The sequence below is a fragment of the Thiothrix eikelboomii genome, from assembly GCF_900167255.1.
In the GTDB taxonomy this organism is placed as follows: Bacteria; Pseudomonadota; Gammaproteobacteria; order Thiotrichales; family Thiotrichaceae; genus Thiolinea; species Thiolinea eikelboomii.
On sequence record NZ_FUYB01000003.1, the window covers coordinates 287285 to 344413 of the forward strand.

A 57129-nucleotide genomic window follows, 5' to 3' on the forward strand; every position below is an offset into this window, starting at 1 on the left:
CACCTGCCTTATTTTGCGGTGTTCCACGTGTTCCAGCCTGTTTTTTAGGTGTTCCAAGGGGCTTGGGTGGTGTGTTAGGCAACCATTGACCATAAGCAGATAGGTCAAACATGGCTTAATCCTCTTGGATGGTTAAGAGGTAAACGCGCTTTTTACCCACCTTAGGCAGTCGGGTACTAATACTAGCCTTGCCCTGTGAGTCAGGCGCATTTAGCCAACCATGCGCCCGTAATACCTCGATTGCCTGCTTTTGGCTGTGTCCATCACAAACGCGCCCGAATTGAGTAGCTAATATTAAATATTCGCGTCCGTTCTCGTTCTCTGTTGGACGGTAATACCCGACTTGATCAGGTACAGGTAAAGGCTGTGCTAAAGATAGGTTTACAAATTTCGCGCCGTTGCGCTCGATAAAGGCTTGTACGGTTTCGAGGATTTGCTTTGTTTCGCGGTGGCCTTCACCAAAATTAGTTAGCCAATCCTTAAAGCAGCGTTCAGCCGCTTCGGTGGCTTCGCCTTGCGCCCATCCGGTGATTCCATAGAGCGTGGCTAATTCACCTGCAATCGCCACCAAACCAAAGCGTCTAGCCACTCGGTGCGCTTGTCCACTGGCATTCGGTGCGACTGTCTCGACAAAAGTATTGATCTGTTGGGGTAAGGTGTTCCATAGCTGCTTATGGTCTTTAGTAATCGCTTCTAACCACGCCGCGCCTGCTGCCCCATAGTACCTGCTGCATACATACCGCAAATGATCCGCAAGCTGTGCAGGCGTGGTGAAGCTGTGTAGGTGTTCCAGCAATCCCATACCCGCGCCTGCATCCGCTGGAATATCGGCAATGCGGATTTCTTGGCCTGCATAAACACGCTTACCCTCACTTTTCAGTATTTCGCTTAAAGTCACCTCACCACTGGATAAAAATAGTAAACGCCATGTTTTCGCCAAGCGTGCGCCGCCGTTGCGGTCACTGCGTGTTTTGCCTTGCCCGTTGCCTAGCATATAGGCTGTTTCACCCGCATCCTTACCGCTGATTTCGCGCATTTCATCAAGGATCAATAACCCATCATTATGCTGGCTAGCCACACCCTCTAGTCCATTACTGGTGGCTCTCCATGAGCGTTTGTAGGTGTCAGGACTACCCCACACGCTAGCCGCTACTATTTGCGCGGTAGTTTTCCCGCTACTACTGCCGCCATGCAGATGGAAGCCGCCCGATTCCAAGCCCGACGGATACACCAAAGCACCCGCAAAGGCGCAACTAATACCAAAGAGCAAGCGACTGTTGCCACGGGCAAGGCTTGCCACATTAGAGTGCCAATCTTCAAGGCTGCCTAACTGTGCAGTGGCTAGTTCTGCCCCGCCGTCTTGCTGATAAATCCATGTATGAGCATCTTCACCATAGACTTTTTCAGGGAGAACAAACGCGCCGCCGTGCCATCCGGTTTTGTCAGTGCAGGTCATACGACTAATCGAGTCACAGGACTGAATATATTCTAAGACCTTTTTACTTTTTGCGGGTGCAATCACTAGACCACGCTTAAGCAGTTCTCGTGCTACGTCTGCCCCATCGCCTGCTAACAGATGCATAGGCATCGCCCAACGATGAATATTGCGGTCGTTATCCTGCCACTCTAACAACCGTCCCCAATCTTGCGCCTGTTGGTTGCGGGTTTCGCCCAATACTTTTAAGGGTGAACATATCCGCTTTTCTGGCAAGGCTTGCCCGTCTTTGCCAAAGCCCGAAAAATAAACGCCACTTGATTTAAGGCTGAATGTACCTGTATCGCTTTGGATGGTGGCAAGCCCTCTACTTTTTTCGGTTTTTACGAAGTCCATAATTGCCGCGCTCATACAGTCGCCTCCATGCTGATCCAGTTGGCTAGGTCGTTAAAATCGCTTAGGTTTGCGGGTGCACGGGGAGGGAAGTTGGGAATAATCACATCAACACCACTGACTTTGGCTTGCACCTCTTTCGCCTTCACTACGCCTGTATTAATGGGTTTTGAGCGGTCGTTATCCGCGCCAATCATTAGAGTTAAGTAGGGGTAAGCGTTGCGATAAGCTTGGGCTACAGGTAAGAGATTACCCGCATCAAATGCCACTAAAACAGGCTGTTGATAAGCCTCGTACAAGCTTGCTCCGGTGGCGAATCCCTCGCAAATAATTAAAGTTTTAGCCTTGTCCATCGCCCCCATTAAATAGCCTAAGCCACGCTTACGCCCACCTGTTAAAAAGCGCTTTTGCCCATCGGGCGCGATGATTTGCAGATTCCACAATTGCCCGTCTAGGTCATGGATAGGGACTAATAATAAATCGCCTAACTGCCTAACTCCGTGTGCCTGAATTTGTTTACGCATTAGGTAGAGGTGGGCATGGCTTGCGGGTCGTGCTTTAGTCCATAGCTCAATTGCTTTGGCTTGCGCTGCGTTGTGGGCTGCCTCTTGCTCGATTTGTCGGGCTTGCGCCTGTTGCTGCTGTACCTTGTTAAGTTCTGCTAGCTCATGCTTATTAAGCGTATTCGGCTCAAAGCTAGTCCACTTGTGTGGGTAGCCATCGTGCCAATCGCCAAAACGCGCCACCATGCCCCATCGAGTGAGGTGGGCTACATACCAACCCGCCTTATCACCCTTTTTGAGGGTATCGAAGCGGGTCAGTTTGCCTGATGCGCTTAGGTAATCGGGGGCGCTGCCAATCGTTGCCAGCATGACATTACGCAACTCATGCAGACAGTCCGCTGCTGATTTGCTATAGTTTGTTTGCTGATTTTGATTCTTAAAGCCCTGCCAGTTTGCCCACTGGTGGGGTTTTGCATTTGGGGGCGATGCGCCCCCACTATTAGCCTGCATCATGCTGCTTGATCCTCTTGTTTTGTCATTGCCGCCTTAATAGTCTCACCATGCCAGCGGGTAGTATTGCCTCCAATTTTGATTGGTGCGGGTAATGTGCCATCGCCTACCCAACGCCACACGGTAGCCCGTGCCACCCCATAGATAGCCGCTACCTCTTTATCTGTTAAATAGCGGTTGTCCCAGTCGCGTAAATCAATTTTCTTTGTCATGTGTTTTTAGCCTCATTTGGTAAACATCTGAGGAATCGTGGCGCATCCCGTAAAATCATGGGGAGCATTTAAAAAGGAAAATTAAATTGTACTTCCTTCGCTGCATTAACAAGCTTTTGCCCTACTCGCTTTTCCAGCCTATCGTCATCATCGCCCATTTGCTCAATACAGCGCCCGATTTCCTCCAGTGTTGCGCCAGCATGAACCGCATCAAGCACCCTTAAGTAACTCACCCATTTGGAAGTGTGCGCTCTACGCTGAATCAACTTAGGGTTTTCGTCGCCAGTTTTTTTGTAAAGGTAAAGCTTTTGGTCTCTAGCAACCATTTCTTTAGCCGTTGCTAGTTGCGCATCAATTGGCATAGATAAATCAAACTTGAAAAGCATTTCATTTCCTGACAAATATGTGACTATTTTTTCTTCGTATTCACTGCCAATTTTGCCAGCAACAATACTGTTGCAGCTTCGATAGTAAAAATAACGCGGACTATCAATTGCAGGATTTGGGCTATCAATTGCAGGATTTGGGCAATGCGCAATTAAATATTTGCTATAAGCATCAGGAATTGATGCAGTAAAACCGCGTTCATTTGGTGTTAAAACTGTTAACTTTTGCTCTTTAAAAAACTCAAGATTTGAATAAACTTCACAATAAAGTTCGTAGGTTTCTAAGGCGTGTTGGTAAAAGTCTTGCTGGTAATCTTCGCGCCGTCTGAGAAATTCCCAATACCACATATAAAGATTTGCCCCATGATCTATATATTGCCCTGCATCCTTCCAATCGGGTCTAATCCATTTTATCAATTCCATTCTTAAACCCTTTCCCTGTATATCGCCCTTCCCTAAAAATAAGAACCAGTGCCAGCCGAAGGGAAAGGAATCCGGCTTTTCGCCCCGTCGGGCTAGGCACTGGTGACAAACGATTAAACCTTAAGTAAGTGTTGAATCTCTCTATCAATATCTGCATTTAAAGGCAATTCTACCACTTGGTGCAAACTCCCAAAGGCGTTGATGCTATCCATCAATTCAGCTTCCTCCTTGTCCTTAACCCAATAACCATCCAACCAATAATAAATAGTCTGAGTAGGTTGTTGAGTGTTTAAGCTGTCCATAAGTATTTTTTCCCTCCGTTTCTATAATTGGGGTTTTCGATCATTAATCCCTCTTTCATCGCACGGGAAAAAAAGGCTTTTTGCATGGCACTAATGCGGGTTCGGTCTGGTGTGCGTTCTCCAGTTTCTTTGTTGCTAATCCGTTTTTGAATCCATGACCATGTAGGATCAACAGAGGGTTTGCATTCGCCTATTTTAACCGCCTGCACCCAATCATCATATAAGCCCATAGAACCCCTAGCTGGTGGTTGCTGGGGCTTTTCTTCATGAACCCCTAGCTGGTGGTTACTGGTGGTTGCTTCGGTTTCAAGCTCAGGGGTTGCCCATGTATCGCGCCGCGCTTTAAAGCCTCCAAAATCTGGAAAGGGAAGCTGTTGTTCCTTCGGGGTAGGTAGAGGGTCGGATGATTTAGCAGAACCTTGGGCGCGTGATTTAGGCGCATTCTTGAAGCTCACAAAACCGGATACAAACGGTGCAGCTTGCTGGTATTTAAAACTAGAGACGGGTAATTCGGGCGCGTCGATTAATTCAGAACTGCCATATTCAGTACCTGCAGCCTGCAGATAGTCAGTTTTGAGTTTCACTAGTCCATTTTGCAGCGATTCTAAATAGCTTAGCTTTTCACCTAACATCCGAGAGAGTAGGGCATGGCTGTATTCAAAGCCAATCGAGACTAAACAGGCAATAATGACTACAGCGGTAGAAATACCCACGCCTAGCGCATCCCGAATAAATTTGAATATGGGTTTATGCGCATCCTCTTTTAACGCGCTCATGGCTTCAGTTTTCGCTTTAATTGCGTTCGTTGAGGCAAGGCTAGCTATTTCATTAGCCTGAGCTTGTCCGGCCTGTAGCGCCTCAATTTGCGCGGTTAAATCAGCGACTTTCACTTGATAGGTTTTACAGGTCTTTTTGCACCCGTTTAAATATTCACGCGCTTTGGCTAATTCACCGGATAAGTAGGCAATTCGGTTTGAGCTATTCGCGCCCCTGTCAATACTGATTTGCGTATTCGCCACCGAGTCAAAGGTTTTCGACTTTTCAGCGGATTGGTGCGCGATGGTCTGTTGCTGTGAACTGCTGTTAAACAGTTCCATAAACACCCCTAGGCTACAAATCAACAGGACAGCAAAAAGGCCATATTTAAACGCGGCTTTATGATGATAGAAGGCGTGTTTAATCATTGATAGCGTTTGAGCCATCAATAAGGCCATCGTGAGGAAGAGGGCAAAGGCCACTAATTCACTGGTGTTTTCAGTCAACCACGTGCTAATCCCCCACAAATCAGCGACGTAAAACGAAAAAGCAAAAATGAAATACAGAATCCACGTCGTAATGAAGGCGAAGGATAAAGCCAGCTTCACATAAGCAATTCCAGCTTTAGCGTCGGCTATCTTGTTCTGCTCTAAAACGATTAATTGCCCTAGGCGGTAAGCATTGGTATTCATGGCAACCCCCTAAAATGACAAGGCCGTTAAAACAGCAAAACAGTCCACCATGAACAGGTGAACCCCGTCCGTCGTGAAGGCCACCAGCATAAGAACCCCACTAATCAGCAGTTGGCCTAGACTGGGTAACGAACCCCATTGATGCAGGCTGTAATAGCCGAACCACTGGAAGAGGCAGAGTGCAGCACAGGTAAGGCCGATACCGCGCCCGAGGGCGCGATAAGCAGATTCAAGGGTGATTTGAGTGAAGAGGGCGGTGAAGGGGTTCATGCTTGCACCTTCTTACTCACTAACTCCTTTTCAATCGCTGCAATCATCAGCCTAGCAGCAGCCTTCACGTCCTCATGATGAGGGCATAGTCTGATTAACTTATGTAAGGGTGCAGTGTCGTTAGAAGTACCCGCTTTAATGAGTACCCGAACCACAAACTGCTTAAAGGGATCAGCCGCTTTGTAAAGCGCTAAAAATTCTTGTGTTGAATCCTCGTGAGGGGTTGGGGAGTTCATGCTTGCACCTTCGCTTTAACGTTTTCAGCTTCAAAATCATTCGTTAAGTCCACGATGCGCTGTGCTTTGCTACGTGCTAAGTCCGATAAACTCACCATATCGCCCGAATCTAAGTCACAAGAGGCCAGCTGACAGGCCGTAGCTCCCTGATCCATTGCCCATAAATAAATGGCTTTAGTGATTGCCACTAGTTCAAAGGCTTCCGTGCGAATATCGCCTGTTACAAGGTCTTTCAATGGATCAGGGATGATTGGAAATGCAGGCGGTACGTGTTTTTTAGGTAAATCCCTAAGCAATTCACTGGTTTGTTGCTTAGCTTTAACAATCAGGTCATCAATCACCATGAAAACCGGAAGATGTGGAGAGGATTGATACTCATTTGATAGCAGGTCAAGGGCGCACCCAGCTTGTTCTAAGGTTGTACCAATCGCCTCAGCTTTGTCTATGAGGTCAGGTGAATTTTGGGTTTTGTTTGTGTTAGCATTCATGTTGCTAGTTCCTTTGAAATTAAGTGTTTATGGGTATTTAGCAAGGCTTAGAAGTGCTTCCAACACTCATAAGCCCTTAAGCGCCTCCACTCGTTGGGGGCGTTTTCGTTTATGCAGCCTCACTGGGCTTGTGTTCTTCGGCCTCCTCCTCTTTGGTTTCTCTCAAAATACGGACTAGTTCCGCGTTCATGCTTCGATCATTTCGCCGCGCCCGTTCTGTCAGCCATTGGTGAATGTCTGTGGGAATGCGGGCTTGTGTACGTTTTTCAGAATCCATATAAGTTCATCCCTATAGCATCTAATGGTGTCTAAGTAGTGTCTCTTATTAGATTAATATAGACACTATATGGTGTCAAATTCTTTTTGGTGTCAATGTGGTGTAATATCGCCACTATGGAAAAGAACAGTATAAGAATTACATTGCGGATACCTGAGCAACTGCATGAAAAACTTGCAAACTCAGCAGACTTGGGAACAAGAAGCCTTAACTCTGAAATAGTTAAAAGGCTGGAAGAGTCATTCTTATCGAATACAGATGATCGGCCTCTTACCGCTTCACAAGTGCGGGAACTGATAAAGGAAGAACTCGCCAAAGCAGGCAAAGGCTAAGAGGATACCGCCTAAGATGCACCTTGCTAAGTTGCTGATTTTCCTTAAAAGAACGAATTTCGTACTTTTGAAAGCTGAAGGTTTTGAACAAGCCTTAGCACATATTGCTAAGGCTAAAGGCAAGAAATTCACTCCAAACAGGTGGATAAATAAATCAGGAGAATATTGATGGGTGTAGCGAACAAAACGGCTGATCTCATTTTTGAACGGGTTCAGGGATTACCCGAAACACTGGCTTTAGAAGTGCTCGACTTCGTGGAGTTTCTGCAAAGCCGCCTTGAGCGCCAAGCCAATGAATGGGATGCACAAATAGCCGCCGATGCAGCCGCTGGAAAATTAGATTTTTTACTCCAGCAAGCACTTGATGCAGAACAGCAAGGGCAGTTACGCGAACTATGATAGAGCACAAGGCAACCCCGCAATTCTGGCAAGCATTGGAAGCACTACCTGAGCCAGTTCAAACCTTAGCACACAAAAACTTTGCACTGCTCAAACAGAACCCAGAATATCCTTCACTGCACTTTAAGTCAGTTGGTGCTCTGTGGTCTGCACGAGTTGGCTTGCATTATCGAGCCTTAGCCATCCAACGCCCACATGGTTTCACTTGGGTTTGGATTGGACACCATGCAGTTTATGACCAGATGATTAAAGGATGAAGAAAGCGGTGTTTAGTGCTGAATTGCCTAATGCTGAAACTGTTGCAGCCATGCAGGAAGCACGGGCAATGGCTGAATCCCGATTTAATCCAGTAAATGTACCTTAAGCAACGGTTTCCATTTTGGAAGTAACTCATAAACGCCCTGCAACCAAATATGAAAGGAAACAATATGAGCAATCTTGATGAGGATATGCGCCCTGAATATGATTTTTCGGGCGGTGTCCGTGGTAAGCACTACCAAACCAGCCAGCCTAGCCCCTTCATAGCGGGCATTCGTGTTGCCTACGATTGATGCGGATCTGTCTCGGGACTTTGATTCAGGCTCAGCTACGCCAGCTTGTGGAATTTTTTCCACAACCGCTTTTCCTTTATTATCAATAGCTTGCGATAGATAAGCCTTGGAAGATTTATCGCCACCTGCTTTAGCCTGTCGCTCCTTCGTCTCTTCCGCCAAAACCCGCTCAACTTCCAAGGCGACAAACGCACATTGCTAAGTTGCTGTTTTTCCTTAAAAGAACGAATTTCGTCTTTTTGAAAATAGACAGAGCTGTTTGAATAACCCTATACGTAAAGCCGCTCCAGACTGCGCCGCACTGCACCGACAGCCCCCAGCCGTCGTTTGTGTTCATAACATACCTGCGAGGTTGTAATTTTTCGCCTTGATAGCGGGTTCGAGTGCGTACCGAATCGCATCCCAACAATGATTATGTTTGTCGATCAAGTCCGGCAAGACATCGCCCGTTAAAGCATCGGTTTTGTAACTCCATAGCCGCGCTTCTTCGGCGGTATGCCTGCACTGTGGGTGAATGATGATGCGTTCAAAACTGCGTAGCTTGCTAATCCCATCCTCCACACTACCCTTCCACTTTCCGACAGATACCATTCTAGGATAACCGTTGCGCTTGAGGTGGCTAATGATTTCAGGTCGTGCATTATCGCCTCGAATAGTGTGCTGCTTGGCTTCAGGGATGCGCCCAAAGAACGTCGGTAGCTGGTCGGTTTCAATCCCTACCCCGTACAATTCGCGGTGAATATAGAGCGTCTTATCATCAATGAAACATTCAATTAAGGTAGTCGGGTCAGTGCTGAAGCCCCAATCAGACCCATAATAAGCCCCGTTCCAGTGAGCTTGAGGCTCAAACCATTCGATGCTGTACTTGTCTTTTAATACTTGAGCATTGCTATTCTTGCGACATTCACCACCCCAAATATGCTCAGCATCTTCAGTGCTCACCCGATACAGATAGTCCTTTTCCTTGCGTAAGGATTCGGGAAACCACGGGTTATCATGCCAATTGATCGACACCAGCAAGGTATTCGGGGGCGTGTGCGTAATAAAGCGTTCATAGGTCGGATCGGTTTTCTCATTCGGATTAAAGGATACCCAGATTTCTGAATCGGCCTTGCGGATCGTCGGAATCAGCACGTCCCAACTGGCTTTAGAGACGGTTTCAGCCTCTTCAATCCAACAAATATCAATCCCTTCCATACTTTTGATTTTGGTAATATTGGAGCGGATACCGCTAAAAATGAACTCTGTCCCCGCCTTACTGCTGATTTTGGTATCTGTCACGGTGAACAAGTGATTGAGTTGGAGCGCGTCGATTTGTGCGACCAGTAGCTTATGCACGCTTTCCTTGATGCTGTTCTGAATCTCACGAGCGCACAGCACGCGCAAAGGTTTTGATGCACCTAGCAGAATCAATACCCTAGCCAGACTCCACGACTTAGCACCACCTCTGCCACCATACGCCACTTTATAGCGATAGCGACCCAGTACGGGAAACGCTTGGAGCTTCTCCGGTAACTCAATCTTAAGCGGGTTCGCCATTACCATTGGATTTCACCCACTGCACCATTAAGTTTGAAATATTCGCGGTATGATCCACGTCCAATGATTGGGTAGGCTTGCCATGCCCTCGATCTAGTAGGCTATTAGCCGCGCTAATCCGTGCGGCATGAGGGGCTTCATGGTCATTCATAATCTCGACTAAGGTTTCTAAAGCTGCTTGGGTATATGCCCTAGCTGCATCACGCAATTCTAACTTCACCTTGTTGATACTGCCCTGCTTACGGCCTGCACCTTCTCGCTTTCCACCGTTTTGCATCGGTATCACCTCAATAACTGATTATTAATCAAATTTTAACATGACTTGCACTTTTAAAGCACAGTATCCAGCAGATAGACCTCCAGTGGCGAAATGATGATTTAGGCCGCTGGTGTACTTGGTGTACTTAGTGTACTTATAATCCGACATTTAAGGCTCTGGCGCTCTGTATAGGCTTTTTTGACTAATTATCAGTCTTTTTGTTCTTATTTTGTTCGTTATTTAATCTTAATTTAATTACTTAATATATTTTACTTATAAATATGGGTATTAATTAATCAATTTGGTGTACTTAGTGTACTTGGTGTACTTAGACTCCAAGTAGCTGCTCTCGAACATTTCAGGGTGAATATCCACCGCGTCAAGCTCCACCGCTGTAGGCATGGCGGCTTCCAGTTTAGCTATGCGCTTGGCTAGTGTTCTGTTCATGGCTGCTGAGCCTCTAATGCTTCCAAACGATTCTCTAAAACCTCGCGCTCAAGAGCTTGGCCTAATAGGTTCAGTAAGTAGCCTAGGCGTGTTGCGTCCTGAGTTTCGATTTTTCCGGCTCGTGCGTCCCTGTAGACCGCTGCTAATTCACGCCGGATTGCTGCAGCATTCTGTAAGTTAATTTTAGGGGGTGGGGTATTCGCTGGAATCAGCTCCCCCTCTGCACCCGATTGGTTTTGTTTTTCGCCGCGTTGCATCATGTTTGCCCTGTGGTGCGGTAAGTCATAGAGCCATTTTACCAAGGTAGCAGGTACTTTTCTTGATTCGTGCACTGCTGTTAGTAGTGGAACACCGGAACACGTGCCTTATTTCTAGGTGTTCCGCCTGCTGAAGACATAAAACCACTTAAAAACAATAACTTAACCATCTTGGAACACATGGAACACGTGGAACACCAAAAAAACAATGAAAACGAAAATCTACTTAGCTAACTCTGTAATAAAGGAAAAGATAGATAATGAAATATTAATAAAAACAGTTACTTAAATACAAAAATAGACACTACCAACTATCTACCTATGGTTATCTTTAACCCTGCTTAACCACTCTATATCGTTTTTCTCTAATATGAGTTTTTTTGGTGTTCCACGTGTTCCACGTGTTCCAGCTCTTAAATACAGGCATAAAAAAAGCCGGATTATCCGGCCTTTGGTTCATGCTTTTGGTGTATGGGTATCACTTGCGCCCCCGCTTTCAATCTATCCAGATAATCAGCCCATGCTTGCAGCATTTCGCGCCGCTTAGCTAAGTGCTTGGTTCTGTCATACGCGCCCTTATGTGGATCATTACCCTTGTGTGCAAGTTGCCTTTCTGCTGTCTTGGGATCATAACCTAATTGATCCTCTAGCAATGTTCTAGCAGTTGCCCTAAAGCCGTGCCCCGACATGGTGTCACTGTCATAGCCCATATTGCGAATGGCATACCTTATGGTATCTCTGCACATATGCCCCGAACTACCCTTTAAGCTGGGGAATACATACACGCTTCCCGTATTAAGCCGCTTTAGTTCATCAAATACTGCTATGGACTGACGACTTAAGGGGATAATGTGCTGATCTTGCTCCCAGTTGTTTTCCTTAACAATTTGAGGATTCTTCATACGCTTGGCTTCAATAGTCCATGTTGCAGTTTGCAGATTAACTTCACGCCATTCAGCACCCACAAGCTCGCTTGGCCTAAGCATGACTAAAGCTGCTAGTTTTAATAGGCACACCGTAGCGTAATAGCCATGATAGTGGTCAACATCACGTAAAAATTGCCCTAATAGAACAGGGTCGGTAATGGCTGCATGTGGCTTTGATCTACGAGGTTTTATCAGAACACTTAAGTCTATATCGGCGGGGTTCTCTTCTGTTAATCCCTTGGTTCGTGCATAGCGAAAGATTTTATAGAGCCAACGCCCTACACGCCTTGCTTGATCCAGTGAACCGCGCTTTGCTACCCGTTCCACGGTGTCACTAATAGCTTTGGTTCTAACTTCGCTGATGGGTGTGTCTTTACCAATTACAGGGAAAATATCGTTTTTGAAATAGTTAGCAATAGTATCTTTGCCTCTTTTAGCGCCTTCCTTGTTTTCTAACCATAAGAGCGCAACTGTACCAAAGCTAGTTGCAGACGCTTGGGCAACCTTTGCCGCCCGTTTCATTACCATAGGGTCAATCCCTTTAGTAAGCCCTATTTTTGCTTCACGGTGCGTTTTGCGGGCTTCTGTAATGGTAATGAGTGGATAAGTTCCAATAGGTAGGGTTTTGCGTTTGCCTGCAAATTGATAATCAAAGCGCCAATACATGCCAAACTTTCCAGACTGTAAAGGCTTTAAGTGCATATAAAGCCCCTCACCATCTACTAGCTTGTGTTTGTCTGGAACACGCTCACCACGATAAATGGCTTTTAATTCTGCATCTTTAAGGATACCCACGGTACTTGCTCCAAGCTGGTCATACGTACCTTAAAAAGTACCGTGTCTTATACGGTATCAGCAAGCTTTAAAGATAAGTTCACCCCGCTAAAACGCTATATTTAATGCGGGGTGTGACAGTATGGGAAGTTATTCAGGCCGCATATGCGGGAAAAGTATCACATCCCGAATCGAAGGCGCATTGGTAAACAGCATTACCAAGCGATCAATGCCAATCCCCTCGCCTGCGGTAGGTGGCATACCGTATTCTAAAGCCCGCACGAAGTCAGCATCATAATGCATGGCTTCATCATCCCCTGCTTCTTTCTCCAGCACTTGTTGGCGGAAACGTTCAGCTTGATCTTCAGCATCATTCAACTCAGAGAAGCCATTGCCAATTTCGCGCCCACCGATATAGAACTCAAAACGATCCGTCACAAACGGGTTGTCATCGTTCAAACGCGCAAGCGGTGATACCTCGGCTGGATGCTGCATCACAAACGTAGGTTGTTGCAATAAATGCTCCACGGTTTCCTCGAAAATCGAGATTTGCACTTTACCTAAACCATCACTGTCTTTCAGTGGCGCATGGACTTTTTTCGCAATGACCCGAGCAGATTCAAGATTATCAATCTGCTCAGCAGTCACTTCTGGATTGTATTTAAGGATCGCATCACGAATCGTAATCCGCTCAAAGGGCTGGCTGAAATCAAAAATTTGGCCTTGATATTGTACTTCAGTCGTACCCAGTAGATCTTGGGCCAAACCCTTAAACAGCGTTTCGGTCAGATCCATCATATCTACATAAGTAGCATAGGCTTGGTAGAATTCAATCATAGTGAATTCTGGATTATGCCGCACCGACACCCCTTCATTACGGAAGTTGCGATTGATTTCAAACACGCGCTCAAAACCACCAACGACTAAACGCTTTAAATACAGCTCAGGGGCAATCCGCAAATACATCGGTAAATCGAGTGCATTATGGTGGGTGATAAATGGACGTGCCGCAGCTCCACCCGGAATAATTTGCAACATCGGTGTTTCGACTTCCAGATATTCACGTTGCAGGAAAAAATGGCGGATATAGCTAATAATCTTTGAGCGCATACGGAAAGTATTGCGGCTGTCCTCGTTCATAATTAGATCAATATAGCGCTGCCGATAACGCTGCTCTTGATCCGTTAAGCCGTGGAATTTTTCAGGTAAAGGGCGCAAGGATTTAGTCAATAAGCGTACCGAATCCGCTTTGACTGAAAGCTCACCTGTTTGAGTTTTAAATAGCACACCTTGCACCGCAATAATATCACCAATATCTTGATGCTTGTAAGCGTCAAAACTGGCTTCACCCACTCGTTGCAATTGCACATAAATCTGTATACGCCCCGAGGTATCCGACAAGGTTGCAAAGCTGGCTTTGCCCATCATCCGGCGCAACATGACACGCCCTGCGATGGAAACTTTGACTTCATTGGTTTCAAACCATGCTTTGTCGTACTGCTCATAAGCGGCATGCAAATCGGCAGCTTTGTTTTCACGCACCACCTCATTCGGGAAAGCAGAACCTTGTGCACGCAAAGCAGCTAATTTCTCACGGCGTTGCTGAATTAATTGATTATCATCTTGATGAACCTGTTGCTGGCTCTCTTGTTCACTCATGGTCATCTGTCCGCTTTATAGTCCACTTTTTAGGCTCGCCTCAATAAAGCGGTCGAGTCCACCATCCAAAACTGCTTGGGTGTTAGAAGTTTCCACGCCCGTGCGTAAATCTTTTACCCGTGATTGATCCAGAACATAAGAACGAATCTGACTCCCCCAACCCACATCGGATTTAGTTTGCTCTAAGGCTTGCTTTTCTTCATTACGCTTGAGGAGTTCTAATTCATACAATTTCGCCCGCAACTGCTTCATGGCGGTATCTTTATTCTGATGCTGCGAGCGCCCGTTTTGGCATTGAACCACGGTATTGGTCGGCAAATGCGTAATCCGCACTGCTGATTCTGTGCGGTTAACATGCTGACCACCTGCCCCTGATGCACGATACACGTCAATCCGTAAATCAGCGGGATTAATATCAATCTCGATATTGTCATCAATTTCAGGAGAGACAAACACCGCTGAGAAAGAGGTATGCCGCGCACCGGCCGAGCTAAACGGCGACTTACGCACTAACCGATGCACACCGGTTTCGGTACGCAACCAACCGAAGGCATATTCACCTTGGAAACTAATCGTCGCACTCTTAATCCCCGCCACATCACCGGGTGAAGCTTCAATCAACTCAGTTTTAAAGCCTTTGGCCTCACCCCAACGTAGATACATGCGCAAGAGCATTTCTGTCCAATCTTGTGCCTCCGTACCACCTGCACCCGATTGAATATCTAAGAAAGCATTATTCCGATCTAATTCGCCTGAAAACATACGTTGGAATTCAAGCTTTTCGACCGCCTGCTCAAGGGTATCAACTTCAGCCGTCACTTCATTGGCACTGGTTTCATCGCCTTCGGCTTCGGCCATTTCCAACAGTTCATGCGCGTCATTCAAACCTTGGGTCAGGTGCTTGATCCCACCGACCACGGTATCTAACAAAGCCCGCTCTTTGCCCAAGGCTTGAGCATAATCTGGCTGATCCCAAATATTGGGATCTTCTAATTCGCGGTTAACCTCTTCGAGGCGTTCATGCTTAGTATCATAGTCAAAGATACCCCCTAAGCGCCTCTAAACGCGCTTGCAGGTCTTTGATTTTGGTGTAAATAAGATTCAGTTCCATGCTGCGACCGACACTCTAACTGTCAAAAGAAAAGCGTGGATAATAGCAATTTTGCACTGAACTGCCTAGACTAGATCAGTGTAGAGCCGTTGCTAGTTTAAACCTATTCAAACTTAAAATAGATACCCTCAACAGTTACTAACTCCATACTGTCATAGCATAGAAATTTTTATGCAATTTAGTTGCAAAATAATTTAGGCTAATAAAATTATGTCACCTGAAGATACGAATACGATTGCAGAAAATCTTTTAGGCCAAACTACTGGGCGCTCTACCCCTATACGTTTAGCGGTGCTTGGTATTTTACTAGCGGCAAAAACCGCTTTAAATCAACAAGAAATTGAACAACAAGCTACGCGGCAAGGCTTAACTGCGGATCGAGTGACTTTATATAGAACCTTAGATTGGTTAGTAGAGCAAGGTGTGGCACATCGTATTGCAAGTAATGACCGTACTTGGCGCTATAAGGCACAAGCCAATCTAGCTACCCCTCACGCTCACTTTCAATGTAAGCATTGTGGTCAGCTTTTTTGCTTAGAGCATCTACAACCTGCACTCTTAGTTAGCCTCCCACAGGGCTACCAACTAGATGCCATCGAACTAAAACTGCAAGGAACTTGCCCTAACTGTACTCTTAAATATGCAACTTAATTGCAATTCTAGCTTTATGTCTTTAGAATAAAATGCAACTAATTTGCAAATTTAAAGAGGTACTTGGTATGCGCGGCCTAATTTTATCGAGTAGTACGTTGGCTTTATGGCTGACTGCTGCCCCCTTATTATCGGCAGACACAGCACAGCAGTCAGCAACAATGCAAGCGCACACAGAGCATGAAGAACATAGTGCACACGAACATGGTGTAGGCAGCTTGAGTATCGCAGTTACCAACCAAACGATTGAAATTCAGCTTGATTCACCCGCTGCGAATGTCTTTGGCTTTGAACACGAGCCTAGTTCTGAAGCAGATCAGACAACGGTTGCTGAGATCTCTGCTAAGCTACAAGCAGGTTTGGATTTATTTGAATTTGATCAGGATGCGCAGTGTAAGCTTGAAAAAGCTGAGTTAACGACAGATAGTGAGCACTCAGAAGATCAAACAGATGCAAAAGCACATGAGCATGCTGCTGAAAACGAGACACCGACACATCGTGATATAACGGTAAACTGGCTATTTTCTTGTGAACAACCCAGTGCTTTAAAAACTATCACACCGCATTTGTTTAGCCAATTTAATGGCTTTGAAAAATTAGAGGTCAAATGGGTAACTGATCAGCATGCTTCTGCTAAGACCTTGGAACAAGATGAAGCGATTACTTTAGCTCCATGAAAGTATTGACCTCCAACAATTACAATTCCGTTGGCCGGGGCAAGCTCGCAATACCTTGACAATAGATGAGTTATGCGTCGCACAAGGCGAGCACTTGTTTATTCGCGGTTCGAGCGGCAGTGGCAAAACAACTTTATTGAATCTGCTGGCAGGAATTCTTACGCCTAGCAGTGGTCAATTGCGGGTTTTGGAACAAGATATGAACCAGCTCTCAAATGTGGCACGTGATCGTTTTCGTGCTGATCATCTGGGGATTATTTTCCAGCAGTTTAACTTACTGCCTTATCTATCTGTCCTAGACAATGTGACCCTGCCTTGTGAATTTTCTAAACGACGCCGTGAACAATCGGGAGAGTTAAACGCCACCGCCACCCGCTTATTGGAAGATTTAGGTCTAACTAATGCGATGACTACAACTTCAATTACGCAGTTAAGCGTTGGGCAGCAACAACGGGTGGCTGTAGCACGCGCCTTGATGGGCAAGCCAGAATTAATTATTGCCGATGAGCCGACTTCGGCATTGGATACCGACACACGCGATAGTTTCCTCGATCTATTGTTCAGCGAAGCGGAAGCACAAGGCAGCACAATTATTTTTGTCAGCCATGACCATCAACTAGCCTGCCATTTTTCGCGCACCTTAGATTTGCAGCGGGTCAATCCAGTATGATTTTGCTGAAATTAACCTTGCTGAGCTTATGGAATCGCCGTGCCAGTTTACTACTTACCATTTTAGCCATTGCGATTAGTATCACGCTCTTACTTAGCGTCGAATACATTCGTAAAGAAGCCAAAGCCAGCTTTTTAAGTACTATTTCCGGCACGGATTTAGTGGTAGGTGCACGCAGTGGCTCGGTACAATTATTGCTCTATAGTGTGTTTCGTATTGGCAATGCCACGAATAATATTAGCTGGAAATCCTACCAAGAACTTGCCGCTAACCCGCTGATTGAATGGACAGTTCCACTCTCTCTAGGAGATTCGCACAAGGGATTTCGTGTGTTAGGTACCAACCAAGATTATTTCCGCTACTATCGTTTTGGTGACAAACACACCCTAGAATTTGCCCAAGGTCAAACATTTTCTGGTGTCTTCGAGACAGTTTTAGGGGCAGAAGTCGCACGTAAACTGGGATATAAATTAGGCGATAAAATCGTAATTGCCCACGGCACAAGCAAAGTCAACACTGCCTTGCACGCGGATAAACCTTTTACCGTGATAGGCATTCTCAAGCCAACTGGCACTCCACTCGATCGTACTGTACACATTACTCTTGAAGGTTTGGAAGCGGTACACCTTGATTGGGTCGCCGGTACAAAAATTAATGGTTACAACCTGAGTGCCGAAGCAGTGCTTAAAAAAAATCTACAACCCAAACTAATTACCGCCTTTTTGGTGGGTCTGCAAAGTCGGGCAGCGGCATTTCGCGTACAGAGGGAGATTAATGATTATAAGCGTGAACCTCTACTGGCGATTCTTCCGGGGGTTACTCTCGCTGATCTTTGGCAAGCTTTAGGCCTGTTTGAAACTGTGCTACGGATGATCAGTGGCTTAGTCGTGGTAGCTGGCTTAGTAGGCATGTTAACCACCGTGCTATCCACTCTCAATGAGCGCCGACGTGAGATGGCCATTTTACGCGCCGTTGGTGCGCACCCTCGGCATATTCTGCTACTTTTTATTTTGGAAGCTTTGGTATTGACACTAGTGGGCTGCTTAATAGGCATGATGTTTATGTTTGCCCTAGTCTACCTAGCACGACCGTGGGTCATTGCTGAATATGGCTTTTATTTACGTACTTGGCTACCCGATTTAAGCAGCCTTAGCTTGGTTGCTATAGTAGCTAGTTTAGCATTAGTTTTAAGCTTATTACCCGGAACTATTGCCTATCGCCGCTCATTACAAGATGGCTTAACCATAAGAACTTGAGATGATAATACGTTTATTGATGATCGCTTTAATTAGCCTAGTATTAAGCGCTTGCTCTGATAACCAACAAGAGCCGACAGCACAAAATTCAGCGTCTGTTAGCGAGGTCAAGACTGAGCAAATCTCAAAAACTCCCCTGCTTAAACAACCCGAAGCCAATTTAACGAGTGCTAACAAGAATGACTATCAAGCCCTACGCTGGGAAGACTTAGAGCTACCAGGGCAAGGCTTAGCGGAGATTATGCGTAAATACCAGCCCTTACTAGATAAAGTTAGTGATACGGATGTTGAGCAAGGCGATAAACTGATGGAAGCGTTACAAAATGAACTGAATGCAGCTCCCACCAATCCAGCCCTGAATGGTAAACGCATCCAACTAAACGGCTTTGTGTCCCCACTCGAAGTCGATGAGCAGAATGGACAAATTAAAGAGTTTCTGTTAGTGCCCTATTTTGGGGCTTGTATTCATGTACCCCCACCGCCGGTTAATCAAACCCTATTAGTCAATCCCCAAACAGGCAAGAGCATTCATCTAGAACAGATTTACGAACCGGTGACTGTATCGGGCGTACTGACGGTCAAAGCATCCAAAACTAAACTGGCTCAAGCTGGCTATCAAATTACAGAAGCCGTGATTGAGCCCTTCAAAGAACCTAAAGAAGGGCTCGTGACTGATACCCAAAACTAGTACAACTTAGTTAAGCCTAAGTTTACTAACAAATAAGTCTGTATAGGTGTGGGTTCACCCTTTAATATTCGCCGCGCTTAAGTTTATTGGGTGGCAAAGTGGCCCGATTATTCAAAGCATGTTGCACAGCAATCGCCAATAAAATCCCACAACACACTAAAGCGAACAGGCTCACAATCCAATTGGCCTGCCACTGATTGATCGCGACTGCCACCAAGCCCCAAACAGCGACAAGAGAGGCTTCACGCATATTGCGTAATCGAGTCCAAAGCACATAAATCGTGGTTAAACTAGCCAAAGCAACAATAGCCCAAAAACCACCGGAGAAGAAAGGTGGCGTCTCAAAGATGGCTTGTAGCCAAGCGGCTAGGTTCAAAGCAAAGGCTAAGGTAATCCAGCCTGTATAAATACAAATCGGCCACCAAACAAAATAAATAATCCGTACTGGCGCATCCCATAGCTCCAAGCGCAAGCGCAAGACCAGTTGAATTAAGCAGGCAAACAAGCCAATCATTAACAACAAAGACAAACCAATGGCTGAATTAACCCAAGCCAAAATCCATAGACCATTAAATAGGTTACTTAAAGCGAACCAAATCCCAGCCGGTGCGAGAGAGTGCTCATCTTGGCCTAAGGTGTGCGATTTCCATTGATACCAAAGAAAGCCAATCAGCAGCAGATAAATCAAGCCCCAGATTGAAAATGCATAGCCTGCAGGTGTCAACAAGGTTTGATATTGAGCACTCACATCGGCGACCGTAACACCACTCAACCAGCCGCTAGAGCTAGCTATATTTAAACCTAGCATCAAGATAAAACTGCCAATATTGAGCCACAATAAATTTTGATTGCTTAAGTTCATTCTAATGCCCCTTTGGTTTAAACAAATAATAAACTTAGCTTAGTTTTAGCCTAATTCATGCAACTCTGCTGAGTTTTATTCCATTAGTTTTTACAATGTCTCTTTCCAGCTCACTCAAGAAAAATCTACCCTAGTTAAAACCGCCACTCAGGCAAAAATACTTAAATTTTTGGAGCTTGATCATGATTCAATTAACCCCAGAAGGTCAACAGCTAGTCGATCACTTAGCCCAGCGCTACCAGTTATCCCCGGCTGCCGTTACAACCATGCTAGTCGCGGTGCATCAAGGTCAAGGCACAATGGCACAATTCAATCATCCTGAATTGGGAGGTCTCGGGCAGTGGATGCTCAATGGTATGAGTATGATTGGCGATATGTTTAATCAGAACTTAAAAACCACGGTTGATCATTTAGGACAAGACCTAGCGAAGGCTTTCACAAGTGGCACTATTTTGATTGCGCCTAGCGAATCGTCTGGGGATCACACAGACAATACCAGTAGCTCATCCAGTTCGAAGGCTTGGTGGCCAAGTGAGTTAGGTCATCCTAGTAGTAGTGGAGCACAAAACCAAACTCGTTATGCTTGGTTTCCAGCCACTGCACGCTTGGCGATTGAGCAAAACGGCAAATTGACGGTGTATGATACTAAGGATCATCAAATTAGCGGTGTATCCCAACAGCAAGATGGCGCTGAGACTAGCCTGACTTTTACCAGTCAACATGGCAGAGTTAAAGTTGATAGTTTACCCTTAGTCACAACCGTTAACTAACTAGTCAACGAGCTAAATAGCGGCACTCATCGGTTCTGGTTGCAAATAAGCCTGTAAACGCTGGCTTGTTTCACGCAAATTAGCCATAGACTGCCGCAAATTGTCTAGCTGCTCATGGGCAAACACTAATTCGTCTTCTTCCCACAAAAAGCCTAAATCGACCAGCTCATCTGCTTCGTCCACATAAGCATCCGGTAACAGAATAGCGTTCTGCACACTCAGCTGCATAAACTGCTCATCAGAGCGGCGCTTTTGCCATAGAGCGACTAACACTAAAAATAGGGAACTCAGTGCCGTCATTTTCCAAACCAAAGGCGAAGTAAACACCCCCTGCCACGTATTCTCCAACTTCGGTATAGCGGGTGCTGCCTCCATCAGTGCGGGTCGAGCCATGCCTGTCGGGCCAGCTGCCCCGCTAACCTCGCCAATTGGGGCTTGAGCCTTTGCAAGCTGTAAAGCTGCTAATTCTTGTTCACGGCGGATCAATAAGCGGTTCTTTTCTTGGATTAATGCTTTAAGCTCAGTATTTTCGTGCACTTTCGTGGTTAATAAATTCTGAGCTTGATCGAGGCGTTCTTGCAAATCCGTTAATTTTAAGGGTAAAGCTAAGGCCTGCGGTTTAAGCACTGGAGAAGATGATTTAGGTACACTCGCGACTTGTACGGGCATCGGTGTTGGCTCAGCAACTCGACCCTGCCGACTTTGCCTCACCACTGCTGGTGTTTTTAATATAGCTCCGCGTTTGAGCTGATGGAGATCACCTTCCACAAAAGCATGAGGATTACGTGCATACAGCGCTAAGACCTTCTCATCCAAAGTCAAAGAGCTAATATTTAAACGTTCAGCAATGGTGAAAATACTCTCAGCTTTCCGCACCCGATAGCGATATTTAAATGCCAATTGAGGTAAAGCTATCGCAACCTTAGGCGCTCGCGGCTTGATCGGCTTAGAGCGAGAGCGCTGTGGATTTTTGGTAGAGCGTGTAGCCAAAACAGGTTCAAGCGTGTTTTCAACTAAAGTCGCCGAGTTCAGTGGCTCAAATTCAGTCGGAACGCTTGGCACTTGCTGTTGTAGTGGGGCTTGAGCCAAGTTTGCCAAGTCTGAGCTAGGCTCAGCTAAAGCAACAGCATAGCGCTTTAGCAAATGCCCCTTCGGGCTAGTTAGCTCCAATAGTAAATTAAACTCTGACTCAGTAACGGCTTGTGAAGAACTAATCAGGAGATAGTTTTTGCCACCTTTCATGGAGCACGCAAATCTCAAGCTATCCATAAACGGCGGGCGCGCGAGCTGAGCTTGAGCAAACAAACTCGGCGGAGCTAGGTGGACTTGTAACTTAGCCAACTCTTGCTCAGTCGCTTGCAGCAATTCGATGCGCGCTTTAAAGGGCTGATTGACCTGCGAATTCAATTGAATCTCGCCTAAACTTAAAGCAGAGCTTAGGCTAGGATAAGTACCCGCCATCACTAACATTAAACCGATAGCTTGTTTTTTTACCAATTTTACCCTCAATCGCTGCTCGCCAGCGGCTGGTTATTATTATTTGTCTTTGGTTTTATGCGCGGTTACTTAAAACGCCCGCAGTTTTTATTTTTAGGTTTTTATTTCTTATTTTCGTTGTTTGGCTTTAGCAAAAGCAGCGGCTAAGGCATTGGCTTGCGCAGGCTCTGCTGATTGAGCACGTACAGGCTTGGACACGACGGGTGTATTCGAGTTCACAGGTTTAGTTTGGGCTGGCTTAACAGCCGAGTCCTCTAAGCGCAGGCTCAAAGCAATGCGCTTACGCTCTTGATCAACCTCAATGACTTTCACTTTCACAATATCACCAGCCTTCACCACACTATGTGGATCTTTTACAAACTGATGCGCCATCATCGAAATGTGCACTAAACCATCTTGATGCACGCCAATATCTACAAAAGCTCCAAAATTAGTTACATTCGTTACCGTACCCTCTAGCAACATCTCAGGCTTTAAATCCGCTAAAGTCTCAACACCTTCTTTAAAGTTTGCGGTTTTAAAGGCAGGGCGTGGATCTCGACCGGGCTTATCAAGTTCGGTGAGAATATCCGTAACAGTCGGCAAACCAAATTGTTCATTGGTAAAATCGGCTGGATTTAACGATTTCAATAAAGAGGAATTACCGATGAGATTTTGCAAATTCGTTTTGGTTTTAGCCGCCATAGACTCAACGACGCTATACGCCTCTGGATGGACTGCAGAACTATCTAAGGGATTCTCGCCCCCTTGAATACGTAAAAACCCTGCGGCTTGCTCAAAAGTTTTTGCACCTAAGCGTGGAACTTTTAATAAACTCTTACGACTCGTAAATCGTCCATTTTTATTCCGAAACTCGACAATATTCTCAGCGATGGTTTGATTCAAGCCCGCCACTCGCCGTAATAAAGCGGCAGAGGCTGTATTCACTTCCACCCCCACACTATTGACACAATCCTCTACCACTGCATCTAAATTCTTGGCTAATTGTGTTTGACTGACATCATGTTGATACTGCCCTACGCCAATGGACTTTGGCTCAATCTTGACTAATTCTGCTAATGGATCTTGAAGGCGACGCGCAATGGAGACTGCACCACGAATGGTGACATCCAGATCAGGGAATTCTTTGGCTGCTGTCTCGGATGCCGAATACACTGAGGCCCCTGCCTCACTCACCACCACTTTTTGCAGCTTCAATTCAGGGTGTAGTTTGATTAAATCAGCGACTAATTTATCCGTCTCGCGTGAGGCTGTGCCATTACCAATGGCAATCAGCTCAATCTGATAATGTGCGACTAGCTTGGCTAAACTTGTTAGCGACTCCTGCCATTGATGGCGGGGTGCATGAGGATAAATCGTAGTGTGATCGACAAACTGCCCCGTGCTATCAATCACCGCTACCTTAACACCGGTACGCAAACCCGGGTCTAAACCTAAACTAGCACGTTGCCCCGCTGGTGCTGCTAGCAGTAAATCTTTAAGATTATGCGCAAATACACGAATCGCCTCAGTTTCAGCCGCTTGACGCAAATCACCTAATAAATCGGTTTCCAACTTGGTATGCAGCTTTACTTTCCAAGTCCAGTGCAGCACTTCTGCTAAAAAAGCATCGGCTGGACGCTGCTTGTTTTGAATCCCGACCCGCTTAGCGGTCAAGACTTCGCACGGATGTAGCACTGCTTCAGCCGCCTCCGTCCGCTCAAGATCAATACTTAAACTTAACAGCCCCTCATTACGTCCACGCAACATCGCCAAGACTCGATGCGAAGGTGCAGTGCTTAAGGCATCGGCATGATTGAAATAATCACGGAATTTTGCACCCTCGACTTCTTTGCCCTTCACCACTTTCGAGATTAATTTAGCTTCTGCCTGCAAATACGCTCGTAACTCACCAATTAGCTCAGGGTCTTCAGCAAAACGCTCCATCAGGATATATTTTGCACCCTCCAACACCCCCTTGGTATCAACAAAAGCCTCGTTGAAAGCCGCATCTCGATTAATATAGTGAGCAGCTTCTTGGTCGGGTTTGAGTTGTGGATTAGCTAATAACGCATTCGCTAGCGGCTCGATTCCTGCTTCGATAGCTATTTGGCCTTTGGTACGACGCTTTTGTTTGAAGGGTAGATATAAATCTTCTAAGCGAGTTTTCGTATCAGCCGCTCGCAAGGCCGCAGCTAGACTAGGGCTAAGCTTACCCTGCTCTTCAATGCTGTTTAAGATCGTTGCACGTCGCTCTTCAAGCTCACGTAAATAAGTCAAACGCTCTGCCAAGGTTCTTAATTGAGTATCATCCAAACCACCCGTTACTTCTTTACGATAACGTGAAATAAAAGGCACAGTTGAACCTTCATCGAGGAGTTGAACCGCAGCAGTGACTTGGCGCGGAGCAATAGCCAGCTCTTGGGCAATACGATCAGCAATCTTCAGCATAACTAGTATAATTGGGTTTGGGTTTAATCAATGACGCCTATTATGCAATTAACTCCCACAACTATGAATCAAAAACTGCCGCATGGCATCAGCCGGTCGAGTAAGCTCATGATTTTTTTGCCAAATCAGGCCACTTTCCAAATGGGGAATCACCCCTAAGATCGGCACTGCTTCAATCTTACCCCCCTCCAATGACCAAGGGCGATAGACCATATCAGCGAGAATCGTGACTCCAAAACCATGCGCCACCAAACCCCGCACCGCCTCCATTGACTTAGTACGAAAGGCAATATTCGGCTGCAAACCCTGCGCCTGCCAATAGCGCTGTGTAGCAGCCTCACCTTCATCCATCGCCAATTGAATATAAGGGTATTGCGCCACATCAGCCAAGGATGCCAAAGTTTGTTCCCGCAGAGGATGATTCGAAGAAGTCCATAATTGGCGGCGTGAACGTAATAGCACATGATGATTAAACCGCTCGCGCTGCTGTGTATTCGAAATCAGTACTAAACCTAACTCTAATTCACCACTGAGCACGGCTGCTTCAATCTCGGGTCGCTCTCTATCATGCAGGTCTAAATCAATATCAGGATAGTGCTGACGAAAGCGCGCTAATAACGGGGGTAAGAAATATCCCAACAAAGCATAAGAAGCGCCCATCCGAATTGAACCCGTTAAATGATGACGCTGAAAATGGGGTTCGCTTAAAGCAAGGTCGAGATGCTCTTGAATCTGCTTAGCTCGATGGTAAAAATTATAACCCTCCGCCGTTAAACTCACTCCATACGGGTGGCGCTCAAACAGCTTCACCCCCATTGAGGCCTCTAAGTGCAAAATCGCATTGGTGACGGTGGATTGGGCAACATGCACTTGCTTAGCCGCCATCGACAACTGCCCTGTTTCTGCAGCAGCGATGAAATAGCGTAATTGGCGCAGGCTAATATCTTTACTCATGGTTTAAATCGTTTTATTTGAGAACTCCCTTATTCAAGACATGCTTCAAGAAACCTTATTGACTCTTTAAAAGCCCTGCTAGCCGCCTAGTTGAGAATAATTTTTATCTCATCTTTAGCAGCTTCTTCAGCAAGCGCGGCCTCGACTGCAGCCGCCACAGCCGCTGCTTTAGCCGCTTCGGCGGCCTCGGCTAATTCACGCATTTTAATAACAAAACTATTCAAAATCATTAATAAGGGTACTGCCATAAACATGCCGGCCACGCCCCAAAGCCAGCCCCAGAATGCCACTGAAATGAAGACAAACACAGGGTTAATGGTGAACATCCGACCGACGAATAAAGGTTGCACCACTTGGCCTTCGATAATATTCAAGCCTAAAATAATTAAGGCGGGCAGCATCGCGGTGGATACATGTTCAAAAGTGATTAAGCCCACGAAAGTCACTAAAATCATGTTAATCAGCGGACCAATATACGGAATATAATTCAATAAAGTAGCAGAGACCCCCCACAACAAAGGGGTAGGCATGCCAATCATCCACATGCCTAAAGCAGTAACAATACCTAGACCTATATTGATCAGGGTGATTAATAATAAGTAGTAACTGATTTGATATTGTGATTCTTGGGTGATTCTTAGGAAAGTGATGCGATGGGCACGATCCTTCCAAGTCATCATTAAGCTTTTAATCATCAACTCGCCAAACGCCAGCAAGAAATACAACAACAAGAGAAAAAACATAAACCCAACGATGAAGGCTTGCGTATTATCCATCAGCGTATATAAGCGACTGCCTGATTTGACCACCACCTCTTGAGTCCCCGGCGAACTCACGGCTGAGCCGGTTAGGTCAGTGATAGTTTGATCAATTTCTTCCGTGGTTTTTTGCACCTCATTAAAAGAAGAACGTAGCTCGACTATTTTAGTTTCGATATTTTGAATTTCATCAGGGAAACGCTCGACCCAAACCTTAATCGGGTCATACATGTAATAGGCTAAAATACTGAAGCCCCCTAAGGTTGCCAATAAAACGATCAAAGCACCCAAGCTAGGTGGGATACGGATTTTTTCCAAGAGATTGACGGGAATCATCAGCACAAAGGAAAAAACGACTGCTAAAAAAATCGGAATAAACACCGCTTTGGCAAAATAGAGCACCGCTAAGACCGCCATGATGAACAAGCCCCACAGAGGAATTTGCAAACCTCTGATCCCACTCATCTGAACGACTAGCTCATCTTTTAAATTGACTAAATTTGAATTGGGCATTTGACATCCTTAGCCAGTAAATTTTCAGGCATTGAATTCTTAGGCATTTGATCAGACCACGGCCACTCGCTACCGTATTGCAAAAGTGTAACAGGATTCACTTAATTAGCTAATGGATCTCATCATTGCATAAGCTTAGCTGATTGGAGAAAAACCGTTTGAGTTCTTGCTAAGTTCAGCTATCTATTTTTCAAATATCTGAAGTCATTTTAAATAATTTTACGATACAGTCTAAATTTCTTAGGATCTTAGTTACATCAAGAGAGCAGAGGACTAACCCATGACCGCTAAACTACCCAGTAATCTGGTACTAGACGACAAATATACTCTGCAACAGGGGCGCGCCTATATGAGTGGGCAACAAGCTTTAGTTCGTCTGCCCATGTTACAAAAAGTGAATGATCGGCGGCAGGGCTTGAATACGGGTGGTTTTATCTCTGGTTATCGGGGTTCACCCTTAGCGGGCTTTGATCAGCAACTCTGGCAAGCCCGTCAGCATTTAGCTGAGCATGATATTGTCTTCCAACCCGGCTTGAATGAGGATTTAGCGGCAACGGCGGTATGGGGTTCACAACAACTGAATTTGTATCCGAATGCCCGATTTGATGGGGTGTTTAGCCTGTGGTATGGCAAAGGGCCTGGAGCTGATCGCTCAACCGATGCGATTAAACATGCCAACTCAGCCGGCACCTCCCCATACGGTGGGGTACTGATGGTGGTCGGCGATGACCATGCTGCTAAATCCTCTTCCATTGCACATCAATCTGAGCATTTAATGGCAGCTTGTGGTGTACCCGTTTTATACCCATCGAATGTGCAAGAAATTCTCGACTTTGGTTTACATGGTTGGGCGATGAGTCGTTATTCTGGCCTGTGGGCAGGCTTGAAATGCGTCACTCAAGTGATTGAAACCTCGTCCTCAGTTGAGCTGGATCCTGATCGGATACAGATTGTGCTCCCGGGTGACGATGAATTTATCATGCCTGAAGGCGGTCTAAATCTTCGTTGGCCTGACCCGCCGCTGGTACAAGAAGCCCGCATGCTCAATTATAAATGGTATGCCGCTTTAGCTTATGTACGGGCTAATCATCTCAATCGCATTGTGATCGATTCCCCACAAGCACGCTTTGGGATTATGACGGCAGGCAAAGCTTATCAAGATGTACGTCAAGCCCTAAATGATTTGGGTTTGGATACGGAAGCTTGTCGGCGGGTGGGTTTGCGCGTGATGAAAGTGGGCTGCGTTTGGCCTTTAAATGCGCATGATGCCCGCCATTTTGCTGAAGGTTTAGACGAGATTCTAGTCGTCGAAGAAAAGCGCCAAATTTTGGAATACGCTCTCAAAGAAGAGCTTTATAACTGGCGTGAGGATGTCCGCCCGAATGTTTATGGCAAATTCGCCGCTCAAGATCATGCGGGTGGCGAATGGTCAGTGCCACGCAGTGAATGGCTGCTGCCAGCAACTTCTGAACTGAATCCGGCGATGGTTGCCAAAGCGATTGCCAAGCGCTTAGTGACGATGGATTTGCCAGAGGATATTCGCAATCATGTTAATGAGCGCATCGGCGTTATTGAAGCTAAAGAACGCGAAACTGCCCGCCCACGAGTGACAGCTGAACGTAAACCTTGGTTTTGCTCAGGCTGCCCGCATAATACCTCCACCCGTGTTCCTGAAGGCTCACGCGCCTTAGCAGGGATTGGTTGCCATTACATGACCATCTGGATGGATCGGAATACCAATACCTTCAGCCAAATGGGTGGAGAAGGCGTCGCTTGGCTTGGGCAAATGCATTTCAGCGGTGATCAGCATGTGTTTACTAATCTCGGGGATGGCACTTATTTCCACTCTGGCTTATTAGCGATTCGTGCAGCTGTCGCGGCTAAGGCCAATATTACTTACAAAATTCTCTTTAATGATGCGGTTGCCATGACCGGTGGGCAACCCATCGACGGCACCTTGACCGTACCGATGTTAGTTGCACAGGTAGAAGCGGAAGGTGTCGCCAAAACCATCGTAGTCACCGATGATCCCGAAAAATATCAGATCGCTGAAAACCGCTTACCATCTTCGATTGAAATCGTGCATCGTGATCAACTTGATGCGGTGCAAAAACGCCTACGTGCAACCGAAGGGACTACGATTCTTGTTTATGAGCAAATGTGTGCCACCGAAAAGCGGCGGCGGCGGAAGCGTGGCTTAATGCCTGAACTCAAAGAGCGTACCTTTATCAATACAGAGGTCTGCGAAAACTGCGGAGATTGCTCCAAAGTGTCCAACTGCTTATCCATTGAACCCGTCATCACCCCTAAAGGTACGAAGCGGCAAATCAATCAGTCTACCTGCAATCAAGACTTTTCCTGTGTAAAAGGCTTTTGCCCAAGTTTTGTGACCCTGACAGGGGCGGTTTTACGTAAACCTGAACCCGTTCAACTCGAACAGCCAAGCCATGAAGATTTACCGCCGCCTATTTTACCTAGCCTCGAAACACCGCATCGAATTTTAATTACCGGAGTCGGCGGTACAGGGATCGTCACTATTGGCGCTTTATTAGGCATGGCTGCACATCTAGAACAAAAAGGCGTGACTGTACTCGATATGGCAGGCCTAGCACAAAAAGGTGGCGCAGTCTTATCTCATGTACAAATTGCTAAACAGCCGAGTCAACTGAATGCTAGTAAAATCGCAACAGGTGAAGCGGATCTGTTGTTAGGTTGTGATGCCATTGTCTCAGCTTCTCAAGAAGCTTTATCTATGACCCTTAATGGGCAAACCCAAGCCATTATTAATACCAGCCAAACCCCAACTGCTGAGTTTATTACCCAACGCAATTGGGCATTTCCGGGGCAATCCATTGTTTATGATCTACAAAATAGTATCGGCTCTAATTGCGAGTTTCTCAATGCTAATGAATTAGCCCTTAAACTGCTCGGTGATACCCTATTTGCGAATATGCTATTGCTAGGATTTGCTTGGCAAAAAGGTTGGATTCCCCTAGAAAAAGCCAGCCTCATGCAAGCGATTGAGTTAAATGGTACGCAGGCCGAGAAAAATAAAATGGCCTTTTTGTGGGGTTGTCATTTCGCCCATTTCGGTAATCAGCAGGAGCTTTTGACCACTCAAGCCTTAGCTGCGCCTGCTGAGGCTGAGTTAGAGACGCTGTTAAACTTTAATCGCCAATGGCTGACTGCCTATCAAAACCCAGCTTATGCCCAGCGTTATGCGCAAATACTTGCCCCTTTACAGCAAGCAGAACTGAAATTAGCGGTGGATAGCAGTCTACCGTTAACTCGAATTGCTGCCAAAAATCTCGCTAAATTAATGGCTTATAAAGATGAATATGAGGTGGCACGCTTATACGCGCAACCAGAATTCATCGAGCAATTACGCAAAAACTTTGAAGGTGAACCGGGTAAAGACTATACCATTCAATTGAATCTTGCCCCGCCCTTGTTCGCTAAACAGGATCAGCAGGGTCATCCTATCAAACGTGCCTACGAACCATGGCTGTTTAAGTTGATGCCCAAACTGGCGCGCTTAAAACTGTTGCGCGGCACAGTATTAGATTTGTTTGGTTATAGTGCTGAACGTAAACAAGAGCGAGCACTCATTAAAGCCTACAGCGCTTTAATCACTCAAGTTGCTGACAACTTAAAGCTTGAAAATTTAACAGCGGCTCAAAATCAACTAGAGACAGTGGCAGAAATTAAAGGCTTTGGATCTATCAAAGCGGCGTCGATGGCACAATTACCGCCTACGCTTTTCCAGCGGTAGGCGGTCTGCTGGCATCAACTTTATTTAAAAGCCAAGTTTATAATCCAAGCTACTCAAATTACATGAGCCGATAAGTATCTAATAAATCGGCTTTATTTGCATCATAAGCTTGGATCTGAGAATCACTTAACATCCCCTTTAACTTAGCCTCTTTATCTGCTGACAGACGCATAAACTCTGCTTTTTTATCCAAATTGGGATTAGTTGAAGCCACTAAAATACTGAAACGAGTTGAATAATCCATATTCAAAGCAGCAACTCGGGTTTGTTGTGACTCATTCAAATTCAGAGTCGAGGTCATCAAAGCGGTTAAAGCCGTCGCCCGCTCTGCAGGGGTTGTTCCTGCAATCACTGTACCAACGGCCTGTTCTTTAGCTTGACTATGGCTCATCGAACATCCTGCTAGCGCGATCAAGGTTACACTCGCTAAAATACCGAATAAAAACAACGGCTGAAAACTGATTGCTTTAGTATTCATTTGGTTACATCCAATAATGAGTTAAATAGATTAATCAGGAAAGAAACACCTATTTCTATATAGAACATTTTTGAAAATAAGTAATTTTATCCAGCGACTCATCCTCTTCATGCTAATTAACCAAACAACTCATACAAAACTTATACACTGACTGGTGAAACAAGCTGTCCCTGTAAATCTCCATGTAAATCACTGAATCTAGCTTGACAAGATCAGTCTGTATACTACAGTCAATTAGATCGACTGATTTTTAGTAGGTATCCTTTTTAAAGGATAGAGTGTTCTATTTGTGTTGGCGGCTTAGTATTGGCTACAGAGAATTTCTGTAATAAATGGTAACAAATTATTATTAAATCGTCGTGCAAGGAAATTTTTAACTCAGCAAAAGAAGGAGCTTCTGATGACTAAGAAAAAACCTAATGTTTTGTTTATTATGGGTGATGATATTGGTATTACCAATCTGAGCTGTTATAGCCAAGGTTTGATGGGCTATAAAACGCCACATATTGATAGTATTGCTAAAGACGGGATTATGTTTACTGATTTTTACGGTGAACAATCCTGTACAGCGGGGCGCGCTGCCTTTGTCACTGGGCAAAGCCCGTATCGCTCAGGCTTGACTAAAGTCGGTTTGCCGGGAGCTGATTTGGGTATACCAGAGGGTACTGTCACTTTGGCTTGGGCTTTAAAAGAACAAGGTTATCGCACCGGGCAATTCGGTAAAAATCACTTTGGTGACTTGCCTAAATACTACCCCACACGGCATGGCTTTGATGAGTTTTTTGGCGTTTTTTATCATCTGAATGCCTACGAAGAACCCGAGCATCGTGATTACCCTTCTGAAAAAGATTTTCCTCATTTCCATAAGAAATATGGTCCGCGTAATCTGACTTATACTTGGGTGGATGGTCGGGAAGAAGACCGAGGCGTGTTAACCACAGAACGGATGAAAACCGTCGACGAAGAGTTTCAAAGCGCGACCAAAGACTTCATTAAACGTGCGGTCGATGCTGATGAACCCTTTTTCGTTTGGCATAATACCACTCACATGCATTATTACACTCACACCCGCCCAGAAGATGTCGGTCGTGCGGGGCGTTGGCAGTCTACCTACCACGACACCATGTTGTATCATGATGATCAGGTTGGCGATTTACTCAACTATCTGCAAGAGCTAGGGATCGACGAGGATACCATTGTGGTGTATACCACCGATAATGGTCCGCACATGAATACTTGGCCTGATGGAGCGATGACACCGTTTCGTAATGAGAAAAACTCCAATTGGGAAGGGGCTTATCGTATCCCTTGCTTAGCTAAATACCCCGCTAAATGGCCTAAAGGTCAAGTTCTTAATGGTATTTGTTCCTTGATGGATTGGTTTCCCACTCTTTGCGCCGCCGCTGGTGATACCGATGTTTCTCAACGCTTACTCAAAGGAACTTCATTAGGGGGTCAAACGTTTAAAGCGCATATTGATGGTATGGATCAGTCACGCTATTTTGCAGGCGAAACCGATAAATCGGCCTGTGATGCCTTCATTTATGTGACCGATAATGGCGATGTCTGTGGCTTGCGTTATGATAATTGGAAATTCGTTTTCCTAGCACAAGCAGTGGAAGGTACTTTTGCAGTTTGGTTTATGCCAATGGTCGAATTGAATATTCCCTTGCTATTTAATTTACGAACGGACCCCTTTGAACGTGCGCAAATCACTTCGAATACTTACTTTGAGTGGGCTTCGAAGCATGAGTTCTTAGTAATTCCTGCCAATCAATATGTCGCACAATGGGCAGCCACCTTCCAAGAATATCCACCCGCCCAAGAACCCTCCTCCTTTACTATCAATAAAGTGATGGAGAAATTAGCCCAGACGCGCAATAACTAGCTAAAACAGTGGTTATGTGTAAAAGGAAGCAGATTATTATCTACTTCCTTTTTTTTAGGTAAGATTCAGGTAGACCATGACTCATTTATCCTCACGCTCTAAGTTAACTGGATTAACTAAGCTGCTACCCATTCCTGCAGGGGAATTTATGATGGGTTCTGCGAATTTTTATCCCGAAGAAGCGCCTATTCATCCTGTCTACGTGGATGCCTTTCTGATAGAAGAGCATCCAGTCACTAATGCGCAGTTTGCTGAGTTTGTACGCCAGACCGATTATGTGACTGTAGCAGAGCGAGCACTCGATGCCGCCCTATTCCCACAGTTATCGGCAGCCGAACGCGCCCCCGGCTCGATGGTGTTTCGACCCACCGCAGGCCCCGTTGACTTGCAACATTTAGAGCAATGGTGGGTGTGGATGCCACAGGCTTGCTGGCATCGTCCCTCTGGGCCGGGCAGTCATATTAAAAATCGTTTGAACCATCCAGTCACTCAAGTCGCTTATGAGGATGCGCTGGCCTATGCAGTTTGGGCTGAACGAATTTTGCCTAGCGAAGCGGAATGGGAGCGAGCGGCCCGTGGTCATTATGTGAGTGCCGACTTTTGTTGGGGCAACGAGAAAACCCCCAAAGGCAAGCGGATGGCCAAACATTATCAAGGCCAATTCCCTTGGAAAAACGAAGCTGTAGATGGTCACAAATACAGCGCACCCGTGAAAAGCTTTCCGCCCAATCAGTTTGGTTTGTATGATATGGCAGGTAATGTTTGGGAGTGGACCGACGATTGGTATAGCTTATATTCACAACCGACTGCGGATAAAAGCCAAGCCACTTGCTGTGGTACGGCTGAAAACAGCATCAAACTAGCTGAGTCCGAAACAACCTGTTGTGTCCCGCAAAATCCACGAGGGGGTACTCAAGCCGATTCGTTAGATCGCAGCCAGCCTCAGTTTCCCATTCCACGCAAAGTCATCAAAGGTGGCTCATTTTTGTGTGCTGATGAATATTGTATGCGTTACCGTCCGGGTGCACGCCGCCCACAAATGATCGATAGTGGCATGAGCCATCTTGGCTTTCGCTGTGCGGTGCGGGTTTAGCGGCTAATTCACCCCAGTAAATCTTTCAGACTAGCGATATAAGCCCGCGCCGTTTCTTGACGCTGCTCAGGGGTAGACACTTGCCGATCTTGCCATTCTAGATGCTCTTCAGGCAATTCAGCTAAAAAGCGACTCGGGTCACAAGCCATTTTCTCACCATAGCGTGAACGGGTTTTTGCATAGCTAATTGTCAAATGTTTCTGTGCACGAGTAATTCCCACATACGCCAAACGCCGCTCCTCTTGAATGCCTGCTTCATCCATACTGTGCAGATGTGGCAGGATTTCTTCCTCAGCACCAATCAAAAATACATACGGAAACTCTAATCCTTTAGCGCCGTGCAAAGTCATTAAGGTCACTGCATTCTGCTCAGTCTCTTCACTATTACGCTCGAGCAAATCCACTAAGCTCATGTGAGCAACAATTTCCGCCAAACTCTCTTTGCCTAAACCATCCTCATACAGCTTATGCACCCAATCGACCACTTCATGTACATTGTCCATGCGTTTTTCGGCCATATTCGGCGAGCTAGAATTTTGTAACAACCAATCTTCGTAGTGAATGTCGGTGATAATACGCTGCACGACCTTAGCCGGAGCTTCGGTTTGATTCAGTTCAATCAGCTGATTGAGCCAAGCGGTAAAATGCTCTAGCCGTTGACGTGATTTAGGACTTACCCGCTCCGCAAACGCCAACTCTTGTGCACAGACAAACAGGCTATTGTTACGCTCATGGGCATAATCGCCCAGTTTTTCTAAAGTCGAAGTACCAATTTCGCGGCGAGGCGTGTTAATGACCCGCAAAAAGGCTGCATCATCGTTTGGATTACTGATCAAACGCAAATAGGCCAAAATATCTTTAACTTCAGTCCGCTCAAAAAATGAAGTGCCACCGGTGATTTGATAAGGAATATTTTGCTGGCGCAATAAGGTTTCAAAAGTACGACTTTGATGATTACCTCGATATAAAATCGCAAAATCTTTGTAGTCAGCTCGCTCTCGAAAATGACGCTTCATAATCTCGCCGACGACCTTTTCTGCTTCATGCTCGACTGAACGGCAAGGCATAATCAAAATCGGCTCACCCTCCCCTAAGGTGCTCCACAATTTCTTTTCAAACGAATGTGGGTTATGCCCAATTAAGTAGTTCGCACTATCTAAGATCCGTTGAGTAGAGCGATAATTCTGCTCCAACTTAATCACTTTTAGGTGCGGATAATCGCGCTGTAACTGCAGGATATTCTCTGGACGCGCCCCTCGCCATGCGTAAATCGACTGATCATCATCACCCACCGTGGTCAAAGCTCCGCTTACTCCGGCTAATTGGCGAATCAATTGATATTGACAGGCATTAGTATCTTGATATTCATCCACCAGCAAATAACGCAAACGGCGTTGCCAGCGCTCTAAGACCTCGGGATATTGCTGGAAGAGTTGCACGGGCAAGACAATCAAATCATCAAAATCGACTGCATTATAGGCTTTGATTTGGCGCTGATATTGCTCATATAACTGTGCTGCACGCTGGCTTAATTCATCAGTGGCCTGCTGCATCACTTGCTCAGGGCTAAGGAAATCATTTTTCCAACGCGATACCTGCCAACGAATATCATCCGCTTCAGCAATATCCGCTTTCAGTGCTAACTCACGCAAGACTAAATCGCTATCTTGAGCATCAAGAATTGAAAATCCGGGTTTGTAACCGAGTTTTTTCACTTCTTGCTTAAGGATATTTAAACCCAAAGTATGGAAGGTCGCTACCGTTAAACCTTTGGCTTCCTCTTTACTCAGCAATTGCCCAGCACGCTCACGCATTTCACGGGCAGCTTTATTAGTAAAAGTAATCGCAGCAATATTTTTTGCTTCGTGACCCGCTTGGCGAATTAACCACGCGATTTTTTGGGTAATCACCCGCGTCTTACCGCTACCTGCACCAGCTAACACCAATAAAGGTGAGCCAAGATGCACGACCGCAGCTTGTTGTTGAGGATTTAAACCGTGCATAGTGGATGCTGCGTTAGAAAAGATAAAGATGAGGAGAGGGTTCGATGCCGATCAACGACCGGCATCACTAGCCAGTTTAAAGTTGACCGCAATCTTCAATCTTGATGGTCGTTTTAGTGCTACCACTGCGCGTCCCATTCGCCTCGATGTTTTTGAGTACATCCATACCCTCTGTCACTTGGCCAAATACGACATGTTTGCCGTCTAACCAAGGAGTCACTACGGTAGTAATGAAAAATTGTGAGCCATTAGTGTTCGGGCCTGCATTTGCCATCGACAATAAACCCGCACGATCATGCTTGAGTTTGAAGTTTTCATCGGCAAATTTCGAGCCATAAATCGACTTACCGCCTGTGCCATTGTGATTGGTAAAGTCACCACCTTGCACCATAAACTCAGGAATCACCCGATGAAAACTCGAGCCTTTATAACCAAAACCTTGCTCGCTAGTGCATAAAGCCCGGAAATTTTCCGCTGTCTTTGGCACAACATCTTCAAACAACTCAAATACGATACGTCCAGCGGGTTGGCCACCAATAGACACGTCAAAAAATACACTTGGGTTTGCCATGTGGGGATACTCTCAAATCAAAGAAAGGCGATAATGTAGCAAAACTGGGGTAGGGATACTAGTTTGCTGCGACTGATACATATTAAGCGCTTGCTACCACTAAAGTTTGTTTCTTATCAATCGCTTCAGCGGGGCTATCCATCCCGCTTAGTATTTGGTAAAAAGCAACTGTGTATTTCTTTCGCAACGCGACTAGCCTACCCGGTAGAGTGCCTTATCACTGATAGTATGTTAGAAATATATATTTTTTGTTACCTACTAGCACAATTAAAATTGCGTGATTAGATTTGTTTTTACAATTTTTTGAAGAAAAATAACACCCTACCGGTATCATGCAACATTATTTATGGCCTTATAATCTCGGGACGAATAGCGTATTTGCTTTTTTTAGCATTACCTTGATGATTATTTTTTGCTCAGTTCTAATTAATCTAGGGCTAGCTTTGCAGCAAAATATGCTAAAAGCTTCAGGCTATTCTTATGATCAAAAAATAATCCTCAACAAACTTGATAATATCACTCAAATTCTTATTCAAGAATCTTCTAGAAAAATGCTTACTCCACGTATGGTTGACAATTTAAAAAATGACATCCAAGAAAATGTTAGCTTGCTTAAAAAGCATCAAATAGAAATAAAAAAATTGCTTGAAGGAAATAATATTATTGAAAAAAAATCCTTAGATTATTTTTATTCTTACAGTATAAAAAAACAAGTTGATGATCTTAATCCTTATTTAGAAAAAATAAACAAACGCTCACAATACATTATTCATGCAAACTTTGCTTCTTTAACCTCCGGTTACAACTTCTGGACACCTATAGACTCACTATCAAATGAAGATAGCAAATTATTAATTATTATTTCCGACTTAAATCAAAGTATACACCAAGCTGCTTTAAATCAAAATAAATTATTAAAAATACTTTATGCCATACTATTATTACTGGCTTTAATAGGATTATGGAGCATTTGGTTTTTTAAAATTAATCGTCTCAATAAAGCCCTAGAAAAATCATACTTAAATCTTTCTCAAAAAAATGAAACCTTATCCTTCCAAGCGAGCCATGACTCACTCACCTTATTACCTAATCGCTTTGCTTTTAATAAAAGACTTCATGATTTAATTGATGAAAATATTGATGAAAACAATAAAGCATTAAATTTCTCACTTATATTATTAGATATAGATTATTTTAAATCCATTAATGATACCTTAGGACATCAAACAGGGGATGCTTTACTTTCTGAAGTGGCTCAGCGCTTAATGAAAGTTATCAACTCACTTAGGACTAGCACGACCATCTATAGATTAGGGGGCGATGAATTCGCTATTATATTAGAAAATATAAAAAACAAACTAGAAGTGCAAAGATATAGTGAAGACTTAATGAATGAGCTACACAAAACCTTCACTTATGAGAACCACACCCTCTCTATTAGTTGCAGTATGGGCATTGTATTCAACCCACCTCGACCTATTAATTCACATGAAGCGTTTAGTGCAGCTGATATTGCCTTATATCGAGTTAAGGAAAATGGTAGAGGTCATTTTTTATTTTATGATGATATTAGCCTAGTCCCCGTTAGAGAACTATTGAAAACTGAAAATGAACTTCGTGCAGCGGTTAATAATCAAGATTTTTTAGTTTATTATCAGCCAATTATTAATCTCCAAACTAAACATATTGACTATATCGAAGCGTTAGCTCGTTGGAATCACCCACAGCTGGGTATCATCCCACCATCACAATGGCTAGCGATTGCTGAACGCTTATCCTTAGTATCCTTGAGTACTTTGCAAGTCCTTAATAAAGCTGACAGCGATTACCAAACATGGCTGGCTCAAGGATTACAGTTAAAGCGGATTAATATTAACTTTACTGAGGCACTTTTAGTAAACCAGCAAGCCTTGCAAGAACTCAATATTTTCTCCAATCAAAGACCCTGGATGGGAATAGAAGTCACCGAGTCTATTATTCTTGATCGCTCTTTTTCCACGATTAAAAAACATTTATGCCATTTAAAAAAGCAAGGTGTAGAAATATTTCTCGATGATTTTGGTACTGGCTTTGCTAACCTCTCTCACCTACGTGAGCTGCCCGTGGATACGATTAAGATTGATCGTAGCTTTACAGCAGAATTATTAGACAATAAAGAAGCTCAAGTCATCGTAAAATTTATTATTGATCTAGCTAATCGGCTTAATAAAAAAACGGTTTGTGAAGGCGTCGAGAATACAGAAACCCTTGATTTACTGATGAAAATGGGTTGTAACTATTCACAAGGTTTTCTACACTCAGAACCTTTGTCTTTTCAAAACATGACTAACTTACTCAAGAGGGATCGTAACCTATGAAATACCTACTCCCCTTACTGCTCGCCTTTACACCAGTATCTTTACTGGCAGATACGACTAAACCCGAAGTAGAGTTAGCGCATTTTTGGATTTCTCGAGGAGAGCGTGCCGCACTACAAGAGCTAGAAAAAGCGATTGAACAAAGAGGTGGTAACTTTACCAATATAGAAATTGAGAACTATGACAAATTACGTGCACTCATTGTCGAGCGCTTAAGTTTAGGCTATCCGCCGGCGATTACTCAATGGTTAGGTGGCGATGACATGAAGTTGCTCCATGAAATGCATGCTATCAAGCCTTTACCCTCGACTTGGCAAGAACAGCCCTTAGCCACGCTTTTATTTCCCGAAGTACTCGAAGCTATTTCTTTAAACGATCAGATTACGGGTATCCCTATTGGAGTTCATATTCAAAATGTAGCTTTTTATAGTGCCAAAATTTACAATTCATTAAAACTCCCTCTCCCTAAAAATTGGTCAGAATTTTTAGAGCAAGCTAAAATTATTAAGCAAGCTGGTTATACACCCTTGGCCTTGGCAACTGAACCTTGGCATTTACGTTTTATCTTTAATCCGCTATTAATAGAAAAACTAGGCCATTTAGGTTTTAAAGAATTTTATAGTGAAGAAAAACCTATCGCAAAATGGCGTGAAGGTTTATTACAGGCTTTTGATATTTTCTTAAAACTAAAACCTTATGTAGATCCTAAATACGCGCATTACAAATGGAATGAATCAGCGCTCCTAGTTGTGCATAATCAAGCTGCGATGAATATTATGGGTGATTTTGTTAAAGGGGAATTTATTGCAGAAGGCAAAGTAGCTGATAAGGATTTTTTCTGTGCTATAGCACCTGGCTCAGGAAAAATCATGATTTATGGCATTGATAGTTTTATTACCCTTGATAATAAAGCCGCTAATTTACAGGCCGGTCAAAAATTGCTGTTCGATATTGCTTTAAATCCTGAGTTTCAATTAAACTTTAATATTAAAAAAGGCGGTATTCCAATTCTAAAAAATATGGATAGCTCGCGTTTAGATGCTTGTGCTAATCAGCACTATCAAGCTTGGAAAACATCCAAAGAAAATATCTTCCATTTACCGGATGCCAGTAGTCGTTTGCGTCTCACTTTTTTACAAAATACTTTACAAAAAGCTTGGTTGAATAATCTAACGGCTGAGCAAGCCACCAACGAACTGATTCAACTGGTGGATGAGGCTTTAGCTGCGCAAAATAGCGCTAATCATTAAATGCAGTCTTATTAAGAACTAGAGTCTCCCTATTTCATCGGAGGTCATTTTGTACATATTTTCAGCAAAAACAAATTTTCTGACGGATAGCCTTACCTGAACTCTCGTGTTTGTGTTATAGAAGAAAAAAAATCACCAACAAGCCAGCCGTGTTACCGAGGGAGCAAATCATGGTTCATCGCAGAAGTTCCGGGGGGATAATGCCCGGTCTTTGCTCTGTGCCTGAGATTAAAGTTGCAGTCGTGGATGACGATGCGATTACTCGTTTTTTATTGGGTTCTGCCCTGCGCGAAAATCAAATGACCGTCTTTGAATGTGAAAGCGCCGAAGCCTTGTTTACTTTGCTTCAGCACGCGAGGTTAGACGTGATTATTCTTGACTTGGTATTACCACAGATTAATGGGCTGGATGCCCTCAGTTATCTGCGTGAACAATCCGCCGTCGGCGTGATTATGATTTCATCCCGCGCCAACGCTGAGCAGCGTTTGTTTGGCTTGCGGGAAGGCGCCGATGATTTCATCAGCAAGCCCGTCGTGACGGATGAACTGGTGTTCAAAGTAAAATCACTGGCCTTACGTGTCCATCATCAACAAGGTTACACGTCGAAGCAGTCGTCGTTAGCCCTTGCTAATTGTGAATTGCTGATCGAAGAACAAATCTTGGCACGGATGGACCGAACCGCGACTTGCCCCTTGAGTGAAGCTGAACAACGTTTGCTGGTGTTGTTAGTCCAACAAGCCCCGCAAGCCTGCAGCCGTAAATCCTTATTGCACTGTGTCAGTCGCAGCGAAATCAGCCTCGGTAATGATCGCAGCGTCGATACTTTGATCAGCCGTATCCGTAATAAACTGAGAATGCTAGATTGCACCGCCTCTATTAGTGCGGTGCGTGGGCAGGGTTATCGTTTGCAACTGGATGATTCTGTACCTATTTAATCCAGACCTCGGCCATGCTGGTTGCTGCTTATAGGACTAGGTTGATTGTTGGTTCTTAGGGCTTCGAAATTTTGCAGTTCACCTTGCAAGTATAGGGAAGCTTGGTAGGGATAGACTGTTGAGTGGGTTGGCTAAAACTAGCCTTGCGCAGCTGCAGCTGAGTCGTTGGCTGTTGAGCTTCGGCTGGTTGGAGCGGAGCGCTATTATTTACCCCAACGACTGCAATCAAGGCAGAAAACAGCATACCTAAGGTCAATGGATCAATTGCGCCCCGCATTTTTTTCAGACTGTTGGTTTTCATCATCAATACTCCCTCGCATTTTGAAACTCTGGTTACTGGCAGCTTCACCGGTGGACGGGCTTTGGGGTGGCTGCTTGAAAACCACTGTAACGGGAAGTTTGTCAACACACTGTCAACAAAAGCTTATAATTGCAACGACGAGAAATAATCGTGGGGCAAGGCGGGTGAGGGAATTAATGAGCTATAACAATGCAGCATAAACAGGAGCAACCAGCAGTTGCTTGTCAACGGGTCTTGTACGCCGGCATAGCTATGCTATGGATGTTCTTGTCACTCTTGCCAGTCGTGCAAGCCTTGGAACTCACGGATCACAGCCGCCAAACTATCACCAGCTTTGCGGATAAAAATCAAATATTGCACGATCCTGATGCCAGCCTTACCCCCGAGATGGCCTTAATAAGAATCACTGCCACAGCCTATCAATCAGATGATGATAAGCTTAGTTTAGGGCAGTCTTGGATCTATACGCCGCTGCTGAATCGTTCTGAGCAGTTAGACTGGGTAGTGCGCTCCAATAATACTCTATTTGAAGAACTGGATTTTTACCTGCACTGCCAAGGGCAATCCTTACAAGTCTTACCTCGCCCAGCCATAGGCTTTAAGAGTCCGCAGTTTCTGACCGCTTATTTTGTTCCTATTGTCTTGCCTAGCCATCTCAGTTGTGGCCTGTTGCAGCGTGCGAAGGTTTCTGCGCTGAGTCATCTTAGGGCTTATCTAATGACAGCTCCCGTGGCAATAGAGCAAGCAGGTCTGCATACGGCTTTAAGCCTGACAGGGGTCGGTATTACGCTAGGCTTGATCATTTATAATTTTTTATTGTTTTTTTCCATACGCAGCAGTACCTATCTCATTTATACCCTTTATGCCTGCCTGCATTTATCCTTGATTTTGGTGGTGAGCATCAAGCCTGAAACCCTGATCGACTTGTTTGATGATGCGCGGCATGCCTTGCGTTTCTTGGGCATCAGCATGATGTTTTTTTTGTTTTGGTTCTCACTGAAGTTCATGCAACCCGGGATTCAAGCAGCTCGTTATGATCACAGTAAGCCTAACCTGTATCGAGTTTTGCGGGTGCTTGTTTTCTTAAGCTTATTGGCCATGTTGGTGATGCTGTTGTCTGCCTTATTGACGCTGTTTTGGCCTGAGTTTTTATTCGCTAGAACCCGAGTTTTATCTTATATCTACATTGTGTCCAGTGTGCTTATTCCCCTGCTGGCGCTCACGGTGGCGCTCAGTGGTTACAAGCCAGCCTGGGTCTTTTTACCCGCTTGGACCATCCTGCTGATTAGCCATGCGATTACCTTGCTGGACTGGCTAAGTTACATCGACTTGTATGGCTGGGAACGCATCTTAACAATGCTGGCAGCAAACTTGGAAATGATGATCTTGTCGATAGCTTTGGGGATGAGCCTAAGAGACTCTTATCGGGCGCGGGACCGTGCTCAGTTGGCACGTGAACATGCAGAGTTGCTGGTCGAACAACAAGACCGTTTTATTTCTACCCTAAGCCATGAAATACGCACCCCGTTACATGCCATGCTAGGTGCCACCGAGTTGCTCGGACGTACTGAATTATCCACTAACCAACAGGAGCTATGGAGCACGACACATTATGCCGCCGAGTCGATGTATGCCTTGGTGGATAATTTGCTGGATCGAGCCCAGTTCAAACAAGCCAAGCTCCTAGAAAAAGACGAGGTATTTGACCCCCAACGCCTATTGGATGCTTTGGTGCAGTTATTGCGTCCTCGAGCAACCGAAAAAAACCTGCTGATCCATCTGCAGACTCGTGACTTGCCGACTCATCTGCTAGGTAAACCCGTTCTGTTACGGCGGATGTTAATCAATCTGCTCAGCAATGCCATCAAGTATACTGAAGTCGGCGAGATTCAAGTCTGGGTCAAATGGCAAGCTGCTCAGCAAACTTTGTGGGTCAGTGTTAAAGATACAGGTTGTGGATTGTCAACCGAGCAACTCGCACATCTCGAAACCCGTTTTAATCGCGGCATTGAAGTTTTATATAGCCAACAAGCCAGTTCGGGGCTAGGCTTGCCGATTTGTTTTGAGATGATGCGTGCCGTAGGGGGACAATTAAGCCTCACCAGTGAACTCGGTCAGGGAACAGAAGCTCGTTTTAATCTGAGCATGCATTTACCCAACCCGAATTCTATTGAACTTAAACGAGGGGTGGTTAGTAAGCCACTAGCGATCTTGGTGGTGGATGATGTCGCCAGCAATCGGATGTTAGCCTGTGAGACTTTGAAAGCTGCTGGACATCAGGTCTGGCAGGCGGCTGATGGTCGAGAGGCTTTAGCTTTATTACAAAAACAGACATTTGATCGGGTACTTAGCGATCTACGTATGCCCCATTTAGATGGAGCCCAGCTGCTAAAACACATTCGCCAGCAGTATCCGCCATCAGCCTTAAGCGTTATTTTGACCTCTGCCCATTTTACCGCTGAGCAAAGTGAACCGTTATTAGCCCTAGACGCCAAGCTGCTTGCTAAACCGTATACACCAGAAGCCTTGCTTGCTGCGATCCAAGGGGCAAGTCAGACGGTGTTACCCCCCCCTGAGGCTGAAGAAACGAGTTTGGAACGTATTCAAGCGCGCTGGGGCGATGAAAAAACTTCAATCTTGTTAGCACTCTACCAAACCCAAATGGATGAAGATGTGCAGAGAATCCGCGAAGGGCTCAGTGTGCACGATGAGTCTCGCATTCGCGTCGCAGCTCACCGCATCGTGAGTGCTAGCCGAGCACTTGGTTTACCAGCCAATGCCGAAGCTGCCCTCCAAATTGAAACCCATCAAGAACATCAAGCCTTAATAGACTGGCTTACATTTGGTCAAATGATTGAGCAGCAGCTGGGCTTAATTAAAGTTTGAATCTTTACACTGCAATTATTGGCTCGACTTTGCCTGTTGAGCAGCAGCCATTGCATCGGCAATCGCATAGCTATAGGCACAATCCACATCCATCCGCACTTTTTGCAAGCCCTCTACCCCTTCTTCCAAAATCACGGCCAATGGAGTGCGCTGTTGAAAACGGCGATGCGGACGACGTAGCCACATTAGGCGCATTTGTGCACTGAAGGGAAAGGTAGTAGCCAGCGCTTCGGTAATCCCACTGATATGCTCAAGACGAACTTGCAGCTCAGGAGCATTCGGCAAAGCCCGCTCACCATTAAAATAAGAGCTTAGATGGCGCGGTTTAATCTCCGTTGCCAAACCCAATAAGCTAACAACCTCTTCAGCACTAAGTTGCCAATCGGCCAATTGCGCTAAGACCTGCTCGGTACGTTGGGTGAGTTCAGCATCATTCATGAGGGGTCTCATTGGTTAGTTGATTAGTGTTTAGTCGTTTTCAGCGGGCTGATAGTAATCACTTATGCTGATTTAGGTTCATCAGTGAAGCGAGGTAACTCACGGGTTGTCAAACCCTCTTGGGTGGCTAGCTCACGCTCACGAGCAGCAATCAAATCAAAGCAAGCTTTCACATCCTCGACTGTGGCCTCACTTAAAGGATAAGCCTGCATCGGCTCTCTCGCCGTGAGATCACGGATAATACTCGCCAAGGTCTTACGCATCGCCATGAGGATACGCCGCTCTTGAGAAAGGGTCTGATCAACCATGACTGCTCCAAGAAAAGAAGAAATCATTAGCTTAGAGTGTTCTAGTTTCTACGCCTATCCTCCTAATGGGCAGTCCTTAAGTTTTTCATGACGGTTGCTAAATCAATAGCTTTAGCATTTTGTGTCTGATTTAACCCTTCGATCACCCCTTGATACTCTCGACTCGGTTTATTTTGACTCAATTTCCACTTACCCTCCCAGCGAGTGATTTCCAGCTCAATCCCAACAATTGCCTTGAGCATTGTCTGCAAATAATCATCTGGTGCATCTGACATCTGCCAAGGTTTAGCTAAACCTAGTTCTTGCTGCTGGGTAAGCTTTTCCAAAAATTCACGCAACCACAGGGGATCATCCTGCACCCGTAGATGCCCATAAACATTCAGCACACTATAATTCCAAGTTGGTACTTCTTTGCCATGCTCCGTTTTAGACGGATACCAGTTTGGCGAAATATAAGCATCGTTCCCATGAAAAATCACCAAAGCCTCCAATTGGGTGTCAAAATCACGCCAAATCGGATTCGCCCGTGCCACATGGCCTTGCAATAAACCTAATCCCCCATTCGCTTCAAAATAAAGTGGAATTGGATTGGCATTCAGACCTTGCGCTCCCAGCGTAACTAAACTGGCTAAAGGTGAGGAACGGATTAAATTTTGCAGGACTTGTGGGTCAGATTGCTCGAAATGCTTAGGAACATACATCTAGATCACCTACTAGTAAATTGTTGCTAGCGACAGCTTGTAAAACTTGTACAAACTCTTCGGCTAACGGTGCTTGAAGCCTTAAGGTCACTTTATTTACGGGATGTAAAAAGCTTAAAGTTTGTGCATGCAATAACAACCGTTCACAACCAAACTGCTCCCGAAATAACTGATTTTGCTTGCCATCGCCATGTGTAGTATCCCCCACAATCGGATGAAAAATATGCTTCAAATGGCGACGTAATTGATGCTTACGTCCAGTTTTAGGTTGCAGCTCTAACAGTGAATAGCGGCTGGTTAAATGCTTACCTGATGCCAAGGGCAATTCAAATTGCTCCAGCCTTCGATACTGCGTAATCGCGGTTTGAGCCGGCTTATCCTGAGCCGCTTGAGCATCCGCGATTTCATCTAATACTTCTTTCAGCGGATAATCAATCACCGCTTCAGCCGCGCAGAAGCCACGAACTAAGGCGAGATAAGTCTTCTCTAGCGCAGCTTGGGTAAATTGCTCAGTCAAAAGGCGTGCGATATTGGGGTCTAAAGCAAATAACAGCACACCCGAAGTTGGTCGATCCAAACGATGTGGCGGATAAACTTTTTGGCCGATTTGATCACGCAGTAACTGCACAGCAAACCGCGTTTCATGTTTATCAATCAGGCTACGATGCACCAATAAACCCGATGGCTTATTGATAGCCACTAAAAATTCGTCTTGATAAAGAATCTCAAGCGGTGACAAAGTTCAAAGCGCCTGCATATCCATACGACCCGCCTCAGCTTCGACCGCAACCACAACACCGCGCAAAGAATTCGGGAGTGCTTCAGTAATCTGCAAATCAACAAAACGCCCAATCCAACGGGGATTGCCATCGAAATTTACCACGCGATTATTTTCAGTACGCCCCGCTAATTGATGGGGGTCTTTCTTCGCAGGGCGCTCGACCAATACACGCTGTACGGTCCCGACCATCGCTTGGCTAATCGCATTCGCACTGGCCAAAATCCGGCTTTGCAGTACTTGCAAACGCTGCTTCTTAACCTCCATCGGTGTGTCATCTTGTAAACTGGCCGCCGGTGTTCCGGGGCGAGCGCTATAGATAAAGCTGAAGCTATGATCAAAACCCACCTCATCAATCAGCTTCATCGTATCCGCAAAATCTTTCTCGGTTTCGCCGGGAAAACCCACAATAAAATCCGAGGACAGACTAATCATCGGACGAATTTGACGCAATTGACGAAGCTTCGATTTATACTCAATCGCCATGTGATTACGCTTCATTGCCGCCAAAATCCGATCGGAACCGCTTTGCACAGGCAGATGTAAATGACTGACCAACTCAGGAACTTGGGCATACACATTAATCAGGCTTTCACTAAACTCATTGGGGTGCGAAGTGGTAAAACGAATCCGATCAATGCCTTCCACAGCCGCCACATATTGAATCAGTAATGCTAAATCAGCGATCTCACCATCATGCATGCTGCCACGATAGGCATTCACATTTTGCCCCAGCAGATTGACCTCGCGCACGCCTTGCGCCGCTAATTGCGCCACTTCGGCTAGCACATCATCAAAGGGGCGGGAGATTTCTTCGCCACGGGTATAAGGCACGACACAGAAGGTACAGTATTTATTGCAACCCTCCATAATCGAGACAAAAGCAGTCGGACCTTCCGCCCGTGGTTCTGGCAGGTGATCAAACTTTTCGATTTCAGGAAAGCTAATATCCACCACGGGCTTACGATGGGTACGTACTTGTTTAATCAAATCCGGTAAGCGATGCAAAGTTTGGGGGCCAAACACCACATCAACTAACGGCGCACGCTCACGCAAGGCCTCCCCTTCTTGGCTTGCAACACAACCACCGACACCAATAATCACCTGTGGATTTTTCTCTTTCAATGCCCGCCAGCGTCCCACTTGCGAAAATACCTTTTCTTGCGCTTTCTCACGAATAGAACAGGTATTAAGCAATAACACATCAGCTTCTTCAGGATTATCCGTCAGCTCCATCCCCTCGTGTGCATGCAGCACATCCAGCATTTTTGCCGAATCATACTCATTCATCTGACAGCCGTGAGTTTCTATGAAAATTTTACCTGCCATCTAAACCTTACCTAATTGCGTTGCCGAAGTTAAAAAAAGACCGACTATTATCCTTATCTGGCTAGTGCGCAACAACTATAAATTTTGTAGGGAAAACAAGCATTTTAGCCAAACTTTTGCCACAACCTTGACCGAGCATTATAAGAGTGTTTATATCCGCCTTATTAGTTATTAATTCAGTATTCAGCTAAAAAACTAAAATTCTTCATAAAAAACTTGCGAGGTCTTGATATGCAGATGTTTTTTTCAAAACAGAGGAATCAGTGGCTGCTAGGCCTATTTTTATTGTTCGCCTTGGTTACACAACCGGTAAATGCTGAAAATTTAGACTGTAAACAACCCTATAAAGTGGTCAAAGGCGATAGTTTAAGTACCATTGCCCAACGTGCTTATGGCAGTGCGAGTAAATACAGCATGATTTATTATGCAAACCGTGAATTACTGACCAAAGGGCCATCCACTGTTTTGGTTAATCAAGAACTACGTCTGCCCTGTTTGTCTGATCCCGAAATAGCCTCCCCTCAAACTGCAGCGCCCACCTCAACAACCGCCACCACGACCACCACCGCAGTCAGCACGGTGACTGAAAATACGGCTGACCCTACCACTGAACTTACAACGACCAATATAACAACAGCCAATACAACCCCACCCACCCCAACTGTCAGCAAAATTGATATTCAATTATTAACCGCTGGTGATTATCAACCCTTCACTGACCAGTCTTTACCGAATGGCGGGCTGATTACTGATTTAGTAGAAACAGCACTGAAAAACCAAAATCTCCACTATAAACTCACTTGGATTAATGATTGGTCAGCTCATCTTGACCCTTTAATCAAAGAAAAGAAATACGATATGGGTTTTCCTTGGCTGAACCCCGGCTGCCCAACGATGGAGCATTTTCGTTGTCAATTCTTATTTTCCACCCCGATTTTTCAAATGCTTGAGGTTTTATTTACTCGCAATGAAGCCCCGTTAATCTTTGAAAAAGATGACGATATGATTGGCCATACCCTCTGCCGACCCAGTGGCTACTTCACACATGACTTAGATCGCACAGGTCGAGAGTGGCTAAAGAAAAACTTAATCAAATTAGAGCAACCCCAATCGGTTAAAGAATGCTTTGAATTATTAATGGCAGGTAAAGTCGACGCGGTGGCAATGAATGATTTCACAGGACGTGAAACCGTCGCCAAAATGGGCTTACACGACCAAGTAGCCGCGTTACCGCGTGAGCTTTCGGTCGAAGGTTTACATGTGCTTGTCCACAAAACTCATCCACGTGCGACTATTCTCTTAAATTATATCAACAAAGGTTTGAAAACTATTCAGGACTCGGGGGAGTATGATGCGATTATGGACAAGCATCTTACTAATCATTGGAAAACTGTTGAATCATTGCAGAAACAACAGCCTAACTAGGGTTTAAGCAAGGGAGCAGCCTATGGAAAGTGTGCTTCACAAACGCTATAAAATAGGCGAACGACTATTCTCGAACGCTTGCGGTGAGCTGTTCCTTGGCCGCGATTTGCAAGCCAACATCAATCAACGTTGGCTCATACATTATTTGCCTCAGCAACTGCTCAGTGACAGTGCGTTAAAGCAAAGTCTTAGTCAATTGCAGAGTTTAAGCCATCAAGCCGAGACGACGGTTTTAAAAGTTTTAGATTGTGCGTGGTCCGAGACTGAGGTCTGTTTTGTCCTAGAAATGCCGGAAGCTTGGTCGTTAAGCCCGCTCCCAGCGATACACGGTCAACCCACGAATTTGCATCAAAAAGCCTTGGCTATCACCCAACAGTTGATTGATCAAGGTTTAGTCACTACAGGTATCGAGCCATCACTGTTTCTGGTCACCCCCACGGGGGATTTATACTTACTCGGTACAGCCTTGCTGGCTGAATTACAAACACTGACTCGCCAGTCACCTAACTTATTACAACCTAAACCACCACCCACACGAAATAAGCACCGATTTTTGCCAGTGATTTTATGGGCAGTCACAGGCTTAGTCGCCGCCGCGAGTTTAGGTATTTATCAAGTCAGCCAACCGATTAAACCGACCCAAGCCCCCGTCGCACCCAAAATTCAGGTCAGTCGTTTAGACAAACCTTTAATTCAGCCTGCGGCCACCACCAGCTTAGTCACTCTACCGATGCAGCCTAATCACACGCCGATCCAACCCCTCGAAACCAGTGTCACCCCGGTAACATCAGCAAAGACCAGCCCCGCTACGCCTACCCTAAGCCCAAGCATAGAGCCTTTGATACCCGAAACTGCACCAACTCAAGCTGGCATAGCTCAACCTGCACTCGCTAAACCTTCTATTATCCAACCGCGCATGATTAGCAATCCAGAAGTTATCGCTCAACCTGTACTGGCTAAACCTTCTATTATTCAACCAACCATCAGTAGCAATCCAGCGGCTAGCCGACATCTAGAACGTGCCACTGCCGCGATCAAGCAGGGACATTTACAAACAGGTTTATACTATTTGCGCCTTGCGAAAAAGCTTGAAGCTCATCCAGAGCAGTTAAAAACCACCACACAGCAGCTACTTGAGCAAGCGCAACAAATACCGACCGCCAGCGAAACTTTAAGTCCGCAGATGCAGACAAGTATCAAGCAAGAATTTGGTTTGGAATAAAGAGCCAGCTAAACACTGGCTCTGTGTGCATCCACTCAACTAACCTTTACTGGCCAGCAATCGTCATGCGATTTACTAAGATTGATCCAATTTGAATACTGCCACGCGGGTCAATATCAGTACCAATACCTTGGATACCCAAATACATATCCTTCAAATTACTCGCAATGGTGATTTCTTCGACCGGATATTGTAGCTCACCCTGCTCAACCCAAAACCCTGCCGCCCCCCGCGAATAATCACCGGTGATCATATTGATACCACTGCCGATCAATTCGGTAACCAACAGGCCACGCCCCATTTGCTGGAGTAACTCTTGGAAAGAACTTTGCGTATGGCTTAATAATAAATTGGAGCTACCCCCTGCATTACCCGTGGTTTGCAGGCCTAATTTACGAGCAGAATAACTCCCTAAAAAATACGCTTGGACTTTACCATCAAGAATCACCTCACGATCATAGGTTGCAACACCTTCTGCATCCCAAGCCCGACTGCCCGGAGCACGCGGAATATGGGGGCGCTCACTCAATTGTACAAACTCGGGAAAAATGCGCTTATCAACCGCATCTAGCAAAAAGCTCGCTTTCCGATACTGTGCAGCCCCACTTAAAGCAGAGACTAAATGCCCAATTAACCCACGGGCTAATTCGGGCACATACAATACCGGCAATTCACAAGTTGGAATGGATCGCCCCCCTAAGCGGCGCACAGTACGGCGGGCAGCTTCTTTACCCACTGCTTCAGCCGCTTCTAAAGCAGCAGGGGAACAAGCTGTGGTATACCAATAATCCCGTTGCATCGACTCATTTTCTTGCGCCACCACCGAGCAACTCAAGGAGTGGCGAGTACTGCTATTTAAGCCATTAAAACCATTGGTGTTTGCATAGACCCCTAAGCCCGCATAGCTATCCACACTCGCCCCGTCACTATTGGAAATGCGGGCATCATACGCACGGGCGGTAGCTTCAGCCTGTAAAGCTAAATCAATCGCCTGATCCGCGTTAATATCCCAAGGATGATATAAATCTAAATCCAAGGGCTGCTTAGCCATTAATTCAGGATCAGCTAAACCATTAAACTCATCTTCAGCGGTATAGCGAGCTATTCGGCAAGCCGCCTCTAAAGTATCCTCTAACGCTTTTCGTGAAAAATCCCCACTCGAAGCAAAGCCTTTTTTGTGGCCAAAATATACCGTCAGGCTCGCACCTTGATCACGGTGATATTGCAGTTTATCGACTTTACCCATGCGGACTTCAACCGATAAACCCGTACCCTTATCAATGCCTACCTCGGCCGCACTCGCACCACGCTCTTTGGCAGCTTTAAGCACAAACTCAGCGAGTTCTTGAAATTCAGCACCTAAAGCTTGCCGATTGTCTAATTCAATCATCGTTTTGATTCCCTACAGGTTTAAGCAGCCGTGCCACCGACCGTGAGTCCATCCACACGCAAAGTCGGTTGCCCCACACCAACGGGTACACTTTGCCCATCTTTACCACATACACCAATCCCTGTATCGAGGGCTAAATCATTACCGACCATACTGACTCGGGTTAATACATCGGGCCCATTACCGATTAAAGTGGCATTTTTCAGTGGACGAGTCGCTTTGCCATTTTCAATTAAATAAGCCTCTGAGGCTGAAAAGACAAATTTCCCAGAAGTAATATCCACCTGTCCACCCGAGAAATTAACTGCATAGACACCTTTCTCGACAGAAGCAATAATTTCTTGCGGATCATACTCACCCGCACGCATATAAGTATTCGTCATACGTGGCATTGTTAAATGCGAATAAGACTGCCGCCGCCCATTGCCGGTCGATTTTGTCCCCATCAAAGCAGCATTCTGCCGATCCATCATATAGCCTTTGAGAATGCCATCTTCAATCAACGTAGTACATTGAGTTTCAGTGCCCTCATCATCGACCGTCAATGAACCACGGCGCTGCTCTAAGGTACCATCGTCAACCACAGTAATGCCTTTACTGGCGACTTGCTCACCGATCCGCCCAGAAAAAGCGGAAGTACCTTTACGATTGAAATCCCCCTCCAAACCATGTCCAATCGCCTCATGCAAGAGCACACCCGGCCAACCCGAACCAAGGACAACAGTCATTGCACCCGCAGGGGCGGCTTGTGCATCCAGATTCACGAGGGCTTGACGCACCGCCTCTTCAGCAAACTCATCCGCACGGTTGTTTTTGATGAAATAATCCAAATCAAAACGCCCACCGCCACCCGCAGAGGCACTCTCAGTTTGCCCTTGACGCTCAACAATCACCGAGACATTAGTCCGTACAAGTGGGCGTACATCAGCGGTCATGCGCCCTTGCTCATCGACAATCAAGATAATCTCATGCACCGCTACGAGGCTTGCCATGACTTGTTTGACATAAGGGCTAACGGCACGCGCTTTGCTATCCATACGCTGCAATAAATCAATCTTGTCCGCTTCGCTTAACGAGGCTAGCGGGTCACTTAAGCCATATAAATGACGGCTAGGAATTTGGGCTTTCCACGCTTGAACTTGGCCTGATTGACCCGCCCGACTAATAGCACGGGCAGCACGGGCTGATTCTAATAAAGCCTGTAAACTAATTTCATCACTATAAGCAAACCCTGTTTGCTCACCACACACGGAGCGCACGCCAACCCCACGTTCGATGCTATAGCTACCGCTTTTTACAATCCCTTCTTCTAAGCCCCATGATTCATAACGCGCTGCTTGGAAATATAAATCAGCAAGCGTGGTATCTTTGCTGAGTAACTCAGCAAAGACTTGGGCTAAAGCTGGCTCACTCAAGCCACTTGGCGCAAAAAACTCCGCACGGGCATAATCCATGGCATTTTGCATATTTGAGTCCTTTTAAAATCTCACATCAGCAAACGGCGATGTGACAAAACTGGAAATCGTTGGCGCGTGGCTGCTTGAGCTTCTAAATCCGGCTCAATCAACACAACACCAGAACCTTTATTAAGTTGACCACGAATCCGCCCCCAATAGTCAATAACCATAGAATGTCCATAGGTTGTCCGACCACTCACGTGGTAGCCACCTTGGGCTGGGGCAATCACATACGCTAAATTTTCAATCGCACGCGCTCGCAGCAAAATCTCCCAATGTGCTTGCCCAGTCACCTCGGTAAAAGCAGACGGAATGACTAGAATTTCAGCCCCTTGACGTGCTAATTCCCGATACAACTCAGGAAAACGTAAATCATAACAAACGCTCATCCCGATCTTGCCAAAAGGGGTATCGGCAACCACTAGTTGAGCACCGGGCATATTGGTATCGCTTTCGGTATAAACCTCAGCATTCTCCCCCACCGTGACATCAAATAAATGAATTTTGTCATAGCGTGCCACCACTTGACCTTGATCGTCATACAATAAAGACGCGGCATACGGTCGATGAGGATCGTCTGAATGTAAAGGAATTGTGCCGGCTAAAATCCAAAGTTTGTGCTGTCTAGCGAGGCGTACCATGCAATCCTGAATAGGGCCAGAACCATATTCCTCAGTCACCTGCACCCGCGCTTGATCATTCTGCCCCATGATCACGAACATTTCAGGCAAAACCACTAAACCCGCGCCTGCTGTTTTCGCCTCTGCAATTAAACGCCCTGCTTCCATTAAGTTAGCTTGCACTTGCGGACCTGATGCCATTTGTAATGCAGCAATTGCTCTCATTCTCTGCTCCCACCCGACTAATCGCTTGAGTATACGTTGATTTTTATAAGGACTCTAACTGCAATCGTCAGGCGACGCTGAGCTTCACGGTAAACGGTATTAAAGCAAAACCACATCAAATTGCTCTTGATTATAGAGCGCTTCAACTTGCAAGCGAATCGCCACGGAAACAAACTCCTGTAACTCGGCTAAACTATCCGACTCTTCATCCAATAAGCGGTCGACCACATCCTGCGAGGCCAACACCAATAGCTCTTTTGCATCAAACTGGCGTACTGCCCGCAAAATTTCCCGAAAGATTTCATAACAAACCGTTTCTGCGGTCTTGATATAGCCACGCCCATTACAGGTAGAGCAGGACTCACACAAAATATGCTCTAAACTTTCCCGGGTACGCTTACGGGTCATTTCCACTAAACCTAAAGGCGATACTTCACTGATGTAAGTCTTGGCATAGTCTTTTTCAAGGGCTTTTTCTAAAGTTTTTATCACTTGCTGCTTGTGATCACTTTGCATCATGTCAATAAAGTCGAGAATAATAATCCCCCCTAAATTGCGCAGACGCAGCTGACGTGCAATCGCTTGAGCAGCCTCTAAATTAGTACGGAAAATCGTCTCTTCTAGATTGCGACTCCCGACAAAGCCACCCGTATTCACATCAATAGTCGTCATGGCTTCGGTTTGATCCACAATCAGATAGCCGCCCGATTTTAAGGGTACTTTGCGCTGCAAAGATTTCTGGATTTCCTCCTCAACGCCATGCAAATCAAAAATCGGCCGCTCGCCCGGATAATGCTCAATATGCTGGGCTAAATCAGGGATATATTTTTCACTAAATTCTTTGACTTTAAGCGCAGTTTCGCGGGAATCAATTAAAACCTTTTGAATCGGCTCACCGACCATATCGCGTAATACCCGCAAGACTAAGGGTAAATCAGAATAGACCAATTTAGCTTGGGCAGAGCTTCTAGAGCTTTGCTCGATACTATCCCACAGCCGTAATAAAAACTGCATGTCTTGGCGCAAGCTGTCTTCACTAATCCCATCAGCCGCTGTCCGTACTATAAAACCAAACTGATCACCAAATTCAGTACGTACTTTTTGCACTAAAGCCCGTAATCGCTCACGTTCTTCAGCCGATTCAATTTTCCCTGAAATACCAATGGTTTGATTATCCGGCATCAACACTAGAAAACGTGAAGGCAAAGTAATATAAGTGGTTAAGCGTGCGCCTTTACTGCCTAAGGGGTCTTTAATCACTTGCACTAATAGCTGTTTGCCTTCGTGTAAGACCTCATGAATTTGCAAGGTAGGCTGTTTTTTGGGTAAATCATCGGTATGCAAATCGTCCATCGGTGAGGCAGTCAGATCTGAAGCATGCAGGAAAGCGGATTTATCTAGACCAATATCAATAAACGCGGCTTCCATTCCCGGTAATACCCGTGACACCCGCCCCTTGTAAATATTGCCCACAATCCCCCGTCGAGAAAGGCGTTCGATGAGCACTTCCTGCAAAACTCCATTTTCTAGCAAGGCGACTCGTGATTCTTGTGGGGTGATATTAATTAACAGCTCGGCACTCATGCTTCCTCTCTGTGCGCAAATGGTTTGATTTATTTTCAATACGGCGCTAGCTCACAATACCCGTATACCTATTTTTTGTAATAATTGAGCCGTTTCAAAGAGGGGTAAACCCATGACCCCCGAATAAGAGCCTTCTAAACGCTCAGCAAAGATAGCGCCCATCCCCTGAATCGCATACGCACCTGCTTTATCACAGGGTTCACCTTGTTGCCAATAAGCGGCTATTTCTGCCTCAGTTAACCGTCGAAACCACACTTGGCTAGTGCTCAGCGCTAACTCACAAGCCGCTTGATGATAAAGCGCGACAGCACTATAAATGGTATGCACTCGTCCTGACATAGATAATAACATCTGCCGCGCCGAGGCAAAATCCTCCGGCTTAACGAGCAAGCGTCCATCTAAGACACCTAAGGTATCAGCACCTAACACCGGTAAAGTTTGATCACTATCCTCCCAAACAGCCTGTGCCTTCTGTTTAGCCAAGCGTTGCACTAAATCTAAAGGATCTTCATCGAGCCTTGCGCGCTCATCAATATCAGCCGTTCGTACCTGATAGCGAACGCCAATTTGCTCCAGCAATTCGCGTCGTCGCGGCGAAGCGGACGCAAGAATAAGTTGTGCTGACTGCATTCAGCCTCCACGATGATAAGGATGGTTCGAGAGGATACTCCAAGCTCGGAATAATTGCTCAGCTAGAATAATCCGCACCAAAGGATGCGGAAAAGTTAAAGCGGATAATGACCATTTAAGATCAGCACGTTGTAAACAAGCGGGTGATAAACCTTCTGGCCCTCCGACTAAAAGAGCAACATCCTGCCCAGAAGCCAGCCATTGATCCAATTGACTAGCGAGCTGCTCGGTTGACCAGCTTTTGCCCAAAACATCTAAAGCAATGACTAAACTACCTGCTGGAATAGCTGCTAACAACTTTTCCCCTTCGAGTTCACAGATACGCTGCAGATCTGAGCTTTTCGTGCGCTTTTCAGCCACTAACTCCTTGATCAGAATTTGGCAGTGTGCAGGCATACGCCCCACATAGTCAGCTGTTGCAGTGACCACCCAAGTCGGCATCTTCGTGCCGACTGCTAACAGGTGAATACGCAACTAGGCAGCTCCTAGCCGTAATTCATTGCGTGCCTCGCTGCCAGTCCCCCACAATTTTTCTAAATTATAGAAGTCACGCGCCGTCGGCAGCATCACATGCAGAATAATTTGATCTAAATCGACCAATACCCAATCAGAGTCACGCTCACCC

At 45.5% G+C, this 57129-nt stretch carries 59 protein-coding genes (2 of these 59 only partly in view); 20 read left to right on the top strand and 39 right to left on the bottom strand.

What is annotated here, in order from left to right:
• The 11 genes from B5D50_RS05285 to B5D50_RS05335 form a co-directional block, all read right to left on the bottom strand.
• On the bottom strand, positions 1-112 hold the 5' end (the start) of the coding sequence (locus B5D50_RS05285) for a hypothetical protein (protein ID WP_078921540.1). The gene continues 347 nt to the left of window position 1, outside the view; the window shows 112 of its 459 coding nt (coding positions 1-112); it begins with the start codon at positions 110-112; its stop codon lies beyond the left edge, outside the window.
• 3 nt (positions 113-115) lie between these two features.
• Complete coding sequence (locus B5D50_RS05290) at positions 116-1846, bottom strand: DUF927 domain-containing protein (RefSeq protein WP_078921541.1); 1731 nt, start codon at positions 1844-1846, stop codon at positions 116-118.
• The gene (locus tag B5D50_RS05295; RefSeq protein WP_078921542.1) at positions 1843-2844 is read right to left on the bottom strand and encodes a toprim domain-containing protein; all 1002 of its coding nucleotides are present in this window, start codon (positions 2842-2844) and stop codon (positions 1843-1845) included. The genes B5D50_RS05290 and B5D50_RS05295 overlap by 4 nt, the downstream gene beginning before the upstream one ends.
• Positions 2841-3053, bottom strand: coding sequence for a helix-turn-helix transcriptional regulator (locus B5D50_RS05300; protein WP_078921543.1), 213 nt, complete (start codon positions 3051-3053; stop codon positions 2841-2843). Before B5D50_RS05300 ends, B5D50_RS05295 begins: the two co-directional genes overlap by 4 nt.
• Positions 3054-3121: 68 nt before the next feature.
• Positions 3122-3862, bottom strand: a complete 741-nt coding sequence (locus B5D50_RS05305; RefSeq protein ID WP_078921544.1) for a hypothetical protein — start codon at positions 3860-3862, stop codon at positions 3122-3124.
• Positions 3863-3975: 113 nt separating this feature from the next.
• Positions 3976-4164 carry a hypothetical protein gene (locus tag B5D50_RS05310; protein ID WP_078921545.1) on the bottom strand — a complete coding sequence of 63 codons (189 nt, stop codon included), beginning with the start codon at positions 4162-4164 and terminating at the stop codon, positions 3976-3978.
• On the bottom strand, positions 4152-5612 hold the full coding sequence (locus tag B5D50_RS05315) for a hypothetical protein (protein WP_078921546.1): 1461 nt from the start codon (positions 5610-5612) through the stop codon (positions 4152-4154). The genes B5D50_RS05310 and B5D50_RS05315 overlap by 13 nt, the downstream gene beginning before the upstream one ends.
• A gap of 9 nt (positions 5613-5621) precedes the next feature.
• Entirely contained in the window at positions 5622-5882 is a 261-nt protein-coding gene (locus B5D50_RS05320; RefSeq protein ID WP_078921547.1) for a hypothetical protein, read from the bottom strand.
• Positions 5879-6118: a hypothetical protein gene (locus B5D50_RS05325; protein ID WP_078921548.1), complete on the bottom strand. Its 240-nt coding sequence runs from the start codon at positions 6116-6118 to the stop codon at positions 5879-5881. Before B5D50_RS05325 ends, B5D50_RS05320 begins: the two co-directional genes overlap by 4 nt.
• A complete protein-coding gene (locus B5D50_RS05330; RefSeq protein WP_078921549.1) occupies positions 6115-6606 on the bottom strand; it encodes a hypothetical protein in 492 nt (163 codons plus the stop codon). The genes B5D50_RS05325 and B5D50_RS05330 overlap by 4 nt, the downstream gene beginning before the upstream one ends.
• 109 nt (positions 6607-6715) lie before the next feature.
• A complete protein-coding gene (locus B5D50_RS05335; protein ID WP_078921550.1) occupies positions 6716-6883 on the bottom strand; it encodes a FitA-like ribbon-helix-helix domain-containing protein in 168 nt (55 codons plus the stop codon).
• A 116-nt stretch (positions 6884-6999) separates the two neighbouring features.
• Here B5D50_RS05335 and B5D50_RS05340 point away from each other — a divergent pair, with 116 nt between their 5' ends.
• From B5D50_RS05340 to B5D50_RS20740, 5 genes are all read left to right on the top strand, one after another.
• Complete coding sequence (locus tag B5D50_RS05340; protein ID WP_143594260.1) at positions 7000-7215, top strand: Arc family DNA-binding protein; 216 nt, start codon at positions 7000-7002, stop codon at positions 7213-7215.
• 16 nt (positions 7216-7231) lie between these two features.
• Positions 7232-7384: a hypothetical protein gene (locus B5D50_RS20310; protein WP_159448577.1), complete on the top strand. Its 153-nt coding sequence runs from the start codon at positions 7232-7234 to the stop codon at positions 7382-7384.
• Entirely contained in the window at positions 7384-7614 is a 231-nt protein-coding gene (locus B5D50_RS05345; protein ID WP_078921552.1) for a hypothetical protein, read from the top strand. Before B5D50_RS20310 ends, B5D50_RS05345 begins: the two co-directional genes overlap by 1 nt.
• Positions 7611-7871, top strand: a complete 261-nt coding sequence (locus tag B5D50_RS05350) for a hypothetical protein (protein ID WP_234975803.1) — start codon at positions 7611-7613, stop codon at positions 7869-7871. Before B5D50_RS05345 ends, B5D50_RS05350 begins: the two co-directional genes overlap by 4 nt.
• A gap of 171 nt (positions 7872-8042) precedes the next feature.
• On the top strand, positions 8043-8165 hold the full coding sequence (locus B5D50_RS20740) for a hypothetical protein (protein ID WP_268807801.1): 123 nt from the start codon (positions 8043-8045) through the stop codon (positions 8163-8165).
• 333 nt (positions 8166-8498) lie between these two features.
• On the opposite strand, the gene B5D50_RS05360 is transcribed toward B5D50_RS20740, so the two are convergent.
• The 7 genes from B5D50_RS05360 to prfB form a co-directional block, all read right to left on the bottom strand.
• Positions 8499-9704, bottom strand: coding sequence for a PBSX family phage terminase large subunit (locus tag B5D50_RS05360; protein WP_078921554.1), 1206 nt, complete (start codon positions 9702-9704; stop codon positions 8499-8501).
• Entirely contained in the window at positions 9688-9981 is a 294-nt protein-coding gene (locus tag B5D50_RS05365; RefSeq protein WP_078921555.1) for a hypothetical protein, read from the bottom strand. Before B5D50_RS05365 ends, B5D50_RS05360 begins: the two co-directional genes overlap by 17 nt.
• A gap of 270 nt (positions 9982-10251) precedes the next feature.
• Positions 10252-10410: a hypothetical protein gene (locus B5D50_RS20315; protein WP_159448578.1), complete on the bottom strand. Its 159-nt coding sequence runs from the start codon at positions 10408-10410 to the stop codon at positions 10252-10254.
• The gene (locus tag B5D50_RS05370) at positions 10407-10670 is read right to left on the bottom strand and encodes a hypothetical protein (RefSeq protein WP_200807035.1); all 264 of its coding nucleotides are present in this window, start codon (positions 10668-10670) and stop codon (positions 10407-10409) included. The genes B5D50_RS20315 and B5D50_RS05370 overlap by 4 nt, the downstream gene beginning before the upstream one ends.
• Before the next feature lie 437 nt (positions 10671-11107).
• Entirely contained in the window at positions 11108-12388 is a 1281-nt protein-coding gene (locus B5D50_RS05375; RefSeq protein WP_078921557.1) for a tyrosine-type recombinase/integrase, read from the bottom strand.
• Between the two features lie 129 nt (positions 12389-12517).
• Positions 12518-14026, bottom strand: coding sequence for a lysine--tRNA ligase (gene lysS / locus B5D50_RS05380; RefSeq protein WP_078921650.1), 1509 nt, complete (start codon positions 14024-14026; stop codon positions 12518-12520).
• A gap of 15 nt (positions 14027-14041) precedes the next feature.
• Positions 14042-15137, bottom strand: a protein-coding gene (gene prfB / locus B5D50_RS05385; RefSeq protein ID WP_143594261.1) for a peptide chain release factor 2 whose coding sequence is annotated in 2 segments (ribosomal slippage) — positions 14042-15064 and positions 15066-15137 — 1095 coding nt in all. Because the reading frame shifts where the segments join, the coding sequence is not laid out codon by codon here.
• A gap of 210 nt (positions 15138-15347) precedes the next feature.
• Between prfB and B5D50_RS05390 the strand changes: the two genes are divergently transcribed.
• The 5 genes from B5D50_RS05390 to B5D50_RS05410 all read left to right on the top strand — a co-directional run bounded on the left by B5D50_RS05390 (position 15348) and on the right by B5D50_RS05410 (position 19079).
• Positions 15348-15788, top strand: a complete 441-nt coding sequence (locus B5D50_RS05390) for a Fur family transcriptional regulator (protein ID WP_078921559.1) — start codon at positions 15348-15350, stop codon at positions 15786-15788.
• A gap of 68 nt (positions 15789-15856) precedes the next feature.
• Positions 15857-16465: a DUF2796 domain-containing protein gene (locus B5D50_RS05395; RefSeq protein ID WP_159448579.1), complete on the top strand. Its 609-nt coding sequence runs from the start codon at positions 15857-15859 to the stop codon at positions 16463-16465.
• 55 nt (positions 16466-16520) lie between these two features.
• Positions 16521-17135: an ABC transporter ATP-binding protein gene (locus B5D50_RS05400; protein ID WP_234975804.1), complete on the top strand. Its 615-nt coding sequence runs from the start codon at positions 16521-16523 to the stop codon at positions 17133-17135.
• Entirely contained in the window at positions 17132-18391 is a 1260-nt protein-coding gene (locus tag B5D50_RS05405; protein ID WP_078921562.1) for an ABC transporter permease, read from the top strand. Before B5D50_RS05400 ends, B5D50_RS05405 begins: the two co-directional genes overlap by 4 nt.
• Before the next feature lies 1 nt (position 18392).
• The gene (locus tag B5D50_RS05410; protein ID WP_078921563.1) at positions 18393-19079 is read left to right on the top strand and encodes a DUF3299 domain-containing protein; all 687 of its coding nucleotides are present in this window, start codon (positions 18393-18395) and stop codon (positions 19077-19079) included.
• 61 nt (positions 19080-19140) lie between these two features.
• Here B5D50_RS05410 and B5D50_RS05415 read toward each other — a convergent pair whose 3' ends face one another.
• Positions 19141-19941, bottom strand: a complete 801-nt coding sequence (locus B5D50_RS05415; RefSeq protein WP_078921564.1) for a hypothetical protein — start codon at positions 19939-19941, stop codon at positions 19141-19143.
• 182 nt (positions 19942-20123) lie between these two features.
• On the opposite strand from B5D50_RS05415, the gene B5D50_RS05420 reads away from it, so the two are divergent.
• Positions 20124-20711, top strand: a complete 588-nt coding sequence (locus B5D50_RS05420) for a hypothetical protein (RefSeq protein WP_078921565.1) — start codon at positions 20124-20126, stop codon at positions 20709-20711.
• A gap of 12 nt (positions 20712-20723) precedes the next feature.
• On the opposite strand, the gene B5D50_RS05425 is transcribed toward B5D50_RS05420, so the two are convergent.
• The 4 genes from B5D50_RS05425 to B5D50_RS05440 all read right to left on the bottom strand — a co-directional run bounded on the left by B5D50_RS05425 (position 20724) and on the right by B5D50_RS05440 (position 26863).
• A complete protein-coding gene (locus tag B5D50_RS05425; RefSeq protein ID WP_078921566.1) occupies positions 20724-22208 on the bottom strand; it encodes a type IV pilus assembly protein FimV in 1485 nt (494 codons plus the stop codon).
• A gap of 108 nt (positions 22209-22316) precedes the next feature.
• Complete coding sequence (locus B5D50_RS05430; protein ID WP_078921567.1) at positions 22317-24638, bottom strand: Tex family protein; 2322 nt, start codon at positions 24636-24638, stop codon at positions 22317-22319.
• Positions 24639-24686: 48 nt separating this feature from the next.
• A complete protein-coding gene (locus B5D50_RS05435; protein ID WP_078921568.1) occupies positions 24687-25592 on the bottom strand; it encodes a LysR family transcriptional regulator in 906 nt (301 codons plus the stop codon).
• A gap of 86 nt (positions 25593-25678) precedes the next feature.
• Positions 25679-26863, bottom strand: coding sequence for an AI-2E family transporter (locus B5D50_RS05440; protein WP_078921569.1), 1185 nt, complete (start codon positions 26861-26863; stop codon positions 25679-25681).
• 280 nt (positions 26864-27143) lie between these two features.
• On the opposite strand from B5D50_RS05440, the gene B5D50_RS05445 reads away from it, so the two are divergent.
• Positions 27144-30635: an indolepyruvate ferredoxin oxidoreductase family protein gene (locus B5D50_RS05445; protein ID WP_078921570.1), complete on the top strand. Its 3492-nt coding sequence runs from the start codon at positions 27144-27146 to the stop codon at positions 30633-30635.
• Positions 30636-30693: 58 nt separating this feature from the next.
• Here the strand turns inward: B5D50_RS05445 and B5D50_RS05450 are convergent, their stop codons facing one another.
• The gene (locus B5D50_RS05450; protein WP_078921571.1) at positions 30694-31113 is read right to left on the bottom strand and encodes a hypothetical protein; all 420 of its coding nucleotides are present in this window, start codon (positions 31111-31113) and stop codon (positions 30694-30696) included.
• A 400-nt stretch (positions 31114-31513) separates the two neighbouring features.
• On the opposite strand from B5D50_RS05450, the gene B5D50_RS05455 reads away from it, so the two are divergent.
• Both B5D50_RS05455 and B5D50_RS05460 read left to right on the top strand, forming a co-directional pair.
• On the top strand, positions 31514-33001 hold the full coding sequence (locus tag B5D50_RS05455; RefSeq protein WP_078921572.1) for an arylsulfatase: 1488 nt from the start codon (positions 31514-31516) through the stop codon (positions 32999-33001).
• A 76-nt stretch (positions 33002-33077) separates the two neighbouring features.
• Complete coding sequence (locus tag B5D50_RS05460; protein WP_078921573.1) at positions 33078-34094, top strand: formylglycine-generating enzyme family protein; 1017 nt, start codon at positions 33078-33080, stop codon at positions 34092-34094.
• Between the two features lie 8 nt (positions 34095-34102).
• Here the strand turns inward: B5D50_RS05460 and rep are convergent, their stop codons facing one another.
• Positions 34103-36097 carry a DNA helicase Rep gene (gene rep, locus B5D50_RS05465; protein ID WP_078921574.1) on the bottom strand — a complete coding sequence of 665 codons (1995 nt, stop codon included), beginning with the start codon at positions 36095-36097 and terminating at the stop codon, positions 34103-34105.
• A gap of 76 nt (positions 36098-36173) precedes the next feature.
• A complete protein-coding gene (locus B5D50_RS05470; protein ID WP_078921575.1) occupies positions 36174-36668 on the bottom strand; it encodes a peptidylprolyl isomerase in 495 nt (164 codons plus the stop codon).
• A 401-nt stretch (positions 36669-37069) separates the two neighbouring features.
• Here B5D50_RS05470 and B5D50_RS05475 point away from each other — a divergent pair, with 401 nt between their 5' ends.
• From B5D50_RS05475 to B5D50_RS05485, 3 genes are all read left to right on the top strand, one after another.
• Positions 37070-39025 carry a putative bifunctional diguanylate cyclase/phosphodiesterase gene (locus B5D50_RS05475; protein ID WP_159448580.1) on the top strand — a complete coding sequence of 652 codons (1956 nt, stop codon included), beginning with the start codon at positions 37070-37072 and terminating at the stop codon, positions 39023-39025.
• Positions 39022-40275: an ABC transporter substrate-binding protein gene (locus tag B5D50_RS05480; protein ID WP_078921577.1), complete on the top strand. Its 1254-nt coding sequence runs from the start codon at positions 39022-39024 to the stop codon at positions 40273-40275. The genes B5D50_RS05475 and B5D50_RS05480 overlap by 4 nt, the downstream gene beginning before the upstream one ends.
• A gap of 200 nt (positions 40276-40475) precedes the next feature.
• Positions 40476-41210: a response regulator transcription factor gene (locus B5D50_RS05485; protein ID WP_159448581.1), complete on the top strand. Its 735-nt coding sequence runs from the start codon at positions 40476-40478 to the stop codon at positions 41208-41210.
• Positions 41211-41265: 55 nt separating this feature from the next.
• On the opposite strand, the gene B5D50_RS05490 is transcribed toward B5D50_RS05485, so the two are convergent.
• On the bottom strand, positions 41266-41514 hold the full coding sequence (locus tag B5D50_RS05490) for a hypothetical protein (RefSeq protein ID WP_078921579.1): 249 nt from the start codon (positions 41512-41514) through the stop codon (positions 41266-41268).
• 186 nt (positions 41515-41700) lie between these two features.
• Between B5D50_RS05490 and B5D50_RS05495 the strand changes: the two genes are divergently transcribed.
• Positions 41701-44397: an ATP-binding protein gene (locus B5D50_RS05495; protein ID WP_078921580.1), complete on the top strand. Its 2697-nt coding sequence runs from the start codon at positions 41701-41703 to the stop codon at positions 44395-44397.
• 15 nt (positions 44398-44412) lie between these two features.
• Here the strand turns inward: B5D50_RS05495 and B5D50_RS05500 are convergent, their stop codons facing one another.
• The 5 genes from B5D50_RS05500 to miaB form a co-directional block, all read right to left on the bottom strand.
• Positions 44413-44835 (bottom strand): antitoxin Xre/MbcA/ParS toxin-binding domain-containing protein, encoded by a 423-nt coding sequence (locus tag B5D50_RS05500; RefSeq protein ID WP_078921581.1) that lies wholly within the window; start codon positions 44833-44835, stop codon positions 44413-44415.
• A 62-nt stretch (positions 44836-44897) separates the two neighbouring features.
• Positions 44898-45143, bottom strand: a complete 246-nt coding sequence (locus B5D50_RS05505) for a segregation and condensation protein A (RefSeq protein ID WP_078921651.1) — start codon at positions 45141-45143, stop codon at positions 44898-44900.
• 62 nt (positions 45144-45205) lie between these two features.
• Entirely contained in the window at positions 45206-45844 is a 639-nt protein-coding gene (locus B5D50_RS05510) for an FMN-binding negative transcriptional regulator (protein ID WP_078921582.1), read from the bottom strand.
• A complete protein-coding gene (gene truC / locus B5D50_RS05515) occupies positions 45831-46583 on the bottom strand; it encodes a tRNA pseudouridine(65) synthase TruC (RefSeq protein ID WP_078921583.1) in 753 nt (250 codons plus the stop codon). Before truC ends, B5D50_RS05510 begins: the two co-directional genes overlap by 14 nt.
• A gap of 3 nt (positions 46584-46586) precedes the next feature.
• Entirely contained in the window at positions 46587-47951 is a 1365-nt protein-coding gene (gene miaB / locus B5D50_RS05520) for a tRNA (N6-isopentenyl adenosine(37)-C2)-methylthiotransferase MiaB (RefSeq protein ID WP_078921584.1), read from the bottom strand.
• 237 nt (positions 47952-48188) lie between these two features.
• Between miaB and B5D50_RS05525 the strand changes: the two genes are divergently transcribed.
• Together B5D50_RS05525 and B5D50_RS05530 are read left to right on the top strand one after the other, a co-directional pair.
• Complete coding sequence (locus tag B5D50_RS05525; RefSeq protein WP_159448582.1) at positions 48189-49376, top strand: transporter substrate-binding domain-containing protein; 1188 nt, start codon at positions 48189-48191, stop codon at positions 49374-49376.
• A 22-nt stretch (positions 49377-49398) separates the two neighbouring features.
• On the top strand, positions 49399-50598 hold the full coding sequence (locus B5D50_RS05530) for a hypothetical protein (RefSeq protein ID WP_078921586.1): 1200 nt from the start codon (positions 49399-49401) through the stop codon (positions 50596-50598).
• Positions 50599-50644: 46 nt separating this feature from the next.
• Here B5D50_RS05530 and pmbA read toward each other — a convergent pair whose 3' ends face one another.
• The 7 genes from pmbA to rsfS form a co-directional block, all read right to left on the bottom strand.
• Positions 50645-51988: a metalloprotease PmbA gene (gene pmbA / locus B5D50_RS05535; RefSeq protein ID WP_078921587.1), complete on the bottom strand. Its 1344-nt coding sequence runs from the start codon at positions 51986-51988 to the stop codon at positions 50645-50647.
• A 20-nt stretch (positions 51989-52008) separates the two neighbouring features.
• Complete coding sequence (gene tldD, locus B5D50_RS05540; RefSeq protein ID WP_078921588.1) at positions 52009-53454, bottom strand: metalloprotease TldD; 1446 nt, start codon at positions 53452-53454, stop codon at positions 52009-52011.
• A 20-nt stretch (positions 53455-53474) separates the two neighbouring features.
• Complete coding sequence (locus B5D50_RS05545; RefSeq protein ID WP_078921589.1) at positions 53475-54290, bottom strand: carbon-nitrogen hydrolase family protein; 816 nt, start codon at positions 54288-54290, stop codon at positions 53475-53477.
• A 99-nt stretch (positions 54291-54389) separates the two neighbouring features.
• The gene (gene rng, locus B5D50_RS05550) at positions 54390-55874 is read right to left on the bottom strand and encodes a ribonuclease G (RefSeq protein ID WP_078921590.1); all 1485 of its coding nucleotides are present in this window, start codon (positions 55872-55874) and stop codon (positions 54390-54392) included.
• A gap of 51 nt (positions 55875-55925) precedes the next feature.
• A complete protein-coding gene (locus tag B5D50_RS05555; protein WP_078921591.1) occupies positions 55926-56504 on the bottom strand; it encodes a Maf family protein in 579 nt (192 codons plus the stop codon).
• Positions 56505-56978 (bottom strand): 23S rRNA (pseudouridine(1915)-N(3))-methyltransferase RlmH, encoded by a 474-nt coding sequence (rlmH, locus tag B5D50_RS05560; RefSeq protein ID WP_078921592.1) that lies wholly within the window; start codon positions 56976-56978, stop codon positions 56505-56507. It lies immediately after the preceding gene.
• On the bottom strand, positions 56979-57129 hold the end of the coding sequence (gene rsfS, locus B5D50_RS05565; protein ID WP_078921593.1) for a ribosome silencing factor. Its footprint extends 209 nt past the window's final position; 151 of the gene's 360 nt are visible here — the last part of the coding sequence; its start codon lies off the right edge, out of view — the gene reads right to left on this strand; the stop codon is at positions 56979-56981.

Excerpts from the sequence above, each read along its gene's own strand:
- B5D50_RS05290 (WP_078921541.1), bottom strand. The coding sequence starts at position 1,846 with ATGAGCGCGGCAATTATGGACTTCGTAAAAACCGAAAAAAGTAGAGGG.
- B5D50_RS05295 (WP_078921542.1), bottom strand. The coding sequence starts at position 2,844 with ATGATGCAGGCTAATAGTGGGGGCGCATCGCCCCCAAATGCAAAACCC.
- B5D50_RS05300 (WP_078921543.1), bottom strand. The coding sequence starts at position 3,053 with ATGACAAAGAAAATTGATTTACGCGACTGGGACAACCGCTATTTAACA.
- B5D50_RS05305 (WP_078921544.1), bottom strand. The coding sequence starts at position 3,862 with ATGGAATTGATAAAATGGATTAGACCCGATTGGAAGGATGCAGGGCAA.
- B5D50_RS05310 (WP_078921545.1), bottom strand. The coding sequence starts at position 4,164 with ATGGACAGCTTAAACACTCAACAACCTACTCAGACTATTTATTATTGG.
- B5D50_RS05315 (WP_078921546.1), bottom strand. The coding sequence starts at position 5,612 with ATGAATACCAATGCTTACCGCCTAGGGCAATTAATCGTTTTAGAGCAG.
- B5D50_RS05320 (WP_078921547.1), bottom strand. The coding sequence starts at position 5,882 with ATGAACCCCTTCACCGCCCTCTTCACTCAAATCACCCTTGAATCTGCT.
- B5D50_RS05325 (WP_078921548.1), bottom strand. The coding sequence starts at position 6,118 with ATGAACTCCCCAACCCCTCACGAGGATTCAACACAAGAATTTTTAGCG.
- B5D50_RS05330 (WP_078921549.1), bottom strand. The coding sequence starts at position 6,606 with ATGAATGCTAACACAAACAAAACCCAAAATTCACCTGACCTCATAGAC.
- B5D50_RS05335 (WP_078921550.1), bottom strand. The coding sequence starts at position 6,883 with ATGGATTCTGAAAAACGTACACAAGCCCGCATTCCCACAGACATTCAC.
- B5D50_RS05340 (WP_143594260.1), top strand. The coding sequence starts at position 7,000 with ATGGAAAAGAACAGTATAAGAATTACATTGCGGATACCTGAGCAACTG.
- B5D50_RS20310 (WP_159448577.1), top strand. The coding sequence starts at position 7,232 with ATGCACCTTGCTAAGTTGCTGATTTTCCTTAAAAGAACGAATTTCGTA.
- B5D50_RS05345 (WP_078921552.1), top strand. The coding sequence starts at position 7,384 with ATGGGTGTAGCGAACAAAACGGCTGATCTCATTTTTGAACGGGTTCAG.
- B5D50_RS05350 (WP_234975803.1), top strand. The coding sequence starts at position 7,611 with ATGATAGAGCACAAGGCAACCCCGCAATTCTGGCAAGCATTGGAAGCA.
- B5D50_RS20740 (WP_268807801.1), top strand. The coding sequence starts at position 8,043 with ATGAGCAATCTTGATGAGGATATGCGCCCTGAATATGATTTTTCGGGC.
- B5D50_RS05360 (WP_078921554.1), bottom strand. The coding sequence starts at position 9,704 with ATGGCGAACCCGCTTAAGATTGAGTTACCGGAGAAGCTCCAAGCGTTT.
- B5D50_RS05365 (WP_078921555.1), bottom strand. The coding sequence starts at position 9,981 with ATGCAAAACGGTGGAAAGCGAGAAGGTGCAGGCCGTAAGCAGGGCAGT.
- B5D50_RS20315 (WP_159448578.1), bottom strand. The coding sequence starts at position 10,410 with ATGAACAGAACACTAGCCAAGCGCATAGCTAAACTGGAAGCCGCCATG.
- B5D50_RS05370 (WP_200807035.1), bottom strand. The coding sequence starts at position 10,670 with ATGATGCAACGCGGCGAAAAACAAAACCAATCGGGTGCAGAGGGGGAG.
- lysS (WP_078921650.1), bottom strand. The coding sequence starts at position 14,026 with ATGAGTGAACAAGAGAGCCAGCAACAGGTTCATCAAGATGATAATCAA.
- B5D50_RS05390 (WP_078921559.1), top strand. The coding sequence starts at position 15,348 with ATGTCACCTGAAGATACGAATACGATTGCAGAAAATCTTTTAGGCCAA.
- B5D50_RS05395 (WP_159448579.1), top strand. The coding sequence starts at position 15,857 with ATGCGCGGCCTAATTTTATCGAGTAGTACGTTGGCTTTATGGCTGACT.
- B5D50_RS05405 (WP_078921562.1), top strand. The coding sequence starts at position 17,132 with ATGATTTTGCTGAAATTAACCTTGCTGAGCTTATGGAATCGCCGTGCC.
- B5D50_RS05410 (WP_078921563.1), top strand. The coding sequence starts at position 18,393 with ATGATAATACGTTTATTGATGATCGCTTTAATTAGCCTAGTATTAAGC.
- B5D50_RS05415 (WP_078921564.1), bottom strand. The coding sequence starts at position 19,941 with ATGAACTTAAGCAATCAAAATTTATTGTGGCTCAATATTGGCAGTTTT.
- B5D50_RS05420 (WP_078921565.1), top strand. The coding sequence starts at position 20,124 with ATGATTCAATTAACCCCAGAAGGTCAACAGCTAGTCGATCACTTAGCC.
- B5D50_RS05430 (WP_078921567.1), bottom strand. The coding sequence starts at position 24,638 with ATGCTGAAGATTGCTGATCGTATTGCCCAAGAGCTGGCTATTGCTCCG.
- B5D50_RS05435 (WP_078921568.1), bottom strand. The coding sequence starts at position 25,592 with ATGAGTAAAGATATTAGCCTGCGCCAATTACGCTATTTCATCGCTGCT.
- B5D50_RS05440 (WP_078921569.1), bottom strand. The coding sequence starts at position 26,863 with ATGCCCAATTCAAATTTAGTCAATTTAAAAGATGAGCTAGTCGTTCAG.
- B5D50_RS05445 (WP_078921570.1), top strand. The coding sequence starts at position 27,144 with ATGACCGCTAAACTACCCAGTAATCTGGTACTAGACGACAAATATACT.
- B5D50_RS05450 (WP_078921571.1), bottom strand. The coding sequence starts at position 31,113 with ATGAATACTAAAGCAATCAGTTTTCAGCCGTTGTTTTTATTCGGTATT.
- B5D50_RS05455 (WP_078921572.1), top strand. The coding sequence starts at position 31,514 with ATGACTAAGAAAAAACCTAATGTTTTGTTTATTATGGGTGATGATATT.
- B5D50_RS05460 (WP_078921573.1), top strand. The coding sequence starts at position 33,078 with ATGACTCATTTATCCTCACGCTCTAAGTTAACTGGATTAACTAAGCTG.
- rep (WP_078921574.1), bottom strand. The coding sequence starts at position 36,097 with ATGCACGGTTTAAATCCTCAACAACAAGCTGCGGTCGTGCATCTTGGC.
- B5D50_RS05470 (WP_078921575.1), bottom strand. The coding sequence starts at position 36,668 with ATGGCAAACCCAAGTGTATTTTTTGACGTGTCTATTGGTGGCCAACCC.
- B5D50_RS05475 (WP_159448580.1), top strand. The coding sequence starts at position 37,070 with ATGATTATTTTTTGCTCAGTTCTAATTAATCTAGGGCTAGCTTTGCAG.
- B5D50_RS05480 (WP_078921577.1), top strand. The coding sequence starts at position 39,022 with ATGAAATACCTACTCCCCTTACTGCTCGCCTTTACACCAGTATCTTTA.
- B5D50_RS05485 (WP_159448581.1), top strand. The coding sequence starts at position 40,476 with ATGCCCGGTCTTTGCTCTGTGCCTGAGATTAAAGTTGCAGTCGTGGAT.
- B5D50_RS05490 (WP_078921579.1), bottom strand. The coding sequence starts at position 41,514 with ATGATGAAAACCAACAGTCTGAAAAAAATGCGGGGCGCAATTGATCCA.
- B5D50_RS05495 (WP_078921580.1), top strand. The coding sequence starts at position 41,701 with ATGCAGCATAAACAGGAGCAACCAGCAGTTGCTTGTCAACGGGTCTTG.
- B5D50_RS05500 (WP_078921581.1), bottom strand. The coding sequence starts at position 44,835 with ATGAATGATGCTGAACTCACCCAACGTACCGAGCAGGTCTTAGCGCAA.
- B5D50_RS05505 (WP_078921651.1), bottom strand. The coding sequence starts at position 45,143 with ATGGTTGATCAGACCCTTTCTCAAGAGCGGCGTATCCTCATGGCGATG.
- B5D50_RS05510 (WP_078921582.1), bottom strand. The coding sequence starts at position 45,844 with ATGTATGTTCCTAAGCATTTCGAGCAATCTGACCCACAAGTCCTGCAA.
- miaB (WP_078921584.1), bottom strand. The coding sequence starts at position 47,951 with ATGGCAGGTAAAATTTTCATAGAAACTCACGGCTGTCAGATGAATGAG.
- B5D50_RS05525 (WP_159448582.1), top strand. The coding sequence starts at position 48,189 with ATGTTTTTTTCAAAACAGAGGAATCAGTGGCTGCTAGGCCTATTTTTA.
- B5D50_RS05530 (WP_078921586.1), top strand. The coding sequence starts at position 49,399 with ATGGAAAGTGTGCTTCACAAACGCTATAAAATAGGCGAACGACTATTC.
- pmbA (WP_078921587.1), bottom strand. The coding sequence starts at position 51,988 with ATGATTGAATTAGACAATCGGCAAGCTTTAGGTGCTGAATTTCAAGAA.
- tldD (WP_078921588.1), bottom strand. The coding sequence starts at position 53,454 with ATGCAAAATGCCATGGATTATGCCCGTGCGGAGTTTTTTGCGCCAAGT.
- B5D50_RS05545 (WP_078921589.1), bottom strand. The coding sequence starts at position 54,290 with ATGAGAGCAATTGCTGCATTACAAATGGCATCAGGTCCGCAAGTGCAA.
- rng (WP_078921590.1), bottom strand. The coding sequence starts at position 55,874 with ATGAGTGCCGAGCTGTTAATTAATATCACCCCACAAGAATCACGAGTC.
- B5D50_RS05555 (WP_078921591.1), bottom strand. The coding sequence starts at position 56,504 with ATGCAGTCAGCACAACTTATTCTTGCGTCCGCTTCGCCGCGACGACGC.